Origin of the sequence: Epilithonimonas pallida (assembly GCF_900182975.1) — a bacterium.
In the GTDB taxonomy this organism is placed as follows: domain Bacteria; phylum Bacteroidota; class Bacteroidia; order Flavobacteriales; family Weeksellaceae; genus Epilithonimonas; species Epilithonimonas pallida.
Genome location: NZ_FXUO01000010.1, coordinates 1 through 57,671, shown reverse-complemented (window position 1 = coordinate 57,671; position 57,671 = coordinate 1). Strand labels below are relative to the sequence as shown.

Here is a 57,671-nt window from a genome sequence, read left to right as displayed (position 1 = left end):
TTTTAAGATATCAAAAATGCAGTTTGAATATTGTATTAATTCTGCGTTAATATCAAACGGTTGCGCAAACGGTTGCGGTTGGTAACAAAATTTTATTTTAACTTTTTATTAACTTTCAATGTTTTATATTTAACATAATTTAACATTTAAAACGATACAAATCATTACTAAATTACCCCAAAAATATACTCTGTTACCCAAAAATGAAAAGAATCACTATAAAAGACATAGCAAAAATGCTCAATATAAGTACCTCTACGGTGTCCAGAGCACTTAAAAACCATCCTGATATCAGCGCATCTGTAAAGCAGCGTGTGAAGGAGGCTGCAGATACTTTCAACTATGTCCCGAATGATTTCGCGATCAATTTCCGGAAAAAATCATCCAAGGTTATCGGACTTATCATCCCAGAAATTTCGATGTTTTTCATTCCTTCCATTATCAAAGGAATTTCCTTTGTGCTGCACTCAGAAGGTTATAATTTTTTTGTGCTTTCTTCCGAAGAATCTTTGGGAATGGAAGAGGAAAATCTGCTTACCTGCATCAACTCAAGGGTAGATGGCATCCTGATTTCTCTCACCAGACAGACGAAGGACCTCAGTCATTTCAACAAAATTAAAGAGATGGAACTTCCTTTGGTTATTTTTGATAAGACCATTCCACAAAATATATTTGAAGAGGTGATATTTGATAACAGGCTTTATGCACAGACTGCTGCCCAAAAGCTGACAGAAGCTGGCTGTAAAAATATTATTGCTATTTTCGGTGATGAAAACCTGGAAATATCACAAACCCGGAAAAATCATTTTTTAGAGGTTATCGATAAGTACAAAGACGTAAAGTATAAGGTCATCTACTGCAATTCCGCCGATATGGTAAAGGAGAAAATGAGTATCATTCTAGATTATGAGGATTTCGACGGTTACTTTGCGATGAGTGACGAAACTCTTGCCGGGCTGCACAGTTCACTGGTCAATAAAAAAACTAATTCTTCAAAAGCCAAAGTCGTTGCCATAACGGAGGGCATTCTTCCAAAATACCTGGACGACTCCTATGAATGTATAATTAATGATGGTTTCGAAATGGGAAAAACCGCTGCGATGAAACTGTTGACAATCATAAAAAATTAGCCTTGTTACTTAACTGTACAAGATATCATCTTTAATGTTTAATGCTTTTGTTTTTCTTAAATTCAGTTAAACTGATTGATTAGTATTTATGTTATCTGAATCTTAATAAATGATTTGAACTGACTCTGTGGAGCTCAGCAAAGCTAAATAGCGCCACTTAAAGTGCCGCTATTTAGTTAATTATATTGTAATCTTTTGGTTTATCTATTTATTGATAATCAATTTGCTGCTGAAATTAAGACCGATTCCGTCACCACTTAATAAATAAACACCATTGGAAAGACCAGTAATATTAACCGGCTGATTGGCATCAATATCAATAATCTGTTCATCTATTTTCTTGCCAGATAAGTCAAATATGGATACTCTAAGTTTTCCAAGTATTTTTACTCCATTTGTTTTAATGAAAACTTCTTTATTCGCAGGATTCGGATATAGCGCAATTTTCTTACTGATGACTACATCAGCAGTTCCCAGCGAACACTCAGAAGGGACGGTGAAATCTTCAACCTGATCCGATATTGCATTCGGCAATGTTCCTCTGGTAAGTCCTGTTTTGGCGTTAACTCCTAAACCTCTTCTTGCAAATGTATTCCAGATCATACATTTGTTCTCACCATTATTTAGATTAGCATCAGCCGCCAGAATAGCATCTCTTCCACTCACAAAATTCGGATAGCATCCCTGTAATTTAAGAGCCTCCATCACCACTTTCATCACCTTTCCGCTACCTGAGTCCGGATTATTGGCTATATCATTGGAAAATCCATATTTTTCAGCAAATTTCCAATGTAAATCCCAAAGCATTGTCGCCCAAATAAAGCCTACACCGTGAACATCTACTGCCAAGCCGCTTCCTGTGTCAATATATTTTCCGTTGGTATCAGCATAAGTATAATCATTAATGCTAAAATCGGGAGAATATTTTGCAGGTCTGATGCCTGGTCCGTCAGCCTTTTGATTGGCTACAAATGATCCCGTAGATCTTGGTTGAGCCGCTGTAGCATCCGCTTTATTGGTTACCATTAAAGCGAAAAAGTCCGACCAACCTTCCCCCATCTGTTCATTAGCATAAGCAGTATTGAGGCAGCTGTAACCATTTCCTGTACTTCTGGTGGATATCCCATGGGTATATTCATGAGCTATTACGCCATTGTCCAAACTTCCATCAATATCGAAAGTGTTATATTTTAAATTGACATTGACTGTTGTTCCATTTTCTATTTTTGACTTTATCAGTTCACCTTCCTCATTATTGATTAATACACCCGGTATAGTCACACTACCATCCGTTCCGCTCATATTAATAATGGCTTGTGATGGCGTAGGATTATATATGATAACACCTTTTGCACCTTTGTCCTGAGCTTTTTTGAATTTAATATCAAAATTGCAGGCTCCTCTTTGGATAAGTGCTATTTTCCCGGTGAGATATGCATTGGTAAGATTAGTACATCCATCTGCTGGTGTTGCTATTGCAACATCAGCTGTAAGAGGTGAGTTTACAGGAAAAGTACCTCCAAAATCAACGTTGTACCCTGATTCGGGTTTTCTTCCGACCAAATCGCTTGGTGAATTATAACTTAACAAATAGCCATAACGCCAGAGATACATTTGCATTCGTGGTGAAAAACCATCCTGAGGTGTAGCAAAATTGGCATTGTTCAACGATGCACCATCTCTGGATTCTGACAAAACAGGGTCAAAATCAGTGAATGGCTCTCCTTTTCCAAAATTGTTTGACTGAAAGTTACGCCCAGCCTCATCAAATCCATAACGGTAAAAAATGTCATGCATCTTATTGGTGACATAGAACAAATTGGTAATGGCAGCATCAGTATAAGTATCCACAGTTTTTGAAAGATCTAATGGAAAATCAAATAATTTTTGCGAACCTCCATTAGCACTAGCTCCGAAAGCATTAGAGCCGTTCAGGTCTAAATAAGCATAAGCATTATTCCCACGCGTGATGTTATAAGATTCATCACCGTCATTTTGCCAGCCTAAAGGAGAAGCATCTGAAAACCAGGGATTCGTCTCCAAAGTACGCTGTCCGAAGTTGGGAGACTCTATAGGAAATGCATAAACACGATAAGACGCATTATCAACAAGTGAAGAATAGTTATCAGATTTTTTAGAAATTGTTTTATCTCCTGACTTATGTGATACCACATCTAACAGATGTTCTGTAGAATATTTATGGTCATGAAATTGACACGATACCGTCAGGTTCGTTTTTTCAATAACTTTTCCTGTGTTGGCATCTACAATAATATCCCAGTAGTTATTGGTTCCTTTCTCGAAGAAGTTAAGCACATAAGATAACTGAAGATCACCTTTTTTCGTGGGAAAATATACCAATTTAGAAACTACCGTATTACTTTTTCTACCTTCAAAATTGTAGTCGTTGGAATTACCATTAAGCTTTTCTGAAGATAATACTGCAGAGAAATCTTTTCTGATGTCAAATGAAGGTTTGGATACAGATACATTTTCCGGAAAAGACATGAAATTGTCAGAAATGTATTTTAATGCATTGTCTCGAATCAATACAGATGATATAGCCCCATAGATCGGTACACCTTTGTACGTCTGCTGAATATTGATTATGGTCCCTTCAGAACTTTTTCTTTGAGATGTGTGTATAATATCAAAAGTCTTTCCAAATGTTTTTCTGTCTTTTGCAAGATAATTTTCGATTATTTGCCGTTCACTGCTTTGGGCATTTGCATAGCTACCAGCCATCAATGAAATTACAGCTACCGTAACTCTGATTGTATTTTTTATATTTAATTTCATTAGATGATGCTTATTTTTTTATGATTTTTTGCGATGATGTCACACCTGCAGAATCCATGATTTTAATAATATAATTACCTACAGGCAAATGACTGATATCTACCATTCTTGTATTCCTATAGCCTGCAACCATTTGCCCGGCTGTATTGAAAACGTCAATCTCTTTTGCTTCATTCTGCAGATATACATAATCTGAAGTAGGATTTGGATATATTGATGGTTTTACAATATTTTTTACTTCATTATTTGCTAATATATTACTGCAATCTGTAGCATATACGGCAGTTGCATCTTTTTGCCAAAGTTGTTGTGAAGAGCTGTAAGCTACATCATCCACCTGGATACATTTAAGATTTGGGCTGTTAATGGAAAAAAAGCCAATGGCATTTGTATTATTACCGTTTTTAACGTTAATAAATTTCATCTTTTGATTTTCAACAGCATTGATGTATATCAGAGCATTATTTTTAGAAGCATTTACTTCTGTAAGCTGTGAGTAGCTGGCATAGAAAAACTGAAGCATTGTGTGCGGCGTCAGGTCAATTGCAGTAATGCCCGTACTATCCATAACAAACGATCTCAGAAATTTAAGTTTACTTAGATCAATCGATGTTATAGGATTTCCCTGAATCATAAAGGTATCCAATAGCGTATTATTCGACACATTAATTTGCTGAATTGCATTAAGTCCGATATGGAGATAAGTCAGTCTAGTATTTTTACTGACATCCAGCGAAGTCAGATGATTGGCACCTAAGTTCAGCTCGGCAAGCCTTGGATTGTGTGTTAAATCGATGCTTGATAAATTGTTTGATGCCAAGAAAAGAAATGTAAGCATCGGACATTGAGTTACATCGATAGATGCGATATTATTGAACATAAGGCTTGCATATTGAAGTTGAGGTTGTTGGCCTAATGTAAGTTGGGATAATATGCTATTATTTTTAATGTCCATATTTGTAAGCCTATTGTTGGAACTAAGATCAAGGCTTGAAATATGTGACCCATCGATAAATAGTTGTGTGATCAGCTTGTTATTGGTAATATTCAGACTGCTGACAGGTGATTTATTAAATGTAAGTGAGGACAGATTCTTAAAATACTCTATTCCCGTAACATTGCTGATCTTTTGAGTGATAGTGAACCCTCCTGTGTAAGCCTCTGCTTCGCTCACCTGTATCTCACCGTCATTGTTGGCATCTATGTTAGTGTAAAGCAGAAGATACTCCAGAAAGTTTTCATCAGGAAAATTAATGGTCTGCGCATTTAGTTTTACCAAGCTAACATTAATCAGAACCAAAAATATTAGTATTGATCTTTTCATTATTTTATAATTATTTTGTTTGTATTAATAGTGCCCTCAACAGTTTTTGTAACAAGAATGTAATTACCTTTTGGAACATTTAGCTGTAATCTACTATTCACAATATTGCCATCTTTTTTTATAAGGCTTCCTTTCACATCGTACAGGTCGTAAGAGCCTTTCTCAAAACCGGTAAAGAATAATTCTCCATGAGTGGGATTCGGATAAAGACTGATTGCTTTTTTGTTGTGATTTTCAACATTCAGCGCAGGCAATTCTATCTTATAAAGTTCCTGTCCTTGCGATACACTAAGCTTTGCAGAAAGGTAAAGTGCACCGTTGTACTCCTCCATTTTACCGAGAATAAAGTTGGTGTAACCAGGCTTTAGTTCCAGGGTCATTTTGGTTCCTTCGGTCGTTCCATCACTTTCCCAAAGTCTGGCTTCCCCAGAACCGTCACTTGCTAGAAAGTAAAGTTTGCCGTTTACTTCCGTGAGATTATTCGGATTGGATGCATTTGATCCAGGATTTACATCTTCTACTAGCACAGTACCCTCCTCTGTGCCATCTGTAATCCATAGTTCATTACCATTAGTACCATTATTAGCGGCAAAAAAAACTTTGTTTCCAATTTGTTTGAAATTCCCCGGAAACGAGCTTGATGTACCAGCATTGATATTTTTGACCTGTACTGTGCCGTCGGCCGTTCCATCAGTTTTCCAAAGTTCAAAACCTGCTGTATTGGAACCCGCTGTGAAGAATAATGTATTGAGATTACTGCTATAAAAGAAGTTTTGAGGGTTTGCAGTACTGTTCGGGTTGATAACCTTCAGAAGTGATAGGTTATTTCCGTCATAAATGTACAATTGTAAATTGTTTGTTGCTGACGATGCAGAGGCACCTGTAATGATTTTTCCATTGACTGCGCCCATCTGCCCGTTGACTACGACAGGCGTATCTATCTCAGTTATTGAACCTTGATAGAAATAAGCTAATTTGCTGTTTTGTCTAAAAAAGATCTTCCCTTCTGCTACCATAAAATTAGAAGCGCTGCCCATTCCCGGCGACACTATTGTAGTGCCTGCATTGCTGTCATAAGAGTACAAACCAGTAACGCCTAACAAAGTCTTAAAATATAATTTGTTATCATAATTAAGCAGAGAGGTCGGTAGAGAGCCCGGAGTTCCGGGATTGATATCGGCAACAATTTCTGTACCTCCGGCAGTTCCATCGGTTGCCCAAAGCTCCGTACCATAATTGGGGTTATTGGCATTGAAATAGAGCTTTCCACCGTACTTTAAAAATTCGGCAGGTGTAGAAGGATTTGCACCGGGATAAATATCTTTCAGTAATGTGATGTTCTGTGCGCTGATGACATTACCCAAGAACAACATTAAAATTATTTTCTTCATAAATTTTAAATTTTTTAATTATTGTACAATCACTTTTACAGAAGTAATTACTTTCTTATCATCAGAAGTAATCTTTAGTATATAAGTTCCGGGAAGAGCTTGTGTAAAAATTTTATTGTGGTTAAAAACACCATTTCTTATAAGCTTTCCGCTTAGTTCGAAAAGATCGAAACTACCTGATTTGACGCTATTGATATTAATCTCGCCTTTGGAAGGGTTTGGATAGATGACTGGCTTTTTAGTTGCATCTGCAGAAACCGAAAGTGTTTCTGTACCAAGGTTAACCTTGTAAAGTTCAATACCCGCCTGGTCAGTAGATGTAATACGGGCTACGATATACAAATTATCATTGTAGATGAACAAATTGGATGCTGTTGCCAATGATGAAACTAATTTTGTCCCACTTTCGGTACCATCTGTTTCCCAAAGCTGTCTTGTACCCCCTGTATTGCTTATAAGAAAATACAGCTTACCGCCATAGACAACCATTTTTTCCGGGAAGGAACTTGAAGAACCTGTAAATAAATCTTTTACAAGGCTAGTACCTTGTTCAGTACCGTCCGTCATCCATAATTCAGTACCTGTAGTGGAACCATCCGATGCGGAAAAATACACTTTGCCATTGTATTCCACAAAATTGTTGGGACCTGAGCCCGCCGTCGCACTAAAGGTGTTGATATCTTTAACTAGTTTTGTTCCTGACTCGGTTCCATCTGTCATCCAAAGCTCCTGCCCTTCACCACCGTTGGCGCTAAAAAAAGTTTTACCCAGAGATACACTGTAATAGAAATTTTGAGGATATGCAGTACCAGAAGGGTTGATATTCTTTAAAATATCAAATGATGTCCCATTAAAATTGAATAACTGATACCAAGCTGGATTGGCTGCGGTCTTGTATTGAGCATTGGCAATCAGCTGCTCCCCCACTTTTCCAACGAACATCACTGTAGTATTATCATCAGCAATAACAGCTTGGGAATTAGTATCGACATAAAAAAGTCTTTGCGTATTAGGAGTAACAGCAGTATTATTAGCTTTGAAATATAACGTATTCCCTATTTTGGTAAAGTTTGTCGCAAACTTTGCTGTAGTTGAAACGGTCTGTAAACCGTCTGTAGGATTATATGACAGAATAAGCCCCGATGTATTGGTACCGTTAATATTCATACTACCTGTAAAATAAATTTTGTCATTAAATGTGAATAGATTACTTGGTGATGAAGAGCTATTACCCGGATAAATATCCATCACCATCTTTGTACCGTCTTCCGTGCCATCGCTCTCCCAAAGTTCAGTTCCTGTTGCTGATCCAGTAGGACTATACGTAGCACTGAAATATAGTTTTCCGTTGAGAACCGTAAAATTAGAAGGAACAGAATTGGAAGTGCCGGGATTAATATCTCTTACCAATGTAAAAGTAGTCTGTGCTGACAAAAGCCCGCCTAAAAGAATTGCCAAAAAGTTGATTTTTCTCATATTGATAATTATTATTTAAACCTAATTAACTTATTAAAAACGATTCAGAAAAATTATCTATAAACTAAATTGTTTTACAGATTTTTTATCTTAATTGTTTAAGGAGTCTAAAATTATCAATATGTAAGTCATTAAAACAGAAATACACTGTCACATTTACGAAAATTACATAAATATGACAATATAAAATAAAATGTAAATGATTGTATTATTTGCACTTACATTTAAATTTCAGAGTATTTTACTTTACAGCTTTTTTTCTTAAGAAACGATAAAAAAAAAGCAGAAGCCCAGAGAATATTATAATCAATATGAAAATTAAAGCGATATTTCGCATTAGATTTTTATTAATTTTTTCTGCGAAATTTTCCTTATCATTCTTGACCAGACGAGAGATAATTTGATTCTGAGATTGCGATATCTGATTCAAATTGTTATTATATTTTTCAAAATAATACAGATATAACTTTGAATCTTTTTTCAGGTAGCTGCTTTGTGATTTCAGCTTGAAAAAAAGACCTGTAAGTTCTAAATCATATGAACTGAACTCATTAACATTAATGGTTTGTAACATCTTATCTGCATTGTCTACTTCGTTTCTTTTTAGATAGATATCTGCTAATCCTACTGATGCAAAATATTTGTTAAATCCAATTCCAGGATCATTGACCTTTAGAATCATTTTATAGATATTTTCGGCTTCTTTCGAATTTCCAAGCGATTCCAGACAGACAGCTTTCTGAATATCAATCAGGAGTTTGTTTGTTGTTATAACATCTCTAGAAGGAAGCTTGTTGTATACATCAAGAGCTTTATCAAAATATTTAACTGCAAACTCACAATTCAGCTCGTTTTTAAATACAATGCCTTTAACGTTATAAACATTTCCTTTAATGAATAGAAGATCTTTTGGAAGATCTATCGTATTAATAAGATTTTCAGCTTCATCCAGATTTTTCTTTGCATCATTATTCATATTGAGCTGCTGATACTGATTTCCCAACATTGAAAGAAAACGGATCTGGTTTATTGTATCGTTTTTTTCTTTAGACAAATTGATCCCTTTAACACAATTGTTAATCACCTGGCTGATATTGCCAAGAACCATCTGGGCGTTAACAAGTTTGGATAATGCCTTGATTTTATCATTATAATTTTTAGCTTCTGCGAAAGCCTTCTCCGATATTTTTGCCGATTTTTCAGGATTACTGAACAGAAGGTCGGTTGCAAGTTTCAACTGATTATTTTCAGTCATTTGTGCAGAAACTGTTATGCAGGCAAACAAAAACAATATGTTAAGTAATCTTATCATTCGTTCAGTTTTTGAAGAAATTCTGTTGGCGACAGATCCATCCTATTCTTAAAAATGGTTGTGAAAAGACTGTGTGAGGAAAAACCACATTCATCCGCCAGATAACTGACCTTATACTTTCTATACTCCGGATTTTTCTTGATTTTTTCTACAATGTAATCTATTCTTAGATTATTGATATATGTATTGAAATTTGAATTTTTATGGTTGTTTACTATCTCCGAGAGGTATTTTGGATTGGTGTCAAACTGTTGTGCTAATGTTTTTAGGGAAACATTTTTCTGTATATATTTTTGGCTTTTTTCAAATTCTTCGAGCTTGTTCAAGATTCTTTTTTCTGTCTTATCAGGGATTACAAAATTTTTAGCATCTGTCTCAGCGGCAGCTCCTTCCGCTTGCTTCTGCCTGCTTTTATGTGAAAAATAGATTACTGCCAGCACGAGAATAAAAGCTATAAAAATCGTAAAATAGATATTTCTGAATAGGTAAGCCTGTGACTTCAACTTATCATCATTAAGTTTATTGATATGGTTGACAAGCATTGCTCTGGCGACAGCTCTTTTCGCATTTTGATTCTCTACTATTGTAAAGTAAGATTTATTAATATAATCCAACTTATCAAAAGCTTTTATGTTTGCTGAAGATATTGCAAGGTTTTTGTAAAAATCAGCTTTGAGATCTACATTGGAAATATGCGCTGCAGCATTCTGATATTTTGCTAAAGCATTGAAAGCATATTGTGCATTATTCTGTTTCAAATAGATTTTGGCAAGATAATTATCGATCAACATCCCATAATAAACTCCTGAATCTGTTTTCTTGAGTAATGATAAAGCTGAGTTCAAAGCGAGTTTTGATTCGGAATTATAATATCCTAATATTTCTGCAAGCCAGATGTTAGACTGAATCAATCCTATTACATTATTTGTCATTTCATAGCTTTTTATGCCAGATTTTATAATAGCAACACGATCAGATAACGGAAAGATTTCAAAACTTTTTTTATCAAGTGCCAGCTCTGTAAAAGCACCACTCTTGATGTAATTGGAATTCTTAAGATTATCTCTTATTACATCAAGCTCACTAGCCAAACCCAGCATTTGACAGACTTGTCCGTAAAGACATTGATATTGAAAAAACAACTCCGAGTTTTTGTCCTTTTTTGCTGAATTTTCTAATAAAAATATCTTATTCAAGCCCTCTTCGTAATCTCCTTTTAAAAGTAAAAATTTTATATTGAGAATCTGAGCATCATTTGGAGATATTTTAGAATAATACTTTATCAAATCTTCGACATTATGATTCTCGTCCTGCATCTTATCAAGGATTTCTTCTTTTAAGATATCAACATCGTTTTTTGTTTGTGCTGAGTAAAAGACATAGAGAAACATACACAGAAATCGCAAAATGCGGGCTGCACTAAAAAACCACCTTATCTTCTTAATTCTGTCCATCATACTGATCCACAAAAATAAGCAATTAATTTGTTAGGTTTTTTCCCTTTAATTAGTATCAATTTATTATTTTAATTGAAAACTGCAAATACATCTAATAGTCGATTAACAATGATCATTTACTCAATATCAAAAACGTTATTCTTATTCGAGTGATTTTTTGCATTGCATAGATATCTACCCCGTATTTCCTGAGATTAAAAACTTAAAATCCTCATTTTCAAAATGTTTAAGATATGAATAGATTTTTTCAAAACTTTACGGAAGATAAACGGTAATCTTAAAAGCTTCATCATCAACTTTGAGGTCAAATAATCATGTCTTTGATTTTTGTATAAAATCTAAAGAAGTATTTATAATGGTATTTTATAGTTAAAATAGTACAAAATTGATACATAATTTAAAATGCCGCAACATCTTTTTTTCTACATTTTGCACTAATATCGTCAAATTAAACAATTATATATCAGTATTTTACAATATTTTACGACAAATTTAAAAAACTCATTTGTACCACTTTTGTACACTTGCAACCTCATAAATCACTGTAAATAAAACAATTAACATTTTCCGACTGAGACAGTGACAATTGATACATTTCGCCTGCATACCTCAATTCTTATCTATTTCTAGGCGGAAATATTTTAGAATTCTAACAAGAATAGCTTAATTTTATATTAATATGTTTTAGTTAATCTACCTATCAATTCTCTGTTTGATTTACTAACTCCAAAATCTTTTGACAGTCTTGACCATTTACTCAGTGCGGAACTTGTTTGCTCAATAACATTCTTTATAAATTCTTCTGATAATTTTGCTTCCCTTCCCAATTCAGTCAGATGCTTGGCTGTTATATTTCGTCCTTCTCCCATTACCATAGTGCTTTGTTCGCCACCTGGTCCAGATGAGAAAGTAAGGTCATAAGCGGGTGATAATTTCCATTCTCCAAATTCATTCATCAGAAACGAAAAATTCTTGGCATGATCGTCTCTATTGTGTGCCATAACATTGAAAACTGCCAAGCGGAACATTTTTTCTACCTCGCGAATATCTTTAGTTAAAACACCTGTCAATGATAATAAATCTTCATAATCAAGAGATGGGAACCTAAAATTACTGTGAACAAGTCCACTCGCAGTATGCATATGGAGACGTTTATTTCCTTCTCTATCAAAACGTTTAACGGCAAAGTAGCCATTCCCTTTCTTTGACGGAAACAAATGTACTTCAGGCATTTTAATTCCAGCATCTACAGCCATTAAAGCGTAAACGTATTCTATTGCACCCGCATCCTTCCCATCTAATGTGTTTGGAAATTTTACCATCCAAGGTTCAAAATCATCGCCTAACAAGTTTGCTCCGTAGGATATATTTTTTCTTTCTGCATCGACGCCGATCAGCGCTTTTGGTCTTGCTCCGGCAGAAGATCCGTTCAAAGCCAAAAGTTCTGCAATTACTTCCTCCGAATCACCTTGCAAAACGTTTTCAGTTTGAGTAGCTAACACGTCCAAATCAATCATCTCATTATTACTATCTGGACTTTGATCCGGCTCATAAATCAATGCACCCATACCGTGCAATCCAACGTATGCTAAACGGTCAAGTGGTGAAATATCAGATGGAGAAATTCCTTCCGAGCGAAGCAAACGGTCAAAAAGCAATCTTCCCCAACCGTCGGGCAGGCTATCATTGAAAACCCCAGCCAAACCTTCAAATGGATCTCTTGGGAGTTCTATCACGTCTCGTTGCAAAGGAAGTCTTATAGGTGAAATTTCTAAATTGGTTTGCAGAAATTCTTCATCGTATTGAAAATAGATTATACCATCACGAATTACCAAACGTCCAACGGGTTGAGTTCCAGAACCAAAATTCAATCTTACTTTTATTTCTTTGATAGCTATTTTCATCTTCTACTTCCTCTTTTTTTAATGGGCTTTTCCTCTGATTTTAGAACATCATCGATAGATTTAAAATTCTGTTTCTTCGGTTTTAAAATATCAACCATTTCTTCTAATCCACCAACCACTGAAAGCAATTTTAAAAATGATTCTAAAGAAATTAAGCCTTTTTGCTCAAATTTTCTGAGAGTTGGTAAAGGAACACCCGATCTTTCAGCCAAACCTTCCTGCGTAAGCTCCATTTGCAAACGTCTTTCACGGATATTATCAACTAGTTTTTTTTGAACTTTGGATAAAGAAACAAATAACATAATAGTAGTATTTAATGTAATAATTTAGTAATAAATAATATTATTATATTACAAATATACTGAATTTATTATTCAACTAACCTTCCGTTCAATTATTTTTACTGTTCGGCATTACAATGCTGTTTTATTTTATCAACATTTAATAATAGTTTTTATCGAATCCAACTCAATTATGCATACAGCGTGTGCACATTCTCAAATATTCTATAAAAATTTGTCTTTCAAAAATCACTTTCAAACTTAGATTGTAGTTGTTCTTAAAGATATCTGATAAGAATCTTAAATTATTTAATAATTACATTTCTTACTAATTTATAAAACTCACATTATTTCTGTAATGGTAAAAATGCCTGATCAGCAACCCATATTTTGCCATCTTCATCTTTAAAAACTTTCCCTTCATTTTCAATTTTTTTAACACCCTGCTTACTACTTCCCTAGAAGTTCCGAGACCTTTAGGTATTTCTTTATGCTTTATTTTTACAGGTATATTTTGAGTAGAATTTTTGTCTCTTGTAATTGATGATGTTTCCCGATTTTTGTTTAATGAAGTAAGGCATCGTCGACTGCATCGTTTTAATGACAGCCATTACGTTGATATCAAAACTATCTTGATTTCTTTTTGATTTAAATCCACTTCCAACGGTAAAAATTGTTGCTCATCAAAATAACCGATAGCATCAATTAAACTCCGGCATTGTGAGCAAAAATCCTCGACCACTTCAAATTTAGCATTAACTACTTATAATTTAAGATCTCAAGCATTATAACTCCTGCACGCTCTCTGTTAACATCATTTTTAAAAGTTAATCTAATTTCTCTGTCTCCGGAAGTTCTTATACGTACAGGAAGTGGATATTTCGTAATTCCTAGAAGAGGTTTTTCATCTGTAACTGACCCAAAATAGCTTGTAAAATCTGAAACAATCAGAGAATCTGCAATGGTTTTGGGAATGAGAAATCTGATTCCCGATTCTACTTCAGGGTTTGGCTGCTCATTTTTGTAATACTGAATTAAAATACTGTCGCTGTTTTGCGCTTTTAGTGAATCATGCATTAACAATGGTAATTGGCTTACATATCTATCGTTAAATGACCTAATACTCGACTCATTAAATTTTGCATCAGGAAGATTTACCAGAGAATCTAAATAGGTCAGGAATATCTGCGAAGTATTGCCTATCCTTTCTCTAACATCCGGAATATTTGCTTTTTTCCTGTGATTTTGAGCCTGATCTCCCTGACAGCTTAGGAAACAGCTTAATATAAAAACAGTTACAATACTATAAATAATATTTAATGTCGTTCCGGAGTTTTTCATTTAGAATCGTTGTTAGAATTAAATGCTTTATTCAAATATTTTTTTTGATTAAGTATATCCAGTAATTCATTCTTATCAATATCCAATAAGTCAGCATTAATGATCATAGAACGTGATGAATCATAGGCATGAACCATGATTTTAGAATGTCTCCCACTTGACATTTGTACTGTTTTCATTCTACAATAAGAGATTTCATTCCAGCTTAAAAATGTATGTTTTGATATATTATTATAAATTCCAAGATGATCAATTTCCAATGCATATACTTTATTTAGACTTTTTATATAACGACGCATGTATAGCCAAAGATTAAGAATAAATGCAGTCATTCCTGCAAATACAATTATTTTAAAAATCAAAATTTTTACAGATATTATCGTATTGTTATAAAACATCATAATACAGCCTATGCAAAGACCGACACAGTTTAATAATATGTTTGCTAAAATTTCAGATCTTTTAAACTTGATTTTTAAAGTCATCTGCAATATGGTTTACAAACATAAACTTAAGGATTTTATGATTACCGGAACCATATTTCTTTTCCGAAATCAAAACAGATGTATCTTCAAATAAATTTATCCTACTGATAAAATAAGCTTGATAAAATTGATAAGATAGACCATAAAAGTTTTTTAAATTGTGGTTCGCTTAAAAAAAATGCTTACTTTCAGGAACATAATTTATTGAAATTATGGACAAAAAATTAAAACGATTTCTGATCAAATCTGTGATTATTTTAGGGGTAATACATCTTGCCTATTTTAGTTACGGATACTTCAACTTTGAAGGTATTCATAAAATCAATATTTATACAGAGTTTTACAGATTTAAATTTTATGATGACGTCTCAATTTCTCATGTTTTTATTTCAGGCCTGTTTCTTTTCCTATTTCTTGTTATATTGTTGAGAAATCATGCTAAAAAAGCATATAACGTTTCTAATATCAGTAAAATTAGTGTTTCGCTGTTAGTCGTTTCATTTCTCACGCTCACGTTTTTTATAAGCTACAGTCTTGGGTTAAATGTCAAAATGAGAAAGGAGCTGCCTGAAAAAGATTTTAATAAAGACAAGACTTTGCTGAATGTACTAAATCCGTTTTTGTACAATTATACTTCTTACAGTTCTGATAAATTATTTAACCCCGAAAATACTCTATATCCTAAACCTTATCCGGTGATAGCAGAAAGAGACAGCATCTTTTACGATCCGGATAATAAAGATAATTTTTCTATTGAAACAAAATATTACAGCATTGATACCTTAAAAATACTAAATTCAGCCACTAAAGAAATTAGTTCTAAGCTGATGGCGGGCATGGATTTTCTTGGACTTGATCCCAAGGAATTCAAGAAAAGAATTATTTCACAAAAAGTAATTGGAGATAGTACTGAAATTATATTCAAAGGTGTAGAAGTACAGCCGGAATACGATGATAAGATGTGTATTTTTTTAGAAAATAAGGCTTTATACAGTCCGATCCACAATGTCCCCGATTCTACACAACAATATCAAAATGCAGTAACAAGATATAAATTATTGTATACATATGATCAGGATTCGCTGCTTCATTCATTTCAACGTCTGGATGCTTTGTTTAAGAAATATAACGTAGAATCTCAGATGGTTCCTAAAGATTTCAGTCATGACGTTTTTTATTACCGCGATAACAGACAGGAGCCCCTAAACGGACTGCGGAATACTTTTGACAGAACTAAATTAAAGGAAAAGTTTACGATACTCGAACGTTTATTTTATAAGCCGAATTATCTTCATCCTTCAATACAGATGATCTTCATTACAGCCGTTGTAGCGGTTTGGATTACATTATTTTTACTATTTCTAATTTGGAATTATCTAAGTACGAGAAAAGAAAAATAAATACGAAGATATAGATCATATATTTAACGTTTATATATTGCCAATTTTAACCATTAAGAAAAAGATACAAAGACTGTATTTTAATTGGATTTTGGGATTTCCATAAGAGTAAATTCAAAATCGGGAGCCCAGTCCTGCTGCAGAATGATCAGACCATATAAAAATCTATTTTATGAATGTTATAAATAATGCTAACATAATTAAATGAATTTAAAACAACTAGTTAAACATTTCAATAATGTTTTGAAAATATCCTATGAGGAGGAATCATTTATACCGGAATTCTTACTTGAATATGTAAATAAGGGGACAGAAAATTTCCAAAAAAGTCTTATTGTATGGGACGAAGAAGAGATCGTTATATTTAGCTCACTTTCTGTTATAGAGAAAAAGATTCATGGTTTTACCATTCCTGAATCTATTGTGAAATTTGCTCAGGTGTCCGATAAATCAAATTATATAAGTTTGATTACTGCATATTATCAAAATTCATTGCTCCTGATTAAAGCATCTCATCAGAATACGTTTATTAGTGGGATGTTACACACAGATTTAGCTTTAGCCACGTTAGTAACTATAGCTTATTTTCCTGAAAAAGCTAAACATTTGGCAAAGCATCTTCTTGATTTTCTCATTGCTACTGAAGAACAATTTAAAATTTATCCAGACAATTTGGAATTTGGTTACAGCAGCACATTGTATTTAACCTCTTGTTTATTAGATCAATCGGGGTATTCTGATATTTCTTCTCAAATTCTGAGCTATTGTAAACCTCCCATTACAGATTATAAAATGGCTGTTAGTGAGCTATATACCACTAACACTGATTCTTTAAACGAATGGATAAATGGAATGTGCAATTTCCATATAGCCAATAGTAAGGATGATTTAACATTTGCATTTAATCGTGAAAGATGGCAATATTTTCCAATAGAAATTATAGCACTCTTGCAATTGCGTTCACAACAAGGCCTGCCGATTGATTTTATTACCCATCCACTATTAAAAGATTTTCTGCCTTTTATAGCACAGAAACTTCCTGTTCCGTTGGATGAACTCACTCAAAAACTGGAAAAACGGATTTTGGAATAATCGAAATGATGTTAAAAACTCCGATGTCGCGGATTTGTAATTCATGATCAACTATAAATCCAACAACACATCTGGAACATTTTTTATGACTCTGAGTATTTTAGATAGCCTGTTTTCTAATTTCTCCTGTTCCTGCTACCTGTAATACCATCTCCAAATCAATTTCTATATGTTATTTTATAAAAAATAGTATTGAAATTCAATACTATTTTTATTTACCAACTTGTTTGGAACATCACCCTAAACAGTCATATACGCTATAAATTGTGGCGTCAGCTAGCCGGAGACGAAGTCGAGACCGTTTATTATTATCGCGATGACGGGGCACAGGAAAATTATTATCTGAACCGCGTTACCATTCCTGAAATAGCATTTCCCCAATACCGGGTGGAAAATGATGAAGATAACCAGGGAAATCTTACGTCGATATTTTTTTCAAACAAAGACCTAAAAACCGGAAATACCGTGGATATTAAACTCTATGGAATATCCAAAAGGTATTATGACTATTTCAAAAAAATACTTTCTGCATCTTGTAATAATAGCAATCCATTTTCTACCATACCCACCGCTGTACGTGGAAATATCATTAACCAGACCAATGGCAATAATTTTCCTTTCGGATATTTCAGGCTATCTGAAGTGGCTGTTAAAAATTATACGATTCAATAATATTAAATAACTAAAACTCCTTTTTGCAAGAGAGTTCTTGTTATAGATTGTACTGCTTAATTGTTGCATTACCTATCAATCTAAATAATTTAAATAAAAGTGATTATATATTTAACTGTGCAGTAAGATCCTTATCTAAATTATGAATATTACTATTAAATACAAATAATTAGCTACGTGATAGTACTCATTATTTTATATTTTTGACTGGTACATCATAAATAATATATAGTTGCCTAAACTTAACAATAAAAAATAGAATGATTAACTACTAATGATTAAATTTGAGCAATAAGCAATCGAGCGAACTATTCAAAGAGTCTTTTTTACTAAGTCAAAACAATTATAAATTTTCTATATGGAAGTTTTTTATTCATTAAGGCATATTCTTACCGAATGGGAGTACCATACGGTTGATCTAATGCCAAAAATTATTCTGGCAATCACTGTTTTCTTTTTATTCTTCGTACTGGGACGATTGTTCAAGGAAATTGGGATGCGTACCAATTTAAAAGTTCTGAAAAGACATCCTGATTTCATTAAGATTTTTGGTTCCTGTTTATATTTCTTCTTTCTTCTTTCCGGAACATACCTGAGTTTAAGAATCTTAGGGCTCGAAAAATTATTCACGCAGGCTTTAGCCGGCGCGGGAATTGTTGGGATCATTGCAGGTTTTGCACTGAAGGATATAGCTTCTAATGCATTTTCAGGGCTTCTTTTATTTTTTGAGAAGCCTTTTGAGAAAAATGATTGGGTACAGATAGACGGTCATTATGGCGTTGTACAAAAAGTAGGCTGGCTTACCACAACTTTAAAAAGTGTTACAGGACAGGATATTTTTATTTCCAACCAGTTGACTTATAGTAGTACATTCATTAATTATTCCAATCAGAACACGAGAAGAGTTATTTTCCAAGGTGTTATAGATAAAGATACGCCTCCCGAGAATGTGAAAGATCTGATCACCAAAAGCATTACACAGCACAAAAATTTTGTCGTTGCTTCTAATATTGATTTCTACGTAATGTCGCTGAATTCTGACGGAGGATTTTCCGTAGAAAGTCGTTTCTGGCTTCAGTTTACCACCGAAGAAATGTTTTTAGAAACCATCAGCGATATCATTCAGACATTAAGAAAAAGCATCGTCGACGAGAAAATTTCTCTTTTAGAACTGAAATGGATTTCTGACGAAGCAGATGTCACTTCTGCTGGTAGTTAGGCATCCCGTGGATAGCGTATACTAGTCATACTAATTTCATTTCTCTTTACGCTTTATAAAGAGTAAAATTATCCTGATGACAAATTATTAATGTTTTCTAAGTCTTCCACCAACCTGTCGCAATAAGCTTTACTAATCCATTACTTGTCGATATGATTTGGGAGTCATTCCCATTTCCGTTCTGAAAAAGTATGAGAAATGTGATAGACTCTGAAAGCCCAGTTCAAAGGATATTTCTTTAATAGTTTTATCGGAACTGTGTAACAATTTTTTCGCTTCAAGCAATACGCGTTCTTTAATAAATTTTAAAGGTGATTTCTTATATTGCTCCCTGCAAATAACCCCTAAGTAGTTAGGTGTAATTGATAATTCTTTAGCATAAAATGCAACACTTTTTTGAGTTTTATAATATTTATCTACCAATAAGTGAAATTTAAATGCAAAATTAGTTCCACCAGTTGCAATCCCGGAATTACCATATGTATGTTCTACCCATAAATTAATTATAAGAGCCAAAAGTCTAACTCTAGCATTAATCAATTCAGAAAACATAAACTTAGAATGGAGTTCTTTTCTGATGGCATCAAATTCGTCACTGAACTTTTGATACGTTTCATCATTAGGATATACCATTTCATATTTACTATATATTGAGAATGTGTATTTCAATTCCGGTGCAAACGTTTCAAGAAGAGAATCATCAACAATAAGTCTTCTTCCTGTAGTGTCCGGAGAAAATTCCCACTTATAAACTCTTTTGGGAAGGTGTATAAATAATTGTTTCGATTTCAGACTATACTTATTAAGATCAGTTACACAATTTCCGGAATCGCATTTATCAAGAAGAATTATTGTAAAAGCATTATCCGGAAAATCATTAAGTATATCTGGACCGATTTTGCTTTGAAAAACAACATTTATCTTTTCTGTATCTTTATTAAAGTTTTCCCTTGCCATAAATTAATTTCGTTTTCTTTTTTTAATATTTAAAACTCATTTACTATGTATGTATGTTTAATAATATTCATAAATATATAAAGATCCCAAAAATAATCAACATAATAGTATATGTTTAATTAATGAATATCACAAATTGTGAATTTCATATCACATTCCCAATATCACTCGCTGGTGTCCGATTTCAAAACCAAACATTCAGTATATTTGTAATAAGACTTATTCTATTTAAATGTTGACAGATCAATTTGGAAGGAGCATCAACTATCTTCGGCTTGCTATCGTAGACCGGTGTAATCTTCGGTGTACCTATTGTATGCCGGAAAACGGTCTTAGCTGGATCAAGCAAAATGAATTAATGACGCATGAAGAAATGCTCAGAATCTGTTCGATATTTACAGAGTTGGGAGTTGATAAAATCAGGATAACGGGAGGAGAACCTTTTGTCCGAAAAAACAGTATTGAGCTTATCCAAAATCTATCGCAATTAGCCGGACTTACTGACCTCAGCATAACCACTAATGGGCTTCTCACCGAACAATATATTCCGCAACTTAAAAAATATGGGATAAAATCTGTCAATCTAAGCCTCGATACCCTTGATAAAGAACGTTTTTTCAAAATTACAAGAAGAAACAGTTTTGATAAAGTGATAAAAACGTTAGACAGTTTACTGCAACATCATATAAAAGTAAAAATCAACACGGTAGTGATGGAAAGGGAAAATATTGAGGATATTATTCCTTTAGTATCCCTTACAAAAGATCTTCCTGTTGATGTCCGCTTTATTGAAGAAATGCCTTTTAACGGTGGTAATAATGATATTTCCCTGAAATGGAATTTCACACAAATTTACAACTACGTCAAAGATCATTTCCCTGAAATCCAAAAGACAGAGGATCATAAAAGTTCAACATCATACAATTATAAAATTCCGGGATTTACAGGAAGTATAGGAATCATTGCGGCTTTTACCCGTTCATTTTGTGGAGACTGCAACAGGATCAGAATCACTCCTTCAGGTATTTTAAGAACCTGTTTATATGAGGGTACCGGCATTAATCTGAAAGATGAAATCCGAATGGGGAAAACAGATGAAGCGCTGAAAAACATTATCATCAGTAGCATACACAAAAAACCGAAAGACGGTTGGGAAGCTCAGAAACTGAGTTTAACAGCATCTCAAATACATCAGTCAATGGCAACAATAGGAGGATAATTATGGAAATGATCAGTGTACAGCAGGCAGAAGAAATCATCTTTTCCCAGGTAAAAAATTTCGGAACAGAAGAAATTTTCTATGAAAATGCCTCAGGAAGGATTTTAGCAGAAGATATTCTGGCAGACCGTGATTTGCCGCCTTTTGACAGACCGACAGTAGACGGAATTGCCATCAGTTTTAATTCGTATGAAAAAGGATTGCGCAGCTTTACCATCAAATCTGTACAAGCTGCCGGAGAAGCACCACTTTCTATTGATGAAGACAATGAATGCATAGAAATTATGACCGGAGCAGCATTGCACTATTCAATGGATACTGTTATTCGTTATGAAGATATTTTGATAAACAACAATATAGCAATTATCAATATTGATATTAAAAAAGGACAGAATATCCATTTGAAAGGAAGAGATAAAAAGGCAGGAGAAATACTGGTAAAAGCCAATCAGGTTATTACACCATCTATTTTGGGAATTGCCGCATCAGTCGGAAAAACATTTCTGACAGTGAAAAAACTTCCCAGAGTAGCTATTATTTCCACAGGAGACGAAATGGTTCCACCTGAAAATACTCCTACTCCATTTCAGCTGAGACGTTCTAACGGAATTACTATAAAATCTGTTTTGGAAAAATATAAAATCGATGCTGACCGGCTGCATTGGAATGATGATTTTGAATTAATAAAAAAAGAACTCTCCCAATGTATCGACAATTACGATATTTTACTGTTGAGCGGCGGGGTTTCTATGGGAAAATTCGATTATCTGCCCAAAGCCTGTGAAGAACTGGGAATAGAAAAGCTCTTTCACAAAATAAAACAAAGGCCGGGAAAACCTTTCTGGTTCGGAAAAAGCCAAAACGAAAAATTGGTTTTTGCATTCCCGGGAAATCCGGTTTCCGTATTTATGTGTTTACACAGGTATTTTATTCCCTGGTTGGAAAAATCTTTGAAAATTCCGGAAAATCCCCAGTATGCCGTTTTGCAAAATGATATCGATTTTCCTTTTTCATTACAATATTTTGCTCAGGTAAAACTCAGTGTGAATCCATCAGGACAATTGATTGCAGAATCAGTAAACACCAATGGTTCCGGGGATTTTTCCCATCTTGCGGAAACCGATGCATTTATAGAACTTCCCCTTGAAAAAAATGAATTTAAGAAAGGTGAAGTGTATAAAATATGGAAATATAATTTTTAATTCTACTCATGACAAACTTTTCACATCTTAATAAAAAAGAACAGCCGGGTATGGTGAATGTAGGCAGTAAAAAGGTTACCCACAGGAAAGCCACTGCCAAAGCCACTGTTATACTTCCCGAAAACATACTGGAAGCACTTCAGAAAGATGATTTTAAAACTAAAAAAGGTTCTGTTTTCCAAACTGCCATCATTGCAGGAATAATGGCTGCAAAAAAAACGGGAGAACTGATTCCGCTCTGCCATCCTATTGGCATGGACAACTGTGAAATAGATATTGAAATCAACACTCAAAATGAAATTGAAATCTATTGTACTACCGAAATCGAAGCTAAAACAGGCATCGAAATGGAAGCATTGACAGGCGCATCTGTTGCCGCACTTACCATTTATGATATGTGCAAAGCGATGAGTCATGACATCGTAATCAAAGAAATACAACTCACCGAAAAATCCGGAGGAAAAAATGATTTCAAAAGAGAGTAATTTCCCAAAACTCAACGGATTGGTACTCGCGGGTGGAAAAAGCCGGCGAATGGGAAACCCTAAAGATAAAATCAACTGGCACGGCAAAGAGCAACGGTATTATGCGGCTGATCTTTTAACTCCGTTTTGTGACGAGGTTTTTATTTCCTGCAGGCAAGACCAGCTGGAAAATTTTGATCTAAATTACAATGCCCTCACCGATACTTTTCTGAATATGGGACCTTTCGGTGGAATACTTTCGGCGTTGCGTTCTCAAAGAGATAAGGCATGGTTGGTCGTTGCCTGCGATTTACCTTTGTTGGATGAAAAATCATTAGAGTTTTTAATTGAAAACAGGAATATAGAAAAAGCAGCCACCACTTATGAAAGTCCTTTTGATGGTTTACCCGAGCCGTTGATTACGATTTGGGAACCCAAAAGCTATCCTTTGCTCCTCAATTTTTTAGGATCAGGAATTACCTGCCCAAGGAAAGTTCTGATCAACAGTGATACCTTAATCCTGAAACCAGGCAACCCCGATTCTTTAATGAACGTAAATACACCCGAAGATATGGTGAAAGCACAGGATATTTTAAGAAAACAGATTTAATTGGAAAAATATGAGTAACCCGCTTGAACGTTATCATTGCCAGATGGCTTTACCCGGATTTGGGTCTTCGTCTCAGGAACTTCTCAAAAACGCTAAAGTCCTGATTGTGGGAATGGGCGGCCTTGGCTGTCCTTCGGCGCAATATCTGGCTTCTTCAGGAATAGGAACCATTGGTCTTGCCGATGATGATACCGTCTCCGAAAGCAATCTGCACCGCCAGATTTTATATGCTCCGGAAGATATCGGAAAATCAAAAGTTGATGTTGCTGCTAAAAAGTTACAGCAGCAAAATCCATCGGTAAAGATTATTCCGTTCAATTTCCGGGTAACCTCTGAAAATGTCATGGATTTGATTTCTGAATTTGATTTGATTATTGAAGGAACCGATAATTTTGAAACGAAATGTCTACTGAACGACGCTTGTGTATTGACAGGAAAACCTTTGGTATATGGCGCTATTTATCAATACGAAGGCCAGGTAAGCATCTGGAATGTGATACAGAAAGACGATACTTATTCTCCCAATTACCGTGATGTTTTTCCAAACGCCGAAGAATCGCAGGTTCCGAACTGCAGAGAAGGTGGTGTACTTCCTACACTGGCAGGAATTGTCGGATGCATGCAGGCTAATGAAGCCATAAAATATTTTACAAATCCCGAAGATTCACTGGCAGGAAAACTCTGGATGATGAATGTTCTGAACGGCAAAACCCAGATTATCAAATTAAGAAAAACTTCCGTACAGATTACAGGTTTGCCTCAGTCCATAGAAACCATTACATTTGAGCAACTGATGCAGGAAAAGGATCATTTTGAAATTATAGATGTTCGCACACCACAGGAACATGAACAGTTTAATATCGGCGGAATGAATATTCCCGTAGAAGAATTACAAGATCATTCAAATTATATTTCGGATTGTTCAAAATCTATTGTAATGTATTGTCTATCCGGGAAACGCAGTGCAGAAGTGGTGAAAAAAATCAAGAACATTTTTCCTGAAAAGGAAGTGTTTTCTTTAAAAGATGGCATTCAAAAATATAAGCATACATGACAGTAATTTATGAATTAAGAGAAGCAACAATCACTTTAATTTAACCGCACTATCCGAGATTGGTAGGACTTCGGAATGTTTGGTTTTCTTTTGGCTATAAACAATGTGATGAACACCGTCTACTTCTCTGATTTCCTTCCAAGTTAGCTTATTAATATCCGGCCAACGTAATCCTGTAAAACAAGAGAATAAAAAAGCTCTTTTTAGTACATCATATCTACATTCTGCTTCTATTAATCTTTCAATTTCTTCTTTGGTCAAATATTCTCTGTGAGTTTCCACTTCTTTGATAAATTTCACGGTATCTGCTGGATTCTCTTTTATCAATTTTCTTCGGTAGGCTTCGTGAATAGAATGTTTGAAGATATTGAAGTATTGGGAGCTGAATTTTGATGAAGTCTTTTTAACAAGTAAGCTTTGAATTCTTCCATCAATCTCTCTGTAATTTCAGTAAACAAAATCTTCTTATTAAAATTGTTTAGTTGTTTATAAACACTTTCCCAACTTGCAAAATTTACTCCTGTTCTTTTTCTTTCTTCCCACAATTCAAGAAAGAAAGTATTGAAATTGAGATACATCTTTGCTGGTTTCTTAATTCCGAAACTTTCATTTTGAAGTTGGTGCAACCTTTCTACCCTTACCTTTTCGGCAATAGCTAATGTTTGTTTATTCATTTGTTTGACAGTGGGATTTCCTTTTTCAGGTTCAAGGTAAATCCTGCCATTGTTTTCCGTGGGCATATAAATCTAAATACAACGCAAATTTTCCTTTTTCTTTGAGTGGTCTTTTTCTAGTGTAAGCTGTCATTTTTGTATTGATTTAAATGAGTTTAATTATCTAAAATTAAAATCATTAAATAATACTTACAACTTTGGAATGATAAACCATACAAAAAGAAACAAAAGGAAAAGAAAAACTTTTTCTAAACTCTAATAAAATAAGAGTTTTTCATTTTTGGCCTTATTGATGGGCTTTTTAATAGGATAATGTTATTTCCCGATACAAAACTTAGAAAAAATATTCCCCAATATCTCATCATTGCTAAATTCACCCGAAATTTCACCAAGATATTCCAAAGCGTTTCTCAGTTCATAGGCCAAAAGTTCTGTTGTAATTTGTGAACTTACAGCGTCATCAACTTGCTTAACGGAGTTCAGAGACTTTTGTAAAGCCTCGTAATGACGTTGATTGGTAATGACAACATTTCCTTCTTCAGATTTCAAATGCTCAACATAAGAAGATAATTCGTTTTTTAAATCCTGAATATTTTGATTTTCTACTGCCGAAATTTTTATAAAATCAAAATCAGTCGAGATTTCGTTTCTGAAAATCTGCTCTAACTTTTCATATCGGGTCGGAATAACCTCATCAATTTTTGTAGCACAGATAATCAACTTCAGACCATCTCTCAATAAGGATTTTATCATTTCAACATCTTCAGAAAAATCCTCGGTTCCTGCATCAGCCAAATACACCAAAATTTCTGCATTCTCAACTTTCTCTTTTGCCTTTTTTACACCAATCGCTTCAATTTCGTCATCAGTTTCGCGCAAGCCAGCCGTATCGATTAATCGGAAAGCATGTCCTTTGATGTGCAGGATTTCTTCAATTGTATCTCGTGTTGTTCCTGCGATGTTGCTTACAATCGCTCTTTCTTCTTTCAACAGTGCATTAAGAAGTGTGGATTTTCCGGCATTTGGTTTCCCGATAATGGCAACAGCAGTTCCATTTTTAATTGCATTACCGTATTGGAAACTTTCAATCAAAGAATTCAATTTGTCTTCGATTTTATAAAGTAAGGATTTAAGAGCTGTTCTATCAGCAAATTCAACATCTTCTTCTGCAAAATCAAGTTCCAGTTCAATTAAAGATGTGAAATTCAACAAATCATTTCTCAGGAAAGAAATCTCATTGGAAATTCCACCTTTTAATTGATTAAGCGCTACTTTTCGGGAAGCTTCATTCTCAGATGCGATCAGGTCGGCAATAGATTCGGCCTGGGACAGATCGATTCTGCCATTCATAAAAGCGCGCATTGTAAATTCTCCGGCTTTTGCCATTCTCGCACCATTATTAATCAGGGCTTCAAGAATTTTTTTCCCGATATAAGGCGAACCGTGGAAAGAGATCTCAACAGAATTTTCCGTAGTAAAAGTCTTCGGAGCATGAAAAACTGAAATCATCACTTCATCAATCGTTTCTCCTTCATCCATAATGAAACCATAATGAACGGTATGAGATTTCACTTTTTCCAGATTTTTTCCTGTGAAGATTTTATTCACAATTCCGAAAGATTGACTGCCGGAGATCCTGATGATTCCGATTGCTCCAATGCCGTTAGCTGTTGCCAGCGCACAAATAGTGTCCTGATTCATAACCGCAAAGTTACGGGATTAAAATCCAAATCAGTTTCAAAAAAATCGCGATTTTTTAATTAATAATTCCAGAAACTCCATTGATTCCCATTGTAGACAGCCAAGGTCTTGATCCCTCCATTATCAACCAGAACCATCATTCCCGGAGCAGGATTAATAATATTTTGATAAGAGGAGACTATCGGCAAAACCATAGCTTTAGTCGTTGATTCCAAAACCAAGATCCCATCAGCGGTCGAGCTATTGGCCCCGATAATAACTTTGGCATTGTTATTTTCTTTTGCTGTCGGCTGAATCCCAAGATAGGAAGATACATTAGCCGCCTGCACGCTGAGATCAACCCAGGATGTGCCATTATAATATTCTACTTTGGCTGCTGTAGGTGTCGTTGCATTAAGAATAATACTTCCGGGAGTATTTATACCTGTCTTATCAGTAATGTAAGGAAGAATGATTCCTTTATTTTCAGTGTTTGAAAACTCCAGCAGAACAGAAGTTTTATCAGCAGCGGTCCCCATATTATTACCAATAATAACCTGTGAAAAGCCAATCTGGCTAAACATAAAAATTAAAATATTCAAACCCTTCTTCATCATTATGGACAAGTTTTTTTATTATAACATTTCCAGCCAATAATAGAATTGACATAGATTTTCAGGCAGTTTTCTGTAGTGTCATACACCATCATCCCTTCAACCGGATTCGTAATATTTGCAAGTCCGGCTGTGCTTACCCGACTTATGACAAAAGGCTTCTTGTTGGATTCCAAAGCAATATAACCACCCTTTCTCACCATAGGCCAATTATTAGCATTTGCATCTGTACCAGCTCTTCCTATAGAAGTAATTCCCATTTTGGTATCCGAAGTTGTTCCTGATGTCACAGCATTTTCCAAACAGTATAGTGACAAAGAATTACTGCTGTAAGCAGAAAAAGCAACATCACTATCTCCGGACAAAACCTGTACAAACTTTACAGCACTTGTATAATTAGCTAAAGTAATTCCAAAATCACTTAGTTTAAAAGTCAGAATTCTGACATCACGCGTTGTCCCGGAAAATCCCGATCCGCTGTTATAATTATGCGGGCAATTGCCTGCGTAATAAAAACTCCAGAGTGCTTTCCCGGATGGAGACACAGTTGAAAAGTTAACATCTTTCTGAACTCCGATCGTATTTCCTGCCGCATCTGTAAATTTGAAAATATCAAAGGTTGTACTAGGTTCACCAACCTGTGTTACAATGATGTCCGGGATATCATCGTTAATACAATTCGGATTAATATCAGCTAATACATTAACATAAAATGTCAGATCCTGTCTCGGGATATTAAATACCGCGGTACTAAGATCCAAACCATTGATACCGTCTCTGAGGTAATAACCTAACGATGTATTACAGCTCAAAGAAGGCGTATTTGTCTGATCCTGGATAACACCATTGACATAACGTGGGATTCCGATAAGAAAATTTTGATTGGTACTTATGGTATTAAAAGCAGTTGGGAAAGCCCTGTAACTTTCGTTGACATAAGTTATTCCGTTAGCTGCAAGTTTCGCATTATTAACGCCTGTAGAATAAGTAACGCCACCAACTGTAATTCCCAGCAGGTTGTTTGTGTCCTGTGCTGTTACATAACTGGCCGAGTTATTCTGGGAAACCCAGTAACCATTGTAATCACCGTAGACAATGCTTGGTCTTAACTGCGAATAAAAAAAGGAAACAAAGAAAAAAACAATAAGAAAGTATCCTTTTTTGTTTAAAATTTTAGTCATCTTGGCTCATTTTCATTATAATCATCTTCTTCAGCAGTGTGTTTACAGCAAACATAGTGATAATTATTGAAGTTACAGGTTAAATCTGATTTAAATCATTATCACAATTCATTAATATGATTATTGTTTTCTAAAAATTAATCAGCGTTGAATATCATTTCATATTCAATAATTTTAAAAGATAAAACCAAATACAGCTAGTTATTCTTATCTTTGCAGCTAAATTTTTTTTAAGACAATGAATGCATTTATAGAAGAGCTGAAATGGCGTGGACTTTTTTCTGATATGACGCCGGGAACGGAAGATCAACTGGATAAAGAGATGACAAAAGCTTACATTGGATTTGATCCAACTGCAGATTCTTTGCATATCGGAAGTCTCATCCAGATCAAGATCCTGGCTCACTTTCAGCAGCACGGTCATCAGCCGATTGCTTTGGTTGGAGGCGCAACAGGAATGATTGGAGATCCTTCCGGGAAATCTGCAGAACGTAATCTTTTGAGCGAAGAAACGTTACTCTATTACGTTGATTGTCTGAAAAACCAGTTATCCAGATTCCTGAAATTTGACGGTGATGGCGATAACAAAGCAATGCTTGTGAACAATTATGATTGGATGAAGGATTTCACTTTCCTTGATTTTGCGAAAAACATAGGAAAACATATTACTGTCAATTATATGATGGCCAAAGACTCCGTAAAGAAACGTTTTTCAGGAGATTCCGGTGTTGACGGAATGAGTTTTACGGAATTCACGTATCAGCTTTTACAAGGTTACGATTACCTTCATCTTTATCAGAACAATGGTGTTAAGCTTCAGATGGGAGGTTCTGATCAGTGGGGAAATATCACAACCGGAACAGAATTAATCAGAAGAAAAGCACAAGGTGAAGCTTACGCTTTAACTGTTCCGTTGATTACAAAAGCAGATGGTTCCAAATTCGGAAAGTCCGAAAGCGGTGAAAACTATTGGTTAGACGCGAAGAAAACTTCACCTTACAAATTCTATCAGTTCTGGCTGAATGCCACTGACGATGATGCAGAACGTTTCATCAAATTCTACACGTTCCTTCCAAAAGAAGAGATCGAAGCTCTGGTTGAAGAACATAAAACAGCAGCGCACGAAAGAAAACTTCAGAAAAAACTGGCTGAAGAAGTGACGGTCTGGGTGCATGGACAGGCGGAATATGAAAAAGCATTGAAAGCATCCCAGATTCTTTTCGGACAATCGACCGCGGAAGATCTTGTAAGTCTTGATGAGGAATTATTCCTTCAGATTTTTGATGGTGTCCCTCAAAAAGACATTGCAAAATCAGAAGTTATTGGAAGCAATATCGTTGATTTGATTTCCGAAAAAACAGGTTTTCTAAAATCTAAAGGTGAAGCTAAAAGAGAATTGACAGGGAATGCAATCTCTGTTAATAAAACTAAAGTTGGTGAAGATTTCTCGATCTCTGAAAGTGATTTGATTGATGGAAAATTCCTTCTTCTGCAAAAAGGAAAGAAAAATTACTTTATTGTAAAAGCAGTTTAAAAAAAATTAGATTTTAAATAAATAAAAAAACCGTTGAATTTTCAACGGTTTTTTGTTTTGAATATAATCCCAATTAGATTTTTATCAGACCTAATTCAATTAGTCTTTCTCTTAAAAATTCTCCTGCTGTTGCGTCAGGATATAATTTCGGATTATTTTCATCCACACAATTCTCCAGCACATCCAAAGGCATATCACTTACAGGATGCATAAAGAACGGAATCGAATATCTTGAAGTTCCCCACAATTCTCTTGGCGGATTCACTACCCGGTGAATCGTAGATTTCAATTTATTATTGGTATGTCTTGACAACATATCACCTACGTTGATTACCAGCTCATCCGGCTCAGCAATAGCATCAATCCAATCGCCATTGTGATTCTGAACCTGAAGGCCTTTTCCTTGAGAACCCATTAGAAGCGTGATTAAGTTGATGTCTCCGTGAGCGGCAGCTCTCACAGCATCGTCCGGTTCTTCTGTAATCGGCGGATAATGTATAGGTCTAAGGATAGAATTCCCTTCAGCTATTTTATCATCAAAATAAAATTCATCCAGATCAAGATATAAAGCCAAAGCTCTCAAAACATATTTCCCTGTTTTTTCAAGCATCTGATAAGTCTCCTTACCTACTTCATTGAACTTCGGAAGTTCCTCCACGATGACATTGTCAGGATATTCGTTTTTGTATTTTGAATCATCTGAAACATATTGTCCAAAATGCCAAAATTCTTTCAAATCTCCCTTTTTAAAACCTTTAGCCGTTTCTTTTCCGAAGCCAACATAACCTCTTTGCCCTCCGATGCCGGGGATCTCATACTTCTGTTTCGTTTCCACGGGAAGGTCAAAAAAGTTTTTCACTTCTCCATACAATTCACTCACAAGCTTATCATCAAGGAAATGTCCTTTGAGGGCTACAAAACCAATTTCTTCATAAGCTTTTCCGATTTCATTTACAAATTTCTGTTTGCGTTCCGGGTTGTCCGAAAGGAAATCACGCAGATCTACACTAGGTATTTTGTCCATTGATAAATAGAAATTTTTGTCACGCAAAATTAGTGTTTTAATTTTTAGATGAGGTCTTGAAGACACAATAATTTAATATTCATAGAATGGTGCTTTTGGTTATATTTGCACACTTATGGAATTACAATATCTGGTCCGAGAACCACAGAATATCACACCTGAAACACCAATATTATTTATGCTTCATGGCTATGGAAGCAATGAGGAGGATCTGTTTAACTTTGTGCCTACTCTGCCGGAGGACTGGCTAGTTGTGAGTTTCCGTGCTCCTAAAAACTCAAATTACGGCGGATATGCGTGGTTTGATATAGATTTTAATAATCCATCGAATTTTCTGGATGAAAATGAAGGCAACGAAGCAGTGAAACTGGTTATGGAAAATATTATGTCCGTGACCAACAGATATGGACTAACTAACAATCCAACTCATCTTTGTGGTTTCAGCCAGGGTGGCATCATTGTTTATTCTCTGGCTTTGCAATACCCGGATTTATTTTCAAAAATTGCGTGTCTCAGCAGTTTTCCGGAAGAGAAAATGCTTAGAAATATAGTGAAGGATAAAAAGAAATATGAAAATCTACGTTTTTTTATCTCTCACGGTATGGAAGATGCGGTAATTCCTATAGACTGGGGAAGAAAAGCTGCAGAAATTTTATATGACCTGAGCGCTTATTTTTCTTTCCGGGAATATATGAGCGGACACGGCGTTAATCAGAAAAACTATCTAGATCTGATGGAATTTTTCAAAAAGTAAAAATTTTAGTATTAAATTTAGTATTAAATAAAATCCCGAATATCAAATGATGTCCGGGATTTGTATGTTTATTCAAAATTTGATATTTTAAGAATTCATTACATCTTCAATTTCTTCTACAGTTATAGGAATATTCGCCATCAGATTAAATGGCTTTCCTGAAGATTGGATGACGTAATCATCCTCGATTCTCACACCAAATCCTTCCGCCGGAATATAGAAGCCAGGCTCGTTTGTAAAGACCATATTTTCTACAAAATCATCTGTCAGGATCCCATAATCATGTGTGTCTAATCCCATGTGATGAGATGTTCCGTGCATCATATATTTTTTATATGCAGGCCATTTCGGATCTTCATTCTGAACATCGGCCTTATCGATCAATCCTAACTGAAGCAATTCCGACGTATAAACCTCTCCCATTTCTTTATGGAACCTGTGCCAGTTATTGCCAGCAACCAAACGGTCTTCAGCTTCAACTTTACATCTCAAAACCGAATTATAAATTTCCTTTTGTCTTTCAGAATATTTTCCGCTGACAGGAATAGTTCTGGTCAAGTCACTAGAGTAATTCGCATATTCTGCGCCTACATCCAAAAGAATTAAATCGCCTTCTTTACACTGCATATTATTAGCGATATAATGAAGAACATTCGCATTATTTCCACTTGCAATGATTGGGGTGTAAGCAAAACCTTTGCTTCTGTTTCTTACAAATTCGTGGATTAACTCGGCTTCAATCTCGTATTCCCAAACACCTGGTTTTACAAAGCTTAACAATCTTCTGATTCCTTTTTCCGTAATATTGCAGGCATTTTGGATTAATGCCAACTCTTCCGGTTCTTTGATGCTTCTTAAACGCTGAAGTATCGGATTGCTTCTTTTATAGTTATGCATTGGAAACTCTGCCTGCACTTTTTTAATGAACCGGTCTTCTCTCAGTTCGGTTTCAACGGCACTTCTGTAATGTTCATTCTTGTTCAGATAAACATTTTCCGCTTCATACATCAATGATTTGAAAATTTTATCAAAATCACTCAGCCAATAAACCGTTTTGATTCCTGAAACTTCATAAGCCTGGTCTTTTGACAATTTTTCCCCTTCCCAAACAGCAATATGATCATTCGTTTCCCGCAAAAACAAAATTTCCCTGTTCTCTTCCAGATATGCATCAGGAAAAATCACCAAAATACTCTCTTCCTGATCAACACCACTCAGATAAAAAATATCGCGATGCTGCTGGAAAGGCATTGTAGAATCCGCACTGATCGGATAAATGTCGTTTGAGTTAAAAACGGCTAAAGATTTTGGTAAAAGTTTTTCTGCAAACTTCTTTCTGTTTTTTACAAAAAGAGAACTAGGAATTTGTTCGTATTTTGTTGTCATTGTAAAAATTGATTTTGAATTATAATTTCTTCCAATAAGAAATTAATTAAAAGTGACCCAAATTTACAAAACATAGCTGTGCAAAGCGGAAACAAAACCTTAAATTTTTCATAAAATCAAAATTTAACATAATGTCAAGACGGAAATTTATTTATATTTGAGATGCAATACATTTTAAATGAAGGCCAAATACAGAGTTATACTTGTTTTTTCTTTAATTATTCTCAGTTTTCTAAGTTATAAGTTGAGCTCGGCAAAAGTAAATTCGGACATACAATTGCCAAAATTGGTTCAAAATTCCAACCTTCAAAAAGATATAATATACAAAATCACATCTGATGAAAAACCTCTGAAACTAGACGTTTATCAGCCAAAGAATCTGAGAAAAGAAAAATCACCAGTAGTCGTGTTCATTCACGGTGGCGCATGGGTAATCGGTGACAAAAGTGTAGTTCGACAAAACTTCCGAGAATATGTTTTAAAAGAATTGGTAGACAATGGTTACAACGTTATCAGCATCAATTTTACAAATATCGACAGCAACACACACCTTGAGAAAACCCTGCAAGATTGCAAAGATGTTTTGACTTGGATTAGAGACAATGCTGAAAAATATAAGTTCGACACCGATAATATTGGTGTTTGGGGCGGATCTTCAGGAGCCCATATCGCAATGTTAACCGCTTATAATCAAGAGAAGGAAACAACAGAATCTCCTCAACTGAAATATGTTGTGAACTTTTACGGACCATCTGATCTTAATGAGCTTTTTAAAACCGATGCGAACATACTCTTGTTAGAAGCATTCAGGATGTACTATCCCAAAACTTATAAAACAAGACATCAAAAAATATTGCAGCTGACCGGCTTTGACATCAAAACTCAAAAAGAAAAAGCCATCAAAAGATGCGAAGAACTCTCTCCTATTACTTATATAACAGAAAAAACAGTGCCTACACTTATTTTTCACGGAAGCGGAGACAGCGTTGTTGATATTTCACAATCCCAATTGTTAGCAGATGTTCTGGAGGAAAACAATGTATATCACCAGTACTTTATACTTGATAATGCGAAACACACTTTCAGCAATATCAATTTGAATGAAGCAAAAGATGTTGCTGAAAAAACTTTGGAATTCATCAAATCACAAACCCAATATGCCCGGTAATCAGCTGCCTCTAAAAAGATTGTCATCAGCACTTTTAGTCTTGATATCTTGGATTATGAATGCTCAAATCATTTTTAAGATCACAAAGCTCCCTGAAAACAAAGAAAATTCAAGAATATTTTTGGCTTCCAGCCTTAATAATTGGAATCCGGGTGATCAGCAATTTGAATTCACAAAGATTAATGGATTTTACACGTTAACGATCCCGAATCCTTCACAAAAAATAGAATATAAAATCACTCAGGGAAATTGGGAAACAGCAGAAGACTCTCCAAACAGAGTCCTGGAAGTTTCTAACTCTTCAAAAACTGTTGAATTAAAAATCCAAAACTGGGCGCAACCAAAAGAGAAAAAACATACTGCGGCTTCAAATGTCAAAATATTAAGTGAGAATTTTAAAATCCCACAACTTAATACAACCAGAAAGATTTGGATATATCTTCCGCCCGATTACGAAATTTCCAATAAAAGGTATCCCGTTATCTATATGCATGATGGGCAAAATCTTTTTGATGAATTCACTAGCTTTTCCGGAGAATGGAGCGTGGACGAAACCCTGAATGATATCTACAAAGCAAACGGAAAATCTGCCATAGTCATCGGAATTGATAATGGTGGAGAAACCAGACTGGCCGAATATTCGCCATGGAATAATGACAAATACAAAACCAAAGGCGAAGGTGATCTTTATACCGATTTTTTGGCAAAAACCCTGAAACCTTATATTGATAAAACTTATAGAACACAGAAACAGGCTTCAAAAACGTTGATTATGGGAAGTTCTATGGGCGGGTTGATTTCGCTTTATGCTTCTGTCAAATATCCTGCTGTTTTTGGAAAAGCCGGAATTTTCAGCCCGGCATTCTGGTTTGTTTCGAAAGACCTGAAAATTTATCTGAATAAAAACCATAACAATCTAAAGAATTCTAAATTTTATTTCGTGGCAGGCAAAAACGAAGATGAAACAATGGCTCCGGAAATTGCAGCTGTATATCAGGCACTGATCAAAAAATCTGTTCCGGAGAAAAACATCATTGTAAAAATAGATGAAGATGGAACGCACTCCGAAAGTTACTGGAAACGAGAGCTAAAGCAAGCTTTGATATGGTTGCTGAATTAATAACTGAAGATGTATTTGTTATGCAGACAGATGTATGACGACAAAATCCCTAGCCCCGATTGCAGCGGTTACCCCGCAACAAGCTTTGGGAAAGCCTGGGCGTGAGGAGTATGAGCGGAAAGCGGGAAACAGCTCCAAAAAAATCAAAATAAAAACACTAAATTTGCAGCATTTATGGAAAGCAACAGACAAAGAAAAGTAGCGCAAATTATTCAGGAAGATATGGCAGAAATCTTCCGTAAACAAGCATCGGAAAGCCAGCAAAGCAGCTTCCTGGTATCGGTTTCTGATGTTAAAGTCACTCCTGATCTGGGGATTGCAAAAATATACCTTAGCATTTTCCCTGCGGAATTGAGGAAGCCCATTATGAAGGAAATCAATGAGAATAATGCTTTTTACCGTAATTATCTGGGGCAAAAAATGTCCAAGCAGGTTCGTATCATCCCGCAATTGGTTTTCTATATCGATACAAGCCTGGATGATGTAGAGCGCATAGAAAAAGAACTGAGAGGCGAAGGCGACAATCCAATCCTGTAGTATTGAAAAATGCTTTTTACATAGCATCGCGTTATCTGATTGCCCGAAAAGGCAGTACAGCAGTAACTTTTATTACCTGGCTGGCAGCATTTGCAATGGTAGCGGCAGTCGCGGCAATGTTTATTATCATATCCGTTTTCTCCGGTCTGGAAGAGATGAACAAGCAAATGATCGCTAATCTCCACGCTGATCTTACCATTAAAAGTAAAACAGGAAAGGTTCTGCCTGAGATTGATAAAATCCAAAAAGCACTCCGTAACAACCAAGATATTGCCCATTTTTCTAAAGTAATAGAAGAAAAAGTCTATCTCGGCTACAAGGATAACGGCGAGATTGCTTATCTGCGTGGTGTGGATTCTGCTTACACCAATGTGAATCCCATTAATGACAATATATTTTACGGGAAGTATCCTGACTTCAAATACAGTAATGAAGTTATTATGGAAAATGGTCTGGATAACAGACTTTCGTTACCCGTTAACTCCAGTCAGGATTTTGCAACGATTCTGATGCCTAAACCTGGAAAAGGAATTATCCAGCAGGAAAATGACATTTTCAATAAGAAAGATATCTATGTCACAGGGATATTCCCAGGCAATGACCAGATTGACAATTACATCATATCACCAATTGAGCTGACTCAGGAACTTTTAGGACTCTCAAAATCGGCGTGTTATCAGATTGTAATCAAACTGAAAAATCCGGCCAAGGCAGATCTTGTAAAATCGAATCTTCTCAAAGAACTGGGAACCCAAATTACAGTCAATACAAAATCTGAAGAAAATGCAGCATTCTGGAAAATGATCAATACAGAGAAGCTGATGATCTATCTGATTTTCGGGCTGGTTATTTTTATTACGACATTCAATCTGGCTGGAGCCATTACTATATTACAGCTAGATAAAAAGGATCAAGCAAAATCGTTGATTGCTTTGGGTTTTAATATGAAAAATCTTCGCTTGATCTATTTCTTTACAGGTTTGTTAATTGTATTATTAGGAATCCTGTGTGGGTTAATTATCGGTTCGGCCATCTGTTTTTTACAAATCAATACAGGATTTTTCAAGGCGAGCGAGAGTCTTGCTTTTCCGGTAAAGATCGAATTGATTAATTATTTTATTGTTTCAGCAATTGCATTGTTTTTTGGATTGTCTATCTCTTGGCTATTCTCAAAAGTTAACAAAAAACATATCGTTGAGAACTAAAATCAACAACAATTAAATACATAGAACCAATTATTGTTTGGTTCTTTTTTATTTGTATTATTCACCCAAGAATTATTTCAACTAATATTCTATTATTTATCAAAAAATAAATTAACACAACGTTATGTTAACTTAATTTTTACTTAAAAATGAAGTATTTAGCAAAAATAAAAAAGATTAAATAGTAATTTTACATTCTTAATTTATTGAAATGAAAAAATCTATTTTTATTCTGTTTATCAGTATTTTCAGTTTAGGATTTTCCCAGATTCCAACCGGATATTATGATGGAACTGATGGCCTTACTGGTTATGCTTTAAAATCAAAACTTGCTCAAATTATTACTAACGGAGCAAAAGATATGGGCTATGGTAGTGGTACAGGTGGATTATGGTTGGGATATAAAACAACCGATATTGATAAATATTACGAAAATGACGGAACTATCATTGATATGTATTCTGAAAATCCCGCAGCTAATACACCAGGAATAAGTAATGATCCCTACGAATTCAAATGGGGACAAGTTTCTGCTGGTGGAAACCAATGTGGAAGTTATTCCGGAGAAGGAAGCTGCTATAACAGGGAACACTCTATACCAAAAACATATTTTGGGGGAATAAATGCTGTTCCAATGTCGCATGATATTCATTTTGTTGTTCCGACAGATGGCTATACTAACTCGAAAAGAGGAGATTATCCTTATGGAGAAGTATCTACACCAACATGGACATCTAAAAATGGCACTAAAGTAGGACCAAGTAAAGTCCCTGGTTACAGTGGATCGGTTTTTGAGCCTGTCAATGAATTTAAAGGTGATTTTGCAAGGATGGCTTTATATTTTGTGACAAGATATGAAGATAATTTAATTTCTTTTAGCCAATATCAGACTGCTTCCAGCCCATTGGACGGATCAAAAAACAGAGGTTTACAATTATGGTACCTTAATCTGATGCTGAAATGGAGCGAACAAGATCCGGTTTCTCAAAAAGAAATCGATAGAAACAATGCAGCATACACTTTCCAGGGAAACAGAAATCCATTTATAGATCATCCAGAATGGATAGAAGCAATCTGGGGAAAATCTCCTTTAGCTGTAAATGACGCTTCTTTTTCGAAAAATCTGACAATTGCTCCAAACCCTGTAAAAGGTAATATTATTAATATAACAGGAGACAAAGATTTGAAACAGTTCAAAAAAGCATTCATCTATAACATGGTTGGACAAAGTGTTCAGACTATCGAAAATCCTTTCCAGAACGGAAATACAATTATTCTTAATAATCTTCCAAAAGGCGTTTATATTCTTAAAACCGGAGAATTAAACACTAAATTTATTGTAGAATAATTTTTAAATCGAGGATGTTAAAAAAAGGCAGATATTTTTTCCGTCTTTTTTATTTTGACAATCATAACTTTCTTTTTTTAAATTATTAATCAGAAATTTATTAATAAATTAATACTATCCATACTATATTGTTAAAAAGAATTTAGTTTTTTTGAGAAATTATTTTATACCTTTAGCGCCCTTAATTTTTTGAAATGAAAAAATGTATTTTTATTCTTTTTGTCGGTATGTTAGGCATTACAAATGCACAGATCCCGACAGGTTATTATGACAGTGCCAACGGATTGACCGGATATGCACTTAAAACAAAGCTTGGAGAGATCATTACCAACGGTTATGTTACAAAAAGCTATGATAATCTTTACAATGGTTATCCAACAACAGATACGGATAATTTTTATGAAAAAGACGGATCTGTCTTGGATATTTATTCTGAGAATCCTACCGGATCTGATCCGTACAATTTTCAACATGGCGTGAAAAAATGTGGTAACTATTCCAGTGAAGGAGATTGTTACAACAGAGAACACACAGTCCCTCAGAGTCTTTTTAATTCAGCCAGTCCAATGGTTTCTGATATCCACCATATACTTCCGACTGACGGAAAAGTAAATGGTATGAGAAGCAACTATCCATACGGAAGAGTAACAAACCCAACCTGGACATCCAAGAATGGATCGAAAGTAGGCTCAAATACCACTCCTGGCTATTCGGGAGTCTCTTTTGAACCAATTAACGAATTTAAAGGTGATGTTGCGAGAGGCTTATTATATTTTGTAACAAGATATCAGACAAAGTTATCAGGTTTTTCAAGCGGGGACATACTTAATCCCAGCAATGTTAACAAAGGACTAACTGACTGGGAGCTAAATCTACTTTTGCTTTGGCATCAGCAAGACCCTGTTTCTGAAAGAGAAATTGCAAGAAACAATGCAGCATATGCTTATCAGAAAAATCGGAATCCATATATAGATCATCCAGAGTGGGTTACTCAAATCTGGGGACTTTCATCACTTGCAGTAGAAGATGCTTCTTTTTCTAAAAATCTGACAATTGCTCCAAACCCGGTAAAAGGAAATACCATTAATGTAACAGGAGACAAAGATCTTAAGAAATTCCAAAAAGCATTCATCTATAATATGGTTGGGCAAAATGTTCAGACTATTGAGAATCCTTTCCAAAATGGAAATACAATTACTTTGAAGAACTTACCAAAAGGCATTTACATTCTTAAAACAGGAGAATTAAATACAAAGTTCATTGTAGAATAATTTTTTTGAAATATAAACTTTTAAAGACAGAGTATTATTACTCTGTCTTTTATTTTATTCCTTTATTATTATCATAAAATTAATATTTACAACAATTTATTGTAAAATATTCCATTTATTAAGATATTATTTTAGTACCTTTAGCCCCCTTAATTTTTTTTGAAATGAGAAAGTATATTTTTACTCTTTGTGTTGGTATTTTTGGTATTGTTTCTGCCCAGATTCCAATGGGCTATTATGACGGAACCAGTGGCCTCACCGGTGCTGCGCTTAAAACCAAGCTAAGCCAAATTATCACCGACGGACACCAAGATAAAGGTTATAATTGGACAGTCTTTTCTTCCGCGGACAGAGATAAATATTATGAAAAAGATAATTCTGTATTAGATGTTTATTCTGAAAACCCGACAGGCGCAGATCCATACAAATATTCTATTGGGACCAATCAATGTGGAAGCTATAGTGGAGAAGGCTCATGCTATAACAGAGAACATTCTATACCCAAATCAACGTTCAATGATGCCACGCCAATGCACAACGATTATCATCACCTCTTGCCTACCGATGGATATGTAAATGGAAAAAGGAGCAACTGGCCATACGGAGAAGTTGGCACAGCAAGCTGGACTTCCAAAAACGGTTCAAAGTTAGGAACAAGTAAGCTGAATGGTTATTCGGGAACTGTTTTCGAACCAATCAATGAGTTCAAAGGTGATATCGCAAGAATCTATTTATATTTTGCAACCAGATATCAGTCCCAGATCACCACTTTCAACTATGACATGTATGATGGATCTACTTTCAAAGTTTTTGCAGAACCTTTTATGTCAATGCTTTTAAGATGGCATCAGCAAGATCCCGTTTCTCAGAAAGAAATTGACAGAAACAATGCTGTATATGCTTATCAGGGAAACAGAAATCCTTATGTTGATCATCCGGAATATATTGCACAAATCTGGGGAACTGTAATGGCTGTAGATGACGCTTCATTCTCTAAGAATCTTACAATTGCTCCTAATCCTGTAAAAGGTAATACAATCCAGGTAACAGGAGATAAAGATTTGAAACAATACAAAACGGCATTTATCTACAATACTGTTGGACAAAATGTTCAAACGATTGAAAATCCTTTTCAAAACGGAAATACAATTATCTTGAAAAATCTCTCAAAAGGTGTTTACATCTTGAAAACAGGAGAATTGAACACGAAATTTATCGTTGATTAATTGTCTTAAACAAATATTAAAAACCTGAAATCAGTTGCTTTTGCAGCTGATTTTTTTTATCTTGAAAATTTAAAAATTTAAAAATGAAATACAACAGACAGCTTTTCAAAAAGTTTTTTTTATTGGCACTGATTCTCAACTCTCTCCTATTCTTTGCTCAGGATAAACCTTACTGGAAAGAGATTCAAGAATTCAAAAAATTAGATCAAACCAACGGAATTCCGAAAAAACCAATTCTATTCGTAGGAAGTTCTTCTTTCACTTACTGGAAAGATGTTAATGATTATTTTCCTGGAAAAACTATTATCAACAGAGGTTTTGGAGGTTCCCGATTATTAGATCTTAATAATTATGCTGATGATCTATTAGATCCGTACAATCCTAAACAAATCGTTATCTATTGCGGAGAAAATGATATTGCAACTGACAATCCAACTCCGGCCGAAGTTCTGGAAAGATTCAAGATATTCTTTGAAAAGATCAGATCAAAGTATCCGAAGGTTCCTGTTGCTTATGTTTCCATCAAATATTCGCCAAGTCGTGAACAATTCTGGCCTCAAATGAAAGAACTTAATGAATCTATAGAAGCTTACCTAAAAACTCAAAAAAGAGCAAAATATATTGACATTACCAAAGTAATGAATGACGAAAACGGTAAAGTAAGAACCGATATCTTCAAGGGAGACATGCTGCATATGAAGCCCGAAGGTTACAGACTTTGGACAAAAGTGATAGCGCCTTATTTAAAATAAGCCCTTAAAACATAAAACTAATTCATTAGTTGTTAATTAATTAAGGAATTTTTTGCTTTTAATTTGTATTTAGTCTAAATTACTTTATATTTGCAGTCATGATTCCAACAGTTATTCCTTTCAAGATTGCACCTTTGGCTCCGGCTTACAGAAGTGATGAAGTAATGTATTGTGACAAGAAAAAATGCTGTAAAAAATTCAAGAAAGGAAAACGTTGTAAAAAATGTCCCGGCAGACTGAAAATCAGTTAAACATCAGCCAGATAATCATAGCAATTAGTGCTAAAAATACAATAACAGAAACCAGTCTTTTAGATTGGTTTTCTTTTTTGGGTGATTTTTGGAAAGATTCAGATGGATTGTGCAACGACTCTTTTTCATCAGAACCAGATTCAGATTCTGCTAGTTCTGTAATCGTAATGCCCTGAACAACCGTTTTGTGAAGAACTGTATTGGTCGCGTGAAGCAAAATCTGGAATTTCCCTTGAGAATCAAATTCCTTAATTCGAATTGTCCTTTCACCATTCGGTTTTTCTAATCCAAAAGGGACTATTTTCACCAGATCAGCATCGTAAGTATTCCAGTAAACTGTTATTTCTTCGCCCACTTTCGCCCGGATTTTACTCGCAGAAAAACTTTTGATTTTCGGAGGTAAAATGCTTTTTACATTTCGTTGTTGATTGCTGAGATTCTGGTCATAAAGTCGTCTTCTATCCGTGTCAGTCAGTGTTTCATAAGCTTCCTGAATTTCCCTGAATCTATCCGAAAAGTACTCATCGTTATCATTTTTATCCGGATGATATTTCAGAGACAATTTTCTGTAGGCTTTTTTGATGTCTTCTGATGAAGCATTTTGAGGAATTCCGAGAAAGTAGTAGTAATCCTTCACAAAGCAAATTTAAGGATTCCGTTCATTTTAATAACACTCAAAAATTAATTTCTCGTTGATTTCACAGATTACGCAGGTAGAAAATCTGCAAAATTTGCCTGATTTGCAAGAAATAAAAGAAAAAAAACGGAAAGTTCTCACTTCCCGTTTTTTAACAATTTAATTTAATTTCTAAAAAATTATTCTGCAGATCTTGGCTTACAGCAACCTCTTCCGAATTGCGTTCTCACTTTTTCTTTCAGTGAGTTGTATTCTTCGTCATTCATAGTTCTGATTCTGTCTGCAAATCCGAACGGCGTTCTTTCTTTTACGTCATATTCGTCGAATATTCCTCTTACGAATGCTTTTCTTTTTTGTGCTTTTTTTGCGATAATGGCGATAGCTGCTAAACCTGCAATTGCTAAAATTCCTTTTTTCATTTTTTTAAAGTTTTACGTTTTACATTTAGGAAGACGCAACCTCGAATCTTTTACTTTAAATAATTATTTGGGCGCCTTTATCCGCCCTCCGTTCCCGCTTTTTTGTCATTGCGAACAAAGTGAAGCAATCTGTTGAACTTTTATACAATCGCAATAACAAAAGAGCTCCACTCAGGTCGGGGCGCAACTGCACAGCCTAGAAAGATCTGTCACACTATAGAAAGTTACTCGCAATTTTGTAATTTTAAAATTTTCAGAATTAAAATATTTATTACGAAAAATGAGAAAAATAATATTAGACTTAGCGGTAACTTTAGACGGTTTTATAGAAGGTCCTAATGGAGAAATCGATTGGTGCATTATGGATAATGATATGGATTTTGACGGATTTCTATCTTCTGTTGACACCATTTTCTATGGGCGAATAAGTTATGATGCTTGGGGAAATTTTAAACCAGAAAGCAGTGCCGACGACGTCGAAAAGAATCTTTGGAGTAATGTTCACTCAAAGAAAAAATACGTTTTCTCAAAACAAAACAGACAAGATGAAAATGCGACTTTCATTAATTCTGGTATACAGACAAAAGTTGAAGAAATAAAAAAAGAAGCCGGAAAAGATATCTGGTTGTATGGTGGTGCAAGTTTGATTAAAACATTCATTCAATCAAATCTTGTAGATATATACCGGATTTCTGTCCATCCAATAGCATTAGGAAGCGGAAAACCATTGTTTGAAGACTTAACCGAGCGACTCAATCTCAAACTGATAAAAACAAATATCTTTAAGTCAGGAGTTGTGCAATTGATCTATGAACCATTAAAATAAAAAAGCCTTGCAATCGCAAAGCTTTAATTTTAATTCGTTTTCATAAAGTCAAAAGCACCTTTCCTAAGATGGATTCCATATTCCAGCCACGCTTTCATACAAGCCAGAAAATTGGCCCAGCCTTCAGTTTGACCGATTGCCCACTTTATCCCTTTTTCATCATTGCTATGCCCTTCTTCGGCAACTTTTATCACTGTGTTATTTTCAGACAACTGTTGTAATTCAATTGTCACAACAGATTCTGGATCCCAAACAAAAACAATTTTTTCATTGGGAATTATTTCTTTCGTTGTCAATGGATAAGAACCATCAAATTCGGGGAAAGACCAGAAGATTTCTTTACCGGCTTCCATTCTTCCGGAACCTTTGGAAATGAAATAATTCCGCATTATTTCAGGATTGATAATCGCTTCAAATACTTCTGAAACAGGCTTCTGGATTCCGATAGAAGCTTTTGCTGTTACTTTTTCCATAGAGTTATTTTTTAATTAATCACAAAGACACAAATGTCCAGATTTTAATATGGTTAAAGGCACAAGGGATTTTGCTAAATAATACAACTTTGTGCCTTAAAAAAGTAATATTCAAATAATTATTTTGTGCCTTTGTGTAAAACTATTTATCCTTCGTAACCAGAATCTTTACTGAAATTCACCATCCAGTAAACACCGTATTTGTCTTTGAAGCTACCGAAATAGTCGCCCCAAAATTGGTCAGCCATTGGCATCTCAACTTCTCCGCCAGCAGAAAGTCCATTGAAAATCCGGTCTGCTTCTTCCCTACTTTCCGGGAAAATGGAAATATAATTTCCGTTTCCCTGATTGAGTTTGTGTCCCATAGACGGAACAATGTCCGAAGCCATCAAGAGGTCTTTTCCTATTGGCAACGCAATGTGCATCACACGGTTTTTTTCATCTTCGGGAAGATGTTCTGTTCCTGGTGCATTTCCCATTTTCATAACACCACCTACGAATTCGCCACCGAAAACAGATTGATAAAATTTGAAAGCTTCTTCTGCTGTACCGTCAAAATTGAGGTATGAATTTAATTTTGGCATTTTACATTTTTTTATAGTTATACTTATTTTATGAGTTTAAAAACTTTTTGATTTGAGATATTGTGAAATCGATGAGTTCTGTATCTGCATTTCCATTCTCATCAGCCATCATATAATTACCGTGACCTGCCGGTAAAATCATTACTTTGGAATCTGGAATCAGCTGATTCATTTCTGCGATATGTTGCACTTTTATCACATCTTTATCACCTGCAATCAGGGAAACAGGACTTTTTATGGATTTCAAAACCTCATCATCAATATCTTGAAAGTTTATCATCCGCTGGCTGTCTTTCTCAAACATATTTTTTAAAAGCCTGTCGTCCGGATTGATTTTCAGGAAATTATCCTTCAGTTTTTGCATAATATTCTCTACACTTGCTTTGGACATACCTTCAAAAAAACCGTCTATCATTCCGTTTCGTTTGGTAACACCAGATGCAGCCACCATTTTCTCTACATTATCAGGAAAAAGATGACCAATTTGCAAAACCGTTGTCGCACCATTGCTGAAACCGAAAAAAGAAGCTTTTATAATATTAAGTTTCTCCAAAACCGCCATTATATCTCTTGCATCCTGTTCAAAAGTTTCAGCGATATTGCGATGTTCAGATTTACCGTGATTTTGTAGATCAATGACAATCAACTGAAAATCATCCTCTAATCTCTTTATTGTTTCCTCAAAATCATAAAATCCCGATGAACCGCCTCCGTGAATCAGAACCAACGGCTTTCCTACTCCATAGATTTCGTAATAGAGATTGATATCGTCAGCTTTCTGAAAGCCATTTGATTTTGGTTTCATCAATGTTTATGAATTTAAAGATTTTTCTAAATTTTCCAAATATTGAGTCCAAGCGCCGGAACAATTTTTATAACATTCGATATTTGGAATCAAACCTTCGTGTATAAATGTGACGTTTGTTCCGTTATCAGTTTTTTCCAGATTGAATTTAATTTTGGTATTTTCCCATTCATGAGTATCATTAATAAAAGACAAATTGCTTTCAGTTACCAGCCAAGCAAGTTCTCTGTCAGGCTGTATTTCAATTAATTTTTGTTTTGAAAAATGGACACCGTCTCCTGCCGAAAAAGAAAATTCGTCCCCAATCTTATTTGTATCTCCAGTTATTTTTTCCCCGAAAAAACCGTTCCACCAACTGCGTACATCTTGTAAAATGGGAAAAATTTCGTTCGCTGATCTCTTGGAATGGAAACTGTATTCGAAGTTTTTAGCATTTACCATTTTAATATTTTAAATCTTTATCGAAGTTATATTTCATGCCTTCGTAACCGAGAATCTTTCTCATCAGCCCTAATTGTCCGGCCAGGTAATCCTCCCTTCCAATACACATTCCAATAAAATTGAGAACATCTTCTTTGAAGAAGTCGACATCCATACCCATCGGGAAAGCTTTGTCTAAGTCTTCGTCAGTAACTTGCAGCAATTTCTGGTAAACCAAAGGAGAAATCTTATGAAAACTATCTTTTAATTGTTCTAATGTTGGATAATTAAAATTTTCATCCAAAGCTTTTCCCTGGAAAAATAATTTGCTGAAAGGATCTTCTTCTTTGAGTCCGAGAACCCAACCCAAACTGTAACGCATATTAACAAAATTCCCAACCATCCAAATGATGTGATTGGTTTTTCCATCAATTCTTTTTTTGGCATCTTCTTCGGAAATACCATCCAAAACCATGACAAAAGTTTGTGAGTGCGCACGAAATGCGGGAATGACTATACCTAATTTATCTGATGTCGGTTTATCCATTATTGCGTTTTTAAATTAATTTTTCAGAAAGATTTTTTACAACTTCTAATCCTTTATTGAAACCTTCATCCATCATATCTTTATAGCTACTGTCGACATCGACTTCAACTTTGAGTGTTGTTTTCCCGTTATGATTCTCAAGATAATAAGCTTCCAGGCTTCCGTTCCAGGCTTTCACTTTTTCGCTGTCAACATCTTCCACGCCATCATTAAGTTCACCAAGATGTTTAAATATCAAATGCTTCGGTTCTTCGATACGTTCTATTGTACTGACCATACCATTTTGTCCACTTGCATCCGTAAAATACGTTTTACCTCCAACTTCCCAATCCGTTTTCATCAAAGAACCCGGACTGAAATAATGTGTCCATTGAGAATAAGTTTTATCATTCCACAGAACATCCCAGACTTTTTCTGCCGGTGCATCAATCTCAATCTGATACCTTAATGTTTCCATAACTTTTATTTTATAAGTTATAATAAGCGTCCTCTATATCTTTGATGATGATTTTATTCATTTTCATCATAGCTCCAAAAGCTTTCTGAGCTTTCTCCACTTCGTGTGTGTTAGTCAATTCTATTAATCTGTGCGGAACAATCTGCCAGCTGAAGCCATATTTATCTTTTAGCCAGCCACACATACTTTCTTGTCCTTCTTTGGTAAATTCATCCCAATAATAATCCGTTTCATCCTGATCTTTTGTCATTACAGTCATTGAAGTTCCTTCTGTAAAATCTGCTTTATGGTCGTGCGAACTATCCATTGCCATCATCACATAACCATTAATAATAAACTGAGAATGCGCTACATTACCAGCAACATCGCCTTGTCCTTCTTCATATTCCATAATACCTTCTATCTCAGAATCCGGGAAAATGGTCGTATAATAATCCAAGGCTTCTTTACATTTTCCGGCATTTTTACCTGTAAACATCATTACAGGAGAAATTTTTTGCTTAGCTTTTTCTGCTGCAAAATATAACTGCCAGGAAATACCATACTGATCCTGCACCCAGGCATATTTTTCACTCCATGGATAGGAATCCAATTCCATCATTACTTTCCCTTTCTCAGCAAGTCTGTGATAATAACTTTCTACTTCTTCAGCAGAATCACACATTACCATTAAAGACAATGTAACATTAGGCTTAAACATTGGACCGGCATTAAGGAACATTATTTTCTGCCCTTCGATTTCTATATTGATGACCATTGGTGTATTGACCGTAATCTGGCAATTTCTGAAAACAGAAGTATAAAATTCTGCTGCTTCTGCCCCGTCTTGGTTAAACCAAAAACAAGGAAATATATTGTTGTTCATTGGTAATGATATTAGAAATTAGAGTTTAGTTAGATTTACTTTCTGAGTAGTTTTTAAAGTTATCCAAAATTGCCTGCCAGCCATCTTTTTGGAATTCCAATGGATTTTGATTTTCCGGTTCGAAGTTCTCTGTCACTTTTGTTTTATCATCAGATAATCGTTCAAAAATAACTTCAACTTCCCGGCCATCTTCCATGTGATACTTAATCAGTTCATTTTCCTTAACCTCATTATAAGTCCCGATAAAATCGAAACCGAAACTGCCATCCTTTGCCTGCATTCTGGACTCTAATTTCCCGCCAACTTTCAAATCATTTTTAGCGTAAGGACATTCCCAGCTTTCGTGAGCAAAGTTCCATTTGACGATATGTTCCGGATTATTGAATGCGTCCCAAACCTCATCGATCGGTTTATTGATTTCTGTAATTACTTTTAATTTATTCATTTGAATTTCTTTTAAACCAAAGTTAATTTTATTCTGTTATGCTCAACTTGTCTTAAGACAATATTTGAACTTTAAACAAAAAATCACTCTTTTAAGAGTGATTTTCAATATGATTATTTTGCAAAATTCAATGGATATTTCACATTGCTGTAACTATCAATACTTGCTTTGAGCGAGCCAACTGCGAGTTCGGCTTTTATAAGAACCGGCACTCTGTTCTGGTCATTGGTAACCCACATCGTAACACCTTCTTTCTGTTTAAAAACCCTACCACTGATAACGGAAGGAATAATTTTAAGACAATTGATCTTACCAAATTTTGTTGATAGATTTTCTGTTCCAACCACCTTTAGCTGAAAGGGAAATAATTCGTCATCAATCCAGACATTCATTCTCACAACACTACCCACTTTCAGACTTTCCGAAGGTAAACTTCTGAGATAATAAAAACAAGATAACATATCCTGTACATCATTCGGAACTTTAACGGTTTTCGCCGGCCTGTCTGTATGTTTTTTATCAACTAAAACTAAAGTATTGTTTGCAGGATTAAAGGTACTTTGCAAATGTTGTGTGTAACTGCCTTCAGAAACGTTTCTAACATAAAAAAGCGGTTCTTTGTTTTCATTGATGTAACTTTCATACACATCTTCTACTTTGAAAAAAGCCTTTGCAGCACCACTTGTTTTCCCCATTCCTTTGACATAAAAAGCGGGCTGCCCCTTGTAAGAAGTTCTGGTTGTTGCCAAAGTTGCATTGCCTGCAGTGATAAAACCATAATGGATTCTATAGCTCAAAACTTCACCTGCATTGATATTATCGAACTGGGCAGACGCCGACGTAAAAAATAAAAAACCGATAAGAAAAAATATATTCTTCATTAATTGCTGTATATAGAATTAATCTTAGACAAATTATTTGCCAAATTTAAAAAAATAAAACCCTTCGCTTCCGAAGGGTCTTATTAAATATGTGTTTATTTACATAATATTTGTACCGTCAGGAATGACTGCGTTTTTCTTTACGACCACAATTCCGTCTTTGATAGAGTGCGTGTCGTAATCGCCATCTGGATGATGTTTTCCTCCGATGATTCTCACATTATTCCCGATATAGCAGTTTTTATCCAAAATGGCTTTGTCGATATAACAGTACTTCCCGATTCCCATACTTGTTTTCCCGCTTTCTTCATTATCCGCAACTTCTTTAGCTGTCTGATAGTAATCGGCTCCCATTACATAAGAATTAACGATCGTTGTTCCCCGGTCAACTCGGGTTCTGTTTCCAATGATGCAATTTTCAATCTTATCTGCTAAAATGATACATCCGTCACCAAAAATGGTTTTGCTGACATAAGAACCATTAATCTTTGTCGGCGGAAGCATTCTCGCTCTTGTGTAAATTGGATTGGAACTGAATAAATTGAATTGAGGTAAATCCTGTGCCAAGTCAAGATTAGCTTCATAAAATGATTCAATGGTTCCTATATCCGTCCAGTAGCCATCGTATTGATAGCTCAAAACATTCAATGTACCAATGGAAGCAGGAATGAAGTCTTTACCGAAATCATCTCCTTCATAATCTGCAAATAGTTGTCTGAGAACATTTTTCGTGAAAACATAGATCCCCATCGAAGCGAGATATTCCTTTCCTTTTGCTTTGCTTTCATCGCTTGTTTCAGATTTCCAGTCTTTCAAGGCATCCAGACTTGGTTTTTCTGTGAAAGCCGTAATATTCCCTTCCTCATCTGCTTTCATAATTCCGAAGCCTGTAGCATCTTTAGCATTAACAGGAATAGTAGCAATGGTAATGTCACCCCCCTGCTCTTTGTGAAAATTAATCATCTTTTGGAAATCCATCTGATAAAGCTGGTCTCCGGAGAGAATCAAAATATATTCATATTCGTATTTTTCAAGATGTTTCATTGTCTGACGAACAGCATCCGCCGTTCCTTGGTACCAATTCTCGTTTTCGACATTCTGTTCTGCAGCCAGGATATCCACAAAACCTTTGCTGAAAATGTCAAAGTGATAAGAGTTCTTGATGTGGGAATTCAATGATGCTGAATTAAACTGGGTCAAAACCAAGATCCTGTTAAGACCGGAGTTGAGGCAATTCGAAATCGGAATGTCGACCAAACGGTATTTTCCCGCAATAGGAACCGCCGGCTTGGACCTTGTGTAAGTCAATGGAAACAATCTCGTTCCTCTTCCGCCTCCCAAAACTATGGAGATTACGCTTTCTTTCATAGATGTGCTGGTTATATATTATTTTCTGTTATTTATTATAAAGCTAAGAAATCTTCCCAAATATTAAGCCAATGTTAACGAAAATATTTGCTTATTAAATTATGAATTAATAATTATACATTTCCAAATAGTTCTTAGCCGATTTTTCCCAAGAGAAGTCAAACGACATATTGCTGTAAATCAAACCTTTCATAAGGTCTTTCTGGCTGTAGATATGCAAAGCTCTTTTAATTGCGTGAACGGCATCATCTGCACCAGCAGTGGTAAAGTTAAGTCCACTTCCACCTGTTGAAATATCTTGAACCGTATCCCGTAAGCCTCCCGTATATCTTACAATGGGAACCGTTCCGTATCGCATAGAATACATCTGGTTCAGTCCGCAAGGCTCGACACGGCTTGGCATGAGCAAGAAATCTGCCGAGGCATAAATCTGATGCGACAAATATTCTTTATAGCCTAAATCCAGCGCAAAATTAATATTGAATCTATATTGTAATTCCTTCAATCTGTTTTCAATATGTTGGTTTCCAGAACCGAGCACAATCAGATTCAAAGAACCATTGGTTTCCTGGATGCTTTTCTCAACAATGTCCGGCAAAAGATCAGCCCCTTTTTCTCCGGCAAAACGTCCTATAAATCCGAACAGCGGAAGGTTGGGATTGAGTCCGTATTCTGCACAGATCACTTTTTTATTCTCCCATTTTCCTTCTTCCGAGTAATCTTTATTATAATTAAATTTCAACATATCGTCCGTTTGCGGGTCCCAAACTTCGGTATCAATACCATTGATAATCCCGAAAGCTTTTTGCCGCTCCTGATTCATCAATGGCTCCAATCCCTGAAAACTGTAGAATAATTCTTCCAGATAACCGCCAGAAACCGCATTGAATGCATTGCAGGTCTTGATCATTGTAGCCATTGGATTGATTCTGCCATTCCAATCAAGAAGTCCCCATTTCCAGCCTTCAAAATGTGGAAGAAAACTGGACATCTGCCAATCCATACTTCCCTGATATTCACCGTTATGAATGGTTCCAATGGTTTTCACGCCTTTCAGAAATCCGAATTCATAACAATATTCTATCATAAAAGGAACCAGCCCGGTATGATAATCATGGCAATGTAAAATATCCGGACGAATCTGCATTGCACTCAGCCAATGCAAAACACCGTGCTGGAATGCGATAAACTGCTCACTCTCATCCCAATAGCCATAAACATTTTCCCTATCCAATAATCCCGGGATCTTAACGAGATACAATTCGAATCCCAAAACGTTGCTTTTCTCTTTATAAACCTGAACCTGATACATATGAAACGACTGATGAATAAAGCCATCGAACACAACTTCAAAGTCGTGGTTGTAGAAAAACGGTTTGTTGTACCAAGGCATTACCACCTTCGCATCCAGACCCATTTTGTTTTGATACTTTGGTAAAGCTCCTACCACATCGGCCAAACCTCCAACTTTTGCGACAGGATAACACTCCATAGAGAGGTGAAATATTTTCATATATATTTCTTAATTTTTATTTTTTATGTTTCAAGAAACCTGCAATATTTGACTTCTTGATTAATTTACTTTGTTTCAAAACCAATCCCGACAAAGGCGGTAATCTAAGAATAATTGAGTTCTTCCTGTTATTCCAGCCCTCATCCAGCCTCTGAGAAATAACAGCTTCTACTCCGCTTCCGCTATATTTCTCATCATCGGAATTCAGAATGATTTTCCAGTCTGTATTTTCATCAATACCTATTCTGTAATCAAAACTTCTTGGTGTAAGATTCAGGACCGTCATCAAAACTTCTTTATCTCGTTTGCTTTTTCTAAGGTAAACAAAAATCGAGTTGTCTCGGTCATCACCGTCAACCCATTCGTAGCCATAGGGCGAGAATTGAAGCTCATATAAAGACGGATGTGTTTTATACAACAGATTCAGATCTTTGACAAAATCCTGAAGGTTTTTGTGAACAGGATATTGAAGCAGATGCCAGTCCAGCGAGCTTTTGAAATTCCATTCCGTGGTCTGGGCAAATTCATCGCCCATAAACAATAATTTCGCTCCCGGATTCGTAAACATATAGACATACATCGCTCGGAGATTGGCAAACTTTTGCCATTCGTCGCCCGGCATTTTGTAGATCAAACTACTTTTTCCATGCACCACCTCATCATGAGACAACGGCATCATGTAATTTTCATTATACATATACGTGCTCGTAAAAGTGATTTTGTTGTGATAATATTTTCTATTGATGGGGTCTTCTTTGAAATAATCTAAAGTATCATGCATCCATCCCATCATCCATTTCATTCCGAAACCGATTCCGTCATCGTGTACAGGTTTGGTTAATTTTGGAAAGTCGGAACTTTCTTCTGCAATCGTCTGAACATCGGGAAATTCTTTGTAAACTGCAACATTAAAATCCTGCAAAAATTGCTTGGCTTCCAAGTTGACATTGCCACCATAGATGTTTGGTTCCCACTCGCCTTCATTTCTGGAATAATCGAGATGAAGCATAGATGTTACAGCGTCCACACGCAAACCATCAGCGTGATAACGATCTAACCAAAATATTGCATTTGAAATCAAAAATGACTTGACTTCAGGTCTTCCGTAATTAAAAATATAGGATTTCCAATCCGGATGAAAACCTTTTCTCGGATCTTCGTGTTCGTATAAAAAAGAGCCGTCAAAACGATGAAGTCCATTAGCATCACCTGGAAAATGGGAAGGCACCCAATCCAGAAAAACACCGATATTATTTTTATGAAGTTCGGAAATCAAGTACATCAATTCCTGCGGGCCACCGAACCGTGAAGTCGCTGCATAGAAACCTGTAATCTGATAACCCCAGCTTGGATCATATGGATACTCCATCACCGGCATAAATTCTACATGTGTAAAATTCATTGCCTTGAGATAAGGAACTAATTTATCGGCAATCTCACCATAGCTCAGGAATCTATCCGGATTTCCAGGATCGCGCATCCAGGAACCGAGATGCATCTCGTAAACAGAAATGGGTGATTCCAGGCTGTTGTATCGCCAGCGTTTTTCCATCCAGTCTTTGTCCTGCCACTCATACCAGGTCGTACAAACTGCAGAACCAGCCTGCAATGCATTTTCAAAACAAAGTCCGTACGGGTCGGCTTTTTCCAACAAAATCCCTTCAGTTGTTCTAATTCCGTATTTGTAAACTTCACCAAAATCCAAGTCTGGAATAAAGCCTTCCCAAATACCGGATTGATCCCAGCGGCCTGCCAAATGGTGCGAAAAAGAATTCCAATTGTTGAAATTTCCCATGACTGAAACTTCTGTAGCATTTGGCGCCCAAACAGCAAAATAAACGCCGGAAACGCCATCTACCTCAATCTTGTGTGAGCCGAATTTTTCATAGAGCCTTGTGTGTTTGCCCGAACGGAAAAGGTATATATCGAAATCGGAAAATAATGAATAAGACTGAACCGACATAAAGATAATTATAAATGATGGATTATAAATTATAAATGATAAATAATGTCTTTGTTATCATTTATAATACCTTTACCAAGATAGAGAAATTAATTGATACAGAAGATATAGAATTTGTTAATAAGTATTAAAGTTTTAACCATCTCTTCCTGGCGCCCCCCTCCAAAGGAAGAGAATTTTTCAAGCCATTTTCTAAAAGATGAAATTTCTGTTGGTTTTAGTTATTGATGGATTTTGCGAAAAGGAAAGGTTCATATTATGGATATAAAAATCAAAATGATGTGAACTTTTATACTTGCAGAATTAAAAAAAATGAGTTCGAGTTTAAGCCAAGTAAATTTTTTGAATATTATTTTTCTAATGGTAAAGAAGATACTGGAAGTTTTAATGATTATCTAAATTTTGGCTATTATTATAAAGGAACTGAAAAATATATTACTGACGGAATATTAAAAAACATAAACAACTTCTGCTAGCAGGCGTTTGGCAAGACTGCGAATTTTATAGTAAATTCACGTTTATTTCTCGCAAGAAATTTTATCTTTAATAGAAAATAATCTGTTCCGAAGCTCGCAACCTCGCCAAGCGCCGGAACGTTAGCTGTCATTATAAATACAAAAATTATGGAAGCTAACAAACATTATAAATTTTATTGAAAAAACGAACAGGAATAAAAGATAAAAACCCACTACACGAAACTATATATGTCATCTCTGGGCTTACAGATTTAGTAGGAACATTAATTTGGGGTTATGTTGATTTATTGTCTTAATAAAAAAATTCAGGTATGATAAATAAAAATGTAATATCCTTTTTAGCTGTATTGTTACTATTAGGTTGTGCAAACAGTAGTAAACATAGTCAAAATGAAACTCAAGCCGCAAATTTATATTTCAATGGCAATATTATTACAATGGACACCGAAGAGCCAATGTATGCCGAAGCAATAGTTGAACAAGACGGAAAAATTGCGTTTGTGGGAACATTAAAAAAAGCAGAAAAACAATTTTCTAATTTGAACAAGATCGACTTGAAAGGGAAAACGCTGTTGCCTGGATTTATTGACCCTCACAGTCATTTTGGTATGGTTTCTAATACAATGGGACAGGTGGATTTAAACCCTAAACCAGTAGGTACAGTCGAGAATATTGATGATATTTTAGCCGAACTGAAAAAATATAAAGAAGAAAAAAATATCCCTGACGGAGAATGGATTTTTGGGTGGGGTTATGATGACGGAGAATTAGCAGAAAAACGTCATCCAACTAAAAAGGACATTGACAAAGTATTGCCAAACAATCCAGTTTATTTACAGCACACAAGCGGCCATATGGGTGTTGCAAATTCACTAGCATTAAAAGAATTAAAAGTAAATGCTGAAACGAAAAATCCTGAAGGTGGAAACATACAGCGTTTCCCAAACACACAAGACCCGACTGGATTGGTTCAAGAAACAGCTATGTATCCATTTGTACAGTTAATGTTAGAAAAATCAGTATCCAAGCAAGCAGAATTTTTTGAAACTACACAAGAGTATTATGCTTCAAATGGAATAACTACTGCGCAAGATGGAATGACAGACAGAAATACTATTCACTTTTTTCAATCTCAGGCTGATGTTGGTAAACTAAAAATAGATTTGATTTCTTTGGCTGGTTATTCGGAATTAGAAAGCAATATAAAAGATGCTTCGCTTTCATTTAAGAAGTACAAAAACGGATTTAAAGTACAAGGCACAAAAATAGTAGCTGATGGTTCGCCACAGGGTAAAACAGCTTACTTTACAAAACCATTTTTAACAGAAGTTCCCGGATGTTTTCACGATTGCAGAGGCTTGCCAAGTTTAACTCAAGAAGCTCTCAATAAATTATTTGTAACGGCTTATAAAAACGACAATCAATTGTTTATTCATTGTAATGGAGATGCGACAGTTGATATGATTATTTCAGCTCACGAAAACGCTTGTAAAAAATTAAATCAACCATTGGATAAAGACAGAAGAACGATTATTATTCACGCGCAGTTTGCAAGGCCAGACCAACTTGTTACATTCAAAAAATACAATATGGAACCTTCATTTTTTACAAATCACGCTTATTTTTGGGGAGATGTTCACGTAAAAAATTTAGGTAAAGAAAGAGCATACTTTTTAAGTCCATTGGCAAGTTCAATAAAATTAGGACTCAAACCAACCAACCATTCAGATGCTACTGTTACACCAATCGATCCAATATTTACCATTTGGACAGCGGTAAACAGAGTTTCTCGTTCGGGCGCAACAATTGGAGCAGCCGAAAGAGTTTCGCCATATCAAGCTATCAAGGCGATAACAATTAACGCAGCTTATGAATTTTATGAGGAAAATTTAAAAGGTACATTAACCAAAGGTAAATTAGCAGATTTTGTGATTTTAGACAAAAACCCATTAAATGTAAAACCAATGGAAATTAAGGGTATTAAAATATTGGAAACGATAAAAGAAGGTGAATCCATTTTTGCCCGTGAAAATGACAATTAAATTGTTAATAAATATTGGAAACTGAGAACACTTAAGGAAAAGATATAAAAAAAAAGAAATACTTTATCTTAAAAAGTGATATAACAGTTTCAGGTTTTGCAGGTTGCAATCAGTTTAGTTGACAGTTTGAATTAAGTGAAGAAAACAGAATTAGATTTAATAAAAATCTTGCGTTAGTAATGAAAACTTGTCCAGATGTAGATATCAAAGAAAGTGAATTTATGGAGGTTTTTAAATTGACGGACAACTATATGATTAGTGGAGATATTTTAAATCTAAACGTGGGGAGAAGAGCACTATTAGCAGTATTTAAAGCTGTGTACTTCTAAAAATAACGGCATACAATAGCTAAGTTTTCGTTGCGTGCGAAGCACGAACAATGAAAACCCTGTTGAACGGAAGCTTCGGGAGCTTTTTTCAACATTATGGGTTTACC

The 57,671-nt window shown here is 35.2% G+C and carries 57 protein-coding genes; 23 read left to right on the top strand and 34 right to left on the bottom strand.

The genetic code is table 11. The annotated features are described in order from the left end of the window. Positions 1-203 precede the first annotated feature (203 nt). Positions 204-1,130 (top strand): LacI family DNA-binding transcriptional regulator, encoded by a 927-nt coding sequence (locus tag QOL71_RS16400; RefSeq protein ID WP_283417973.1) that lies wholly within the window; start codon positions 204-206, stop codon positions 1,128-1,130. Between the two features lie 204 nt (positions 1,131-1,334). On the opposite strand, the gene QOL71_RS16395 is transcribed toward QOL71_RS16400, so the two are convergent. From QOL71_RS16395 to QOL71_RS16345, 12 genes are all read right to left on the bottom strand, one after another. Further along, a complete protein-coding gene (locus QOL71_RS16395; protein WP_283417972.1) occupies positions 1,335-3,929 on the bottom strand; it encodes a T9SS-dependent M36 family metallopeptidase in 2,595 nt (864 codons plus the stop codon). Positions 3,930-3,939: 10 nt separating this feature from the next. Then, positions 3,940-5,253 carry a T9SS type A sorting domain-containing protein gene (locus tag QOL71_RS16390; protein WP_283417971.1) on the bottom strand — a complete coding sequence of 438 codons (1,314 nt, stop codon included), beginning with the start codon at positions 5,251-5,253 and terminating at the stop codon, positions 3,940-3,942. Next, the gene (locus QOL71_RS16385; RefSeq protein ID WP_283417970.1) at positions 5,253-6,644 is read right to left on the bottom strand and encodes an ELWxxDGT repeat protein; all 1,392 of its coding nucleotides are present in this window, start codon (positions 6,642-6,644) and stop codon (positions 5,253-5,255) included. The genes QOL71_RS16390 and QOL71_RS16385 overlap by 1 nt, the downstream gene beginning before the upstream one ends. 18 nt (positions 6,645-6,662) lie before the next feature. Next, complete coding sequence (locus tag QOL71_RS16380) at positions 6,663-8,120, bottom strand: T9SS type A sorting domain-containing protein (RefSeq protein WP_283417969.1); 1,458 nt, start codon at positions 8,118-8,120, stop codon at positions 6,663-6,665. A 241-nt stretch (positions 8,121-8,361) separates the two neighbouring features. Then, positions 8,362-9,432, bottom strand: coding sequence for a tetratricopeptide repeat protein (locus tag QOL71_RS16375; RefSeq protein WP_283417968.1), 1,071 nt, complete (start codon positions 9,430-9,432; stop codon positions 8,362-8,364). Further along, positions 9,429-10,823 (bottom strand): helix-turn-helix domain-containing protein, encoded by a 1,395-nt coding sequence (locus tag QOL71_RS16370; RefSeq protein WP_283417967.1) that lies wholly within the window; start codon positions 10,821-10,823, stop codon positions 9,429-9,431. Before QOL71_RS16370 ends, QOL71_RS16375 begins: the two co-directional genes overlap by 4 nt. A gap of 740 nt (positions 10,824-11,563) precedes the next feature. Then, on the bottom strand, positions 11,564-12,793 hold the full coding sequence (locus QOL71_RS16365; protein WP_283417966.1) for a type II toxin-antitoxin system HipA family toxin: 1,230 nt from the start codon (positions 12,791-12,793) through the stop codon (positions 11,564-11,566). Continuing rightward, a complete protein-coding gene (locus tag QOL71_RS16360; protein WP_283417965.1) occupies positions 12,790-13,095 on the bottom strand; it encodes a helix-turn-helix domain-containing protein in 306 nt (101 codons plus the stop codon). The genes QOL71_RS16365 and QOL71_RS16360 overlap by 4 nt, the downstream gene beginning before the upstream one ends. Before the next feature lie 307 nt (positions 13,096-13,402). Further along, a complete protein-coding gene (locus QOL71_RS16355) occupies positions 13,403-13,615 on the bottom strand; it encodes a helix-turn-helix domain-containing protein (protein ID WP_346772109.1) in 213 nt (70 codons plus the stop codon). After that, complete coding sequence (locus QOL71_RS17745) at positions 13,563-13,748, bottom strand: SDR family NAD(P)-dependent oxidoreductase (RefSeq protein ID WP_379953355.1); 186 nt, start codon at positions 13,746-13,748, stop codon at positions 13,563-13,565. Before QOL71_RS17745 ends, QOL71_RS16355 begins: the two co-directional genes overlap by 53 nt. Positions 13,749-13,833: 85 nt before the next feature. Then, the gene (locus QOL71_RS16350) at positions 13,834-14,415 is read right to left on the bottom strand and encodes a hypothetical protein (RefSeq protein WP_283417964.1); all 582 of its coding nucleotides are present in this window, start codon (positions 14,413-14,415) and stop codon (positions 13,834-13,836) included. Continuing rightward, positions 14,412-14,900, bottom strand: a complete 489-nt coding sequence (locus QOL71_RS16345) for a hypothetical protein (RefSeq protein ID WP_283417963.1) — start codon at positions 14,898-14,900, stop codon at positions 14,412-14,414. The genes QOL71_RS16350 and QOL71_RS16345 overlap by 4 nt, the downstream gene beginning before the upstream one ends. A 212-nt stretch (positions 14,901-15,112) precedes the next feature. On the opposite strand from QOL71_RS16345, the gene QOL71_RS16340 reads away from it, so the two are divergent. From QOL71_RS16340 to QOL71_RS16325, 4 genes are all read left to right on the top strand, one after another. Beyond that, the gene (locus QOL71_RS16340) at positions 15,113-16,300 is read left to right on the top strand and encodes a hypothetical protein (RefSeq protein ID WP_283417962.1); all 1,188 of its coding nucleotides are present in this window, start codon (positions 15,113-15,115) and stop codon (positions 16,298-16,300) included. 204 nt (positions 16,301-16,504) lie between these two features. Further along, positions 16,505-17,392, top strand: a complete 888-nt coding sequence (locus tag QOL71_RS16335) for a hypothetical protein (protein ID WP_283417961.1) — start codon at positions 16,505-16,507, stop codon at positions 17,390-17,392. A 264-nt stretch (positions 17,393-17,656) separates the two neighbouring features. Then, on the top strand, positions 17,657-18,064 hold the full coding sequence (locus QOL71_RS16330; RefSeq protein ID WP_283417960.1) for a DUF4249 family protein: 408 nt from the start codon (positions 17,657-17,659) through the stop codon (positions 18,062-18,064). Between the two features lie 358 nt (positions 18,065-18,422). After that, positions 18,423-19,283, top strand: coding sequence for a mechanosensitive ion channel family protein (locus QOL71_RS16325; RefSeq protein WP_283417959.1), 861 nt, complete (start codon positions 18,423-18,425; stop codon positions 19,281-19,283). Positions 19,284-19,415: 132 nt separating this feature from the next. Here QOL71_RS16325 and QOL71_RS16320 read toward each other — a convergent pair whose 3' ends face one another. After that, the gene (locus QOL71_RS16320) at positions 19,416-20,240 is read right to left on the bottom strand and encodes a helix-turn-helix domain-containing protein (RefSeq protein WP_283417958.1); all 825 of its coding nucleotides are present in this window, start codon (positions 20,238-20,240) and stop codon (positions 19,416-19,418) included. A gap of 232 nt (positions 20,241-20,472) precedes the next feature. Here QOL71_RS16320 and moaA point away from each other — a divergent pair, with 232 nt between their 5' ends. The 5 genes from moaA to QOL71_RS16295 are packed head-to-tail and all read left to right on the top strand — an operon-like array spanning position 20,473 to position 24,789. Beyond that, the gene (gene moaA / locus QOL71_RS16315; RefSeq protein ID WP_283417957.1) at positions 20,473-21,459 is read left to right on the top strand and encodes a GTP 3',8-cyclase MoaA; all 987 of its coding nucleotides are present in this window, start codon (positions 20,473-20,475) and stop codon (positions 21,457-21,459) included. Positions 21,460-21,461: 2 nt separating this feature from the next. Continuing rightward, on the top strand, positions 21,462-22,661 hold the full coding sequence (locus QOL71_RS16310; protein ID WP_283417956.1) for a molybdopterin molybdotransferase MoeA: 1,200 nt from the start codon (positions 21,462-21,464) through the stop codon (positions 22,659-22,661). An 8-nt stretch (positions 22,662-22,669) separates the two neighbouring features. After that, positions 22,670-23,146 (top strand): cyclic pyranopterin monophosphate synthase MoaC, encoded by a 477-nt coding sequence (gene moaC / locus QOL71_RS16305; protein ID WP_283417955.1) that lies wholly within the window; start codon positions 22,670-22,672, stop codon positions 23,144-23,146. Beyond that, entirely contained in the window at positions 23,127-23,735 is a 609-nt protein-coding gene (locus QOL71_RS16300) for an NTP transferase domain-containing protein (RefSeq protein ID WP_283417954.1), read from the top strand. The genes moaC and QOL71_RS16300 overlap by 20 nt, the downstream gene beginning before the upstream one ends. Positions 23,736-23,745: 10 nt before the next feature. Further along, complete coding sequence (locus tag QOL71_RS16295) at positions 23,746-24,789, top strand: HesA/MoeB/ThiF family protein (protein WP_283417953.1); 1,044 nt, start codon at positions 23,746-23,748, stop codon at positions 24,787-24,789. A gap of 30 nt (positions 24,790-24,819) precedes the next feature. On the opposite strand, the gene QOL71_RS16290 is transcribed toward QOL71_RS16295, so the two are convergent. The 5 genes from QOL71_RS16290 to QOL71_RS16270 form a co-directional block, all read right to left on the bottom strand. After that, positions 24,820-25,116: a tyrosine-type recombinase/integrase gene (locus QOL71_RS16290; protein WP_283417952.1), complete on the bottom strand. Its 297-nt coding sequence runs from the start codon at positions 25,114-25,116 to the stop codon at positions 24,820-24,822. After that, positions 25,113-25,463: a phage integrase SAM-like domain-containing protein gene (locus QOL71_RS16285; protein ID WP_283417951.1), complete on the bottom strand. Its 351-nt coding sequence runs from the start codon at positions 25,461-25,463 to the stop codon at positions 25,113-25,115. The genes QOL71_RS16290 and QOL71_RS16285 overlap by 4 nt, the downstream gene beginning before the upstream one ends. 315 nt (positions 25,464-25,778) lie before the next feature. Continuing rightward, positions 25,779-27,164, bottom strand: coding sequence for a tRNA uridine-5-carboxymethylaminomethyl(34) synthesis GTPase MnmE (gene mnmE / locus QOL71_RS16280; RefSeq protein WP_283417950.1), 1,386 nt, complete (start codon positions 27,162-27,164; stop codon positions 25,779-25,781). A 59-nt stretch (positions 27,165-27,223) separates the two neighbouring features. Further along, positions 27,224-27,760 carry a hypothetical protein gene (locus QOL71_RS16275; RefSeq protein WP_283417949.1) on the bottom strand — a complete coding sequence of 179 codons (537 nt, stop codon included), beginning with the start codon at positions 27,758-27,760 and terminating at the stop codon, positions 27,224-27,226. Then, the gene (locus tag QOL71_RS16270) at positions 27,760-28,938 is read right to left on the bottom strand and encodes a hypothetical protein (RefSeq protein ID WP_283417948.1); all 1,179 of its coding nucleotides are present in this window, start codon (positions 28,936-28,938) and stop codon (positions 27,760-27,762) included. The genes QOL71_RS16275 and QOL71_RS16270 overlap by 1 nt, the downstream gene beginning before the upstream one ends. A 238-nt stretch (positions 28,939-29,176) precedes the next feature. On the opposite strand from QOL71_RS16270, the gene tyrS reads away from it, so the two are divergent. After that, positions 29,177-30,472 carry a tyrosine--tRNA ligase gene (gene tyrS, locus QOL71_RS16265; RefSeq protein ID WP_283417947.1) on the top strand — a complete coding sequence of 432 codons (1,296 nt, stop codon included), beginning with the start codon at positions 29,177-29,179 and terminating at the stop codon, positions 30,470-30,472. 73 nt (positions 30,473-30,545) lie between these two features. Here tyrS and QOL71_RS16260 read toward each other — a convergent pair whose 3' ends face one another. Beyond that, on the bottom strand, positions 30,546-31,496 hold the full coding sequence (locus QOL71_RS16260; RefSeq protein ID WP_283417946.1) for an isopenicillin N synthase family dioxygenase: 951 nt from the start codon (positions 31,494-31,496) through the stop codon (positions 30,546-30,548). 115 nt (positions 31,497-31,611) lie between these two features. Here QOL71_RS16260 and QOL71_RS16255 point away from each other — a divergent pair, with 115 nt between their 5' ends. After that, positions 31,612-32,250, top strand: coding sequence for an alpha/beta hydrolase (locus tag QOL71_RS16255; RefSeq protein WP_283417945.1), 639 nt, complete (start codon positions 31,612-31,614; stop codon positions 32,248-32,250). 87 nt (positions 32,251-32,337) lie between these two features. On the opposite strand, the gene QOL71_RS16250 is transcribed toward QOL71_RS16255, so the two are convergent. Next, positions 32,338-33,636, bottom strand: coding sequence for an aminopeptidase P family protein (locus QOL71_RS16250; protein ID WP_283417944.1), 1,299 nt, complete (start codon positions 33,634-33,636; stop codon positions 32,338-32,340). 178 nt (positions 33,637-33,814) lie between these two features. Here QOL71_RS16250 and QOL71_RS16245 point away from each other — a divergent pair, with 178 nt between their 5' ends. The 9 genes from QOL71_RS16245 (at position 33,815) to QOL71_RS16205 (ending at position 42,514) form a co-directional block, all read left to right on the top strand. Further along, complete coding sequence (locus QOL71_RS16245) at positions 33,815-34,804, top strand: alpha/beta hydrolase (protein WP_283417943.1); 990 nt, start codon at positions 33,815-33,817, stop codon at positions 34,802-34,804. A gap of 55 nt (positions 34,805-34,859) precedes the next feature. Next, positions 34,860-35,924 carry an alpha/beta hydrolase gene (locus QOL71_RS16240; protein ID WP_283417942.1) on the top strand — a complete coding sequence of 355 codons (1,065 nt, stop codon included), beginning with the start codon at positions 34,860-34,862 and terminating at the stop codon, positions 35,922-35,924. 174 nt (positions 35,925-36,098) lie between these two features. Beyond that, a complete protein-coding gene (rbfA, locus tag QOL71_RS16235; RefSeq protein ID WP_283417941.1) occupies positions 36,099-36,461 on the top strand; it encodes a 30S ribosome-binding factor RbfA in 363 nt (120 codons plus the stop codon). Between the two features lie 2 nt (positions 36,462-36,463). Beyond that, complete coding sequence (locus QOL71_RS16230) at positions 36,464-37,666, top strand: ABC transporter permease (RefSeq protein WP_283417940.1); 1,203 nt, start codon at positions 36,464-36,466, stop codon at positions 37,664-37,666. Positions 37,667-37,877: 211 nt separating this feature from the next. Beyond that, the gene (locus tag QOL71_RS16225; protein WP_283417939.1) at positions 37,878-39,014 is read left to right on the top strand and encodes an endonuclease; all 1,137 of its coding nucleotides are present in this window, start codon (positions 37,878-37,880) and stop codon (positions 39,012-39,014) included. 194 nt (positions 39,015-39,208) lie between these two features. After that, entirely contained in the window at positions 39,209-40,285 is a 1,077-nt protein-coding gene (locus tag QOL71_RS16220) for an endonuclease (protein ID WP_283417938.1), read from the top strand. A 164-nt stretch (positions 40,286-40,449) separates the two neighbouring features. Continuing rightward, positions 40,450-41,511, top strand: a complete 1,062-nt coding sequence (locus tag QOL71_RS16215) for an endonuclease (protein ID WP_283417937.1) — start codon at positions 40,450-40,452, stop codon at positions 41,509-41,511. A gap of 83 nt (positions 41,512-41,594) precedes the next feature. Beyond that, complete coding sequence (locus QOL71_RS16210; RefSeq protein ID WP_283417936.1) at positions 41,595-42,263, top strand: GDSL-type esterase/lipase family protein; 669 nt, start codon at positions 41,595-41,597, stop codon at positions 42,261-42,263. Between the two features lie 98 nt (positions 42,264-42,361). Then, entirely contained in the window at positions 42,362-42,514 is a 153-nt protein-coding gene (locus QOL71_RS16205; RefSeq protein ID WP_283417935.1) for a hypothetical protein, read from the top strand. On the opposite strand, the gene QOL71_RS16200 is transcribed toward QOL71_RS16205, so the two are convergent. Beyond that, positions 42,507-43,151: a J domain-containing protein gene (locus tag QOL71_RS16200; RefSeq protein ID WP_283417934.1), complete on the bottom strand. Its 645-nt coding sequence runs from the start codon at positions 43,149-43,151 to the stop codon at positions 42,507-42,509. The two genes, QOL71_RS16205 and QOL71_RS16200, sit on opposite strands and share 8 nt — an antisense overlap. Before the next feature lie 179 nt (positions 43,152-43,330). Further along, positions 43,331-43,570 carry a hypothetical protein gene (locus QOL71_RS16195; protein ID WP_283417933.1) on the bottom strand — a complete coding sequence of 80 codons (240 nt, stop codon included), beginning with the start codon at positions 43,568-43,570 and terminating at the stop codon, positions 43,331-43,333. A gap of 280 nt (positions 43,571-43,850) precedes the next feature. On the opposite strand from QOL71_RS16195, the gene QOL71_RS16190 reads away from it, so the two are divergent. Next, positions 43,851-44,396 (top strand): dihydrofolate reductase family protein, encoded by a 546-nt coding sequence (locus QOL71_RS16190; RefSeq protein ID WP_283417932.1) that lies wholly within the window; start codon positions 43,851-43,853, stop codon positions 44,394-44,396. 29 nt (positions 44,397-44,425) lie between these two features. On the opposite strand, the gene QOL71_RS16185 is transcribed toward QOL71_RS16190, so the two are convergent. From QOL71_RS16185 to glgB, 12 genes are all read right to left on the bottom strand, one after another. After that, positions 44,426-44,869 (bottom strand): SRPBCC domain-containing protein, encoded by a 444-nt coding sequence (locus tag QOL71_RS16185; RefSeq protein WP_283417931.1) that lies wholly within the window; start codon positions 44,867-44,869, stop codon positions 44,426-44,428. 146 nt (positions 44,870-45,015) lie between these two features. After that, on the bottom strand, positions 45,016-45,453 hold the full coding sequence (locus tag QOL71_RS16180; RefSeq protein ID WP_283417930.1) for a VOC family protein: 438 nt from the start codon (positions 45,451-45,453) through the stop codon (positions 45,016-45,018). A gap of 28 nt (positions 45,454-45,481) precedes the next feature. Continuing rightward, on the bottom strand, positions 45,482-46,258 hold the full coding sequence (locus QOL71_RS16175) for an alpha/beta fold hydrolase (RefSeq protein ID WP_283417929.1): 777 nt from the start codon (positions 46,256-46,258) through the stop codon (positions 45,482-45,484). A 6-nt stretch (positions 46,259-46,264) separates the two neighbouring features. Next, positions 46,265-46,699: an SRPBCC family protein gene (locus tag QOL71_RS16170; protein ID WP_283417928.1), complete on the bottom strand. Its 435-nt coding sequence runs from the start codon at positions 46,697-46,699 to the stop codon at positions 46,265-46,267. 1 nt (position 46,700) lies between these two features. Further along, positions 46,701-47,225 carry a DinB family protein gene (locus tag QOL71_RS16165; protein ID WP_283417927.1) on the bottom strand — a complete coding sequence of 175 codons (525 nt, stop codon included), beginning with the start codon at positions 47,223-47,225 and terminating at the stop codon, positions 46,701-46,703. 10 nt (positions 47,226-47,235) lie between these two features. Next, complete coding sequence (locus tag QOL71_RS16160) at positions 47,236-47,682, bottom strand: SRPBCC family protein (protein WP_283417926.1); 447 nt, start codon at positions 47,680-47,682, stop codon at positions 47,236-47,238. Positions 47,683-47,692: 10 nt separating this feature from the next. Next, positions 47,693-48,547, bottom strand: a complete 855-nt coding sequence (locus QOL71_RS16155; RefSeq protein ID WP_283417925.1) for a VOC family protein — start codon at positions 48,545-48,547, stop codon at positions 47,693-47,695. Between the two features lie 25 nt (positions 48,548-48,572). Next, positions 48,573-48,992: an SRPBCC family protein gene (locus QOL71_RS16150; protein ID WP_283417924.1), complete on the bottom strand. Its 420-nt coding sequence runs from the start codon at positions 48,990-48,992 to the stop codon at positions 48,573-48,575. A gap of 113 nt (positions 48,993-49,105) precedes the next feature. Continuing rightward, positions 49,106-49,873: a DUF3108 domain-containing protein gene (locus tag QOL71_RS16145; RefSeq protein WP_283417923.1), complete on the bottom strand. Its 768-nt coding sequence runs from the start codon at positions 49,871-49,873 to the stop codon at positions 49,106-49,108. 99 nt (positions 49,874-49,972) lie between these two features. Beyond that, positions 49,973-51,241 (bottom strand): glucose-1-phosphate adenylyltransferase, encoded by a 1,269-nt coding sequence (locus tag QOL71_RS16140; RefSeq protein WP_283417922.1) that lies wholly within the window; start codon positions 51,239-51,241, stop codon positions 49,973-49,975. Positions 51,242-51,347: 106 nt separating this feature from the next. Next, positions 51,348-52,754: a glycogen synthase gene (locus QOL71_RS16135; protein WP_283417921.1), complete on the bottom strand. Its 1,407-nt coding sequence runs from the start codon at positions 52,752-52,754 to the stop codon at positions 51,348-51,350. Between the two features lie 16 nt (positions 52,755-52,770). Beyond that, complete coding sequence (glgB, locus tag QOL71_RS16130; RefSeq protein ID WP_283417920.1) at positions 52,771-54,717, bottom strand: 1,4-alpha-glucan branching protein GlgB; 1,947 nt, start codon at positions 54,715-54,717, stop codon at positions 52,771-52,773. A 787-nt stretch (positions 54,718-55,504) separates the two neighbouring features. Between glgB and QOL71_RS16125 the strand changes: the two genes are divergently transcribed. Continuing rightward, entirely contained in the window at positions 55,505-57,235 is a 1,731-nt protein-coding gene (locus QOL71_RS16125) for an amidohydrolase (protein ID WP_283417919.1), read from the top strand. The last annotated feature ends 436 nt before the right edge of the window (positions 57,236-57,671 follow it).

Excerpts from the sequence above, each read along its gene's own strand:
- QOL71_RS16380 (WP_283417969.1), bottom strand. The coding sequence starts at position 8,120 with ATGAGAAAAATCAACTTTTTGGCAATTCTTTTAGGCGGGCTTTTGTCA.
- QOL71_RS16215 (WP_283417937.1), top strand. The coding sequence starts at position 40,450 with ATGAGAAAGTATATTTTTACTCTTTGTGTTGGTATTTTTGGTATTGTT.
- QOL71_RS16295 (WP_283417953.1), top strand. The coding sequence starts at position 23,746 with ATGAGTAACCCGCTTGAACGTTATCATTGCCAGATGGCTTTACCCGGA.
- QOL71_RS16320 (WP_283417958.1), bottom strand. The coding sequence starts at position 20,240 with ATGGCAAGGGAAAACTTTAATAAAGATACAGAAAAGATAAATGTTGTT.
- QOL71_RS16260 (WP_283417946.1), bottom strand. The coding sequence starts at position 31,496 with ATGGACAAAATACCTAGTGTAGATCTGCGTGATTTCCTTTCGGACAAC.
- QOL71_RS16385 (WP_283417970.1), bottom strand. The coding sequence starts at position 6,644 with ATGAAGAAAATAATTTTAATGTTGTTCTTGGGTAATGTCATCAGCGCA.
- QOL71_RS16275 (WP_283417949.1), bottom strand. The coding sequence starts at position 27,760 with ATGATGAAGAAGGGTTTGAATATTTTAATTTTTATGTTTAGCCAGATT.
- QOL71_RS16195 (WP_283417933.1), bottom strand. The coding sequence starts at position 43,570 with ATGAAAAAAGGAATTTTAGCAATTGCAGGTTTAGCAGCTATCGCCATT.
- QOL71_RS16155 (WP_283417925.1), bottom strand. The coding sequence starts at position 48,547 with ATGAACAACAATATATTTCCTTGTTTTTGGTTTAACCAAGACGGGGCA.
- QOL71_RS16255 (WP_283417945.1), top strand. The coding sequence starts at position 31,612 with ATGGAATTACAATATCTGGTCCGAGAACCACAGAATATCACACCTGAA.
- QOL71_RS16205 (WP_283417935.1), top strand. The coding sequence starts at position 42,362 with ATGATTCCAACAGTTATTCCTTTCAAGATTGCACCTTTGGCTCCGGCT.
- QOL71_RS16335 (WP_283417961.1), top strand. The coding sequence starts at position 16,505 with ATGAATTTAAAACAACTAGTTAAACATTTCAATAATGTTTTGAAAATA.
- QOL71_RS16160 (WP_283417926.1), bottom strand. The coding sequence starts at position 47,682 with ATGGAAACATTAAGGTATCAGATTGAGATTGATGCACCGGCAGAAAAA.
- QOL71_RS16325 (WP_283417959.1), top strand. The coding sequence starts at position 18,423 with ATGGAAGTTTTTTATTCATTAAGGCATATTCTTACCGAATGGGAGTAC.
- QOL71_RS16185 (WP_283417931.1), bottom strand. The coding sequence starts at position 44,869 with ATGGAAAAAGTAACAGCAAAAGCTTCTATCGGAATCCAGAAGCCTGTT.
- QOL71_RS16375 (WP_283417968.1), bottom strand. The coding sequence starts at position 9,432 with ATGATAAGATTACTTAACATATTGTTTTTGTTTGCCTGCATAACAGTT.
- QOL71_RS16175 (WP_283417929.1), bottom strand. The coding sequence starts at position 46,258 with ATGAAACCAAAATCAAATGGCTTTCAGAAAGCTGACGATATCAATCTC.
- QOL71_RS16225 (WP_283417939.1), top strand. The coding sequence starts at position 37,878 with ATGAAAAAATCTATTTTTATTCTGTTTATCAGTATTTTCAGTTTAGGA.
- QOL71_RS16365 (WP_283417966.1), bottom strand. The coding sequence starts at position 12,793 with ATGAAAATAGCTATCAAAGAAATAAAAGTAAGATTGAATTTTGGTTCT.
- QOL71_RS16240 (WP_283417942.1), top strand. The coding sequence starts at position 34,860 with ATGAATGCTCAAATCATTTTTAAGATCACAAAGCTCCCTGAAAACAAA.
- QOL71_RS16300 (WP_283417954.1), top strand. The coding sequence starts at position 23,127 with ATGATTTCAAAAGAGAGTAATTTCCCAAAACTCAACGGATTGGTACTC.
- QOL71_RS16400 (WP_283417973.1), top strand. The coding sequence starts at position 204 with ATGAAAAGAATCACTATAAAAGACATAGCAAAAATGCTCAATATAAGT.
- rbfA (WP_283417941.1), top strand. The coding sequence starts at position 36,099 with ATGGAAAGCAACAGACAAAGAAAAGTAGCGCAAATTATTCAGGAAGAT.
- QOL71_RS16345 (WP_283417963.1), bottom strand. The coding sequence starts at position 14,900 with ATGACTTTAAAAATCAAGTTTAAAAGATCTGAAATTTTAGCAAACATA.
- mnmE (WP_283417950.1), bottom strand. The coding sequence starts at position 27,164 with ATGAATCAGGACACTATTTGTGCGCTGGCAACAGCTAACGGCATTGGA.
- QOL71_RS16180 (WP_283417930.1), bottom strand. The coding sequence starts at position 45,453 with ATGCCAAAATTAAATTCATACCTCAATTTTGACGGTACAGCAGAAGAA.
- QOL71_RS16210 (WP_283417936.1), top strand. The coding sequence starts at position 41,595 with ATGAAATACAACAGACAGCTTTTCAAAAAGTTTTTTTTATTGGCACTG.
- QOL71_RS16145 (WP_283417923.1), bottom strand. The coding sequence starts at position 49,873 with ATGAAGAATATATTTTTTCTTATCGGTTTTTTATTTTTTACGTCGGCG.
- QOL71_RS16140 (WP_283417922.1), bottom strand. The coding sequence starts at position 51,241 with ATGAAAGAAAGCGTAATCTCCATAGTTTTGGGAGGCGGAAGAGGAACG.
- QOL71_RS16245 (WP_283417943.1), top strand. The coding sequence starts at position 33,815 with ATGAAGGCCAAATACAGAGTTATACTTGTTTTTTCTTTAATTATTCTC.
- QOL71_RS16250 (WP_283417944.1), bottom strand. The coding sequence starts at position 33,636 with ATGACAACAAAATACGAACAAATTCCTAGTTCTCTTTTTGTAAAAAAC.
- QOL71_RS16165 (WP_283417927.1), bottom strand. The coding sequence starts at position 47,225 with ATGGATAAACCGACATCAGATAAATTAGGTATAGTCATTCCCGCATTT.
- QOL71_RS16370 (WP_283417967.1), bottom strand. The coding sequence starts at position 10,823 with ATGTTTCTCTATGTCTTTTACTCAGCACAAACAAAAAACGATGTTGAT.
- QOL71_RS16170 (WP_283417928.1), bottom strand. The coding sequence starts at position 46,699 with ATGGTAAATGCTAAAAACTTCGAATACAGTTTCCATTCCAAGAGATCA.
- QOL71_RS16150 (WP_283417924.1), bottom strand. The coding sequence starts at position 48,992 with ATGAATAAATTAAAAGTAATTACAGAAATCAATAAACCGATCGATGAG.
- QOL71_RS16340 (WP_283417962.1), top strand. The coding sequence starts at position 15,113 with ATGGACAAAAAATTAAAACGATTTCTGATCAAATCTGTGATTATTTTA.
- QOL71_RS16310 (WP_283417956.1), top strand. The coding sequence starts at position 21,462 with ATGGAAATGATCAGTGTACAGCAGGCAGAAGAAATCATCTTTTCCCAG.
- tyrS (WP_283417947.1), top strand. The coding sequence starts at position 29,177 with ATGAATGCATTTATAGAAGAGCTGAAATGGCGTGGACTTTTTTCTGAT.
- QOL71_RS16350 (WP_283417964.1), bottom strand. The coding sequence starts at position 14,415 with ATGAAAAACTCCGGAACGACATTAAATATTATTTATAGTATTGTAACT.
- QOL71_RS16125 (WP_283417919.1), top strand. The coding sequence starts at position 55,505 with ATGATAAATAAAAATGTAATATCCTTTTTAGCTGTATTGTTACTATTA.
- QOL71_RS16135 (WP_283417921.1), bottom strand. The coding sequence starts at position 52,754 with ATGAAAATATTTCACCTCTCTATGGAGTGTTATCCTGTCGCAAAAGTT.
- QOL71_RS16395 (WP_283417972.1), bottom strand. The coding sequence starts at position 3,929 with ATGAAATTAAATATAAAAAATACAATCAGAGTTACGGTAGCTGTAATT.
- moaC (WP_283417955.1), top strand. The coding sequence starts at position 22,670 with ATGACAAACTTTTCACATCTTAATAAAAAAGAACAGCCGGGTATGGTG.
- QOL71_RS16220 (WP_283417938.1), top strand. The coding sequence starts at position 39,209 with ATGAAAAAATGTATTTTTATTCTTTTTGTCGGTATGTTAGGCATTACA.
- QOL71_RS16190 (WP_283417932.1), top strand. The coding sequence starts at position 43,851 with ATGAGAAAAATAATATTAGACTTAGCGGTAACTTTAGACGGTTTTATA.
- QOL71_RS16270 (WP_283417948.1), bottom strand. The coding sequence starts at position 28,938 with ATGACTAAAATTTTAAACAAAAAAGGATACTTTCTTATTGTTTTTTTC.
- moaA (WP_283417957.1), top strand. The coding sequence starts at position 20,473 with ATGTTGACAGATCAATTTGGAAGGAGCATCAACTATCTTCGGCTTGCT.
- QOL71_RS16360 (WP_283417965.1), bottom strand. The coding sequence starts at position 13,095 with ATGTTATTTGTTTCTTTATCCAAAGTTCAAAAAAAACTAGTTGATAAT.
- QOL71_RS16285 (WP_283417951.1), bottom strand. The coding sequence starts at position 25,463 with ATGAATAAACAAACATTAGCTATTGCCGAAAAGGTAAGGGTAGAAAGG.
- QOL71_RS16390 (WP_283417971.1), bottom strand. The coding sequence starts at position 5,253 with ATGAAAAGATCAATACTAATATTTTTGGTTCTGATTAATGTTAGCTTG.
- glgB (WP_283417920.1), bottom strand. The coding sequence starts at position 54,717 with ATGTCGGTTCAGTCTTATTCATTATTTTCCGATTTCGATATATACCTT.